Genomic DNA, 57,671 nt, shown 5'->3' with positions numbered 1-57,671 from the left:
TCATTTGTTCTCCAGAACGTTCATACGAGAATTTAGCCACTGTTTCATCTTCATCTATATAAGGAACTTTCCAAAATACAGCTATTTGATTGACTGTATCATTATCTTTGCCAATGTTTGCAGCTAAGTCATCACTATACATTTCAACCATGTTATAAGCGGTTTTACTTGTGTTCAACGCGTCAAATGACAAGTAAACAAGAGCTATTAATTTATTATTCTCATTTGAACCCATATCTTCGTTAATTTCAATTTTTTCAATCGATGTGGTTTTATAGTTCTCTTCGATAATTGTTTTGATTTCTATTTTTGCATCATCTTTTACCATATCTAACTCATCTTCTTCACTGTTATCTTCAACTTCTTCTAAGGTATAATCTTCATTTTTCTCTTCCTCTGCATCTGTATCTTTAGGCAAAGTTTCCTCCTCAGATATAACTTCAGAATTGTTTATTTTTAAATTTATTTCAGCAGTAGCTTTTAGTTCTGATTCACCGCTAATCTGTGAACCACTGAGGTTAGATCCATTATCTCCAAAAAGTTCTTGAACAACTTCAGTTTGTTCAAGAACCGGTAGTGTTTCGACATATATAATATATTTCCCATCATCAAATACTGTGTCACCTTCATTAAAGAATTTATACTCGAAAGATCCATCCTTTTGAACAGCTGTATTAACTATGGAGTTTTTATGGGAATTTTTTTGTTCAAGACGAATCCTTAGTTTCGTATCTTTAGGTAAGTTGCTTTTCCCGCTAAGGATAATAATTTTATTGTTTGTGATTTCATTATCCAAAGTGATCTTTACGTTTAATTTTTTTTTAGTTTCAATGCTTTCTTCTTTTTTACTGGAGTTACTTGTGGATGTGTTTTCTGCTTTGCCACAAGCAGATAAGAATAAGGCACATAAAATCATAAAGAGAAAAGTTTTAAGGTAATTCAATATTAACCCTCCGTATCAAATAATTTCCATAACAGTTTATCATATTAACAGGGGATAATGTTAAAGTGAGGGTTTTGTGGCATCATTCTGGCATTAAAAGTTTAAAAACGCTCAACTAATAATAAACAAAACATTGAATAGTAAACGTATCTAATGAATATTACAAACATACGAACCCCATCTAATAGACTCCCACCGTCTCCATCAAAACTTTTAGATTCCAGTCGCATCAAGGGTTTTAAAGCCCTTGATGCGGGTCTGGCAACATGAAATATTTAGATTAAATAAAAGAAGACGCTATTGATAGCGTTTTTTTTATGCTTTTTTAATTTTTTAACAGAAAAGCCAAATGCGAATTTTTTTACAATTTGAATGAATAGCTAAATATAACCATCTTTTAACCGATGAAATGTAGGGATGTTACACCATATATTAGTGGGTGAATTTATTAAACTTAAAGCCTGAAAATAACAGCAGGAATGCAGAAGGAGTTTATCTCAGTGAACAAAGTAAAGACTAAATCACTATTCGCCACGATGATTATGCTTGCCGTGCTGATGGTATTCGGTACAGCGTGCAGCAATCAAAAGGCAGAAAAAGAATACGCCGAGTGGTATGAGAATTACAGAAGTGATATTGAAGACACAATGTTTGCGTTTGCTAAAAAGATGGTGGCAATTGATGCAGGTAATGATGAATGGCTTGGATCTGTCGAGAAGTCACTTTTTGATGTACAAAAAGTCATTGATGAGGGTAATGAAAAGAAAAACGTTCCTGGTGCTTATAAAAAAGCACATGAGTATTTGCTAAAAGCAAACAAAGGATATCAATATGCCGTAGAAGAAACACCGAAAGCACTTGAAAATCTTGATCTTGAATCACTGGATAACATTTCGAAAAGACTCGACAAAGCATACGATCAAACAGCCAAAGCCGATGACGAAGTAGAAAAAGTCTCAAAGGATAAGGAGTAATTCACACATGAAGACAAACAAAAGGACAATGCTTTCAATATTTCTTCTAGTATTTACATTGATGCTGAGCACAGCATGCGGTAAAAATGAAGCAGCAAACGGTTCATCGTCAAATAAAACGCCGGTAAAACAAGAAAAAATTGAAAAGATGACCGATAAAGAATATGCTGCATGGTATAAGGGGTATTTAAAACGTTTTGAAGATAGAATTATGCCTTTCTTTTTTTCATTAGTTCCAATGGATGATGTTTATGATAAAGAATGGGCTAGTGAACTTGAGAAGAAAATTGATAGTCTGCGAGAATTACTTAACGAAGCCAAAGAAAATGAAAACAAAGTTCCAGATACGTATAAAAAGGTAAATAGTTACTTAGTGAAAACAGATGACAACTTAGAGCCGATTTTCAAAGATATTTTAAAGGTTGCCAAGCAAGATAAGGTAGACGGTGATGATTTAAATTTCATAGATTCTAGGATGAAGAAAGCATTAGAAGAGATGGTTCTTGCAAAAACAGAAGTTAGTAAAATTGAAGATGAGAAAGCTAAAAATGCAACAAAGGATAAATCAAAACCTTGATTTAGAAAAATAATGCTGGAACCTTTTAAAGGATCATAAACCGAACTTGGTTCACAGCAGAAAAAGAGATGCCAGATCTGGCATCTTTTTTCTTATGTACGGTTTCTCAAAGAAGACACCAACCGAACAAACAAAGGAAAAACGACAACCACTGCAATGATCATCAAAAATCCATCCGGCACAAGTTCCACAAACGTTGTCTGAATCACATAAACCGCAATCAGTAGTAAATAACTGATCAAAAATAACAATCCAGAACTTCTCTTTTCAAACGGTTTCTTCAACAGAATCAGTATAAACAGCCCCGTCATGATCATCCAAAAAGTCATATTCCTTTCGAGTCTCCTCTCCATTCATCCCCACATTGTACAGATATTTCTCCGAACGCAACATACTTCTCCCTCAAATTAAGCAAAAAGTAGTGAAAATATAAGGAATCACGAACCGATGACGCCTGAAATTTTACAAAAAACCTCCAACCAATTCAAAATCACATCTTCCCATTTGAGACGTCCTCATATATAGTAAGATTAGACTAGTTCTAAATAACTGAAATTGGGGCGTTTACATGGATTCGATTGTTTTACATTTTATTGTGATCATGAGTGTTTCTGGCATTCTGTCCGTGATATTATCAATCATTGCTCATGCAAACCGCCATCGATATATTGGCTGTCAATTGTTTATGTACATGTCTGGAGCAACTGCGATTTATATCTTTGGGCATACGTTTGAATTATTGGCTCGTACTCCTGGAGAAATCATGTTCTGGGTTTGTTTTCAATACATAGGTCTTCCGTTTATCGCACCGCTCAGTCTGCTGATTGTGCTGCAATTTACGGGGTTCCATCAATATTTAACAAAGCGCCGCGTGCTTCTCATCTTATTGATTCCAACTCTCACAACCATTATGGTGTTCACCAACTCTTTACATTCACTCTTTTATCGAAGCATCACGATGAATCCAGTAGATGGGTTTTTATTGGCTGATTTTACGATTGGCTATTGGTATATCATTCATGGCGTTTATACGTTTGGCTGTTCGATGCTTGCTATCTTTATGCTGCTTTGGTTTTTACGTGTCACAAAAAAAGAATATTTAAAGCAGATTCTGATACTGTTAGTGGGAATGTCATTACCAATTTTGACTTCTTTTATTTATTTATTAGGTGTTACACCCCTACATATTGATCCGGTTCCTGTGGTGATGTTTATCACCAATGCACTCTATTTATGGGCAATTATGTCATTCCAGCTCTTTAAGCTCTCTCCCATTGCAATGGAGCGTGTGTTTGAGCATATGTCTGAAGGGGTTCTGATTTTAGATCGATATCGGACACTCATTGATTACAATCCCGCTGCTGCATCGATCATACCAGCACTTGCGAATAAAAAGGGAATTGGCTATAAAATCGACGATATTTTCTCAGCAATCATCAAAGATTCAGCGTTCATTCAATGGCTGCGCTCTCCGCAGGATCATTCGCAATATGATTTAATGTGGAAAAAGGAAAAAGACCAGTCCTGCTATTATCATTTGACCGCTTCGTCTCTATTTAATAGAAGAGGAGAGATCGAAGGCAGGCAAATCGTGATCAGTGATGTAACAGAGCAGCGTTTGCTGCAGGAAGAGCTGGAGCGTCGTGCGTATATCGATGGTTTGACGAATATTTTCAATCGTTCTTCTTTCATCGAACGAACGCAGATGATCTTGGAAGAGGATGCACAGGATACGGCTGTTATGCTGTTTGATATTGATTTTTTTAAACAAATCAATGACACACACGGACATCATATCGGGGATGAAGCGCTGCGTCATGTTGTCTCTATTTGTCAGGAGCATTTACAAATGGATGATTTATTTGGACGATATGGGGGAGAAGAGTTTGCCATTTGTCTGCCTCATCAGTCATTTAAAGAGGCATGTCATATCGCGGAAAAAATAAGACATTCGTTTGAAGCAAGTTTCTTTACGAATGATGAGGAAAAAGTGCGAGTGACAGCGAGCTTTGGAATTGCTCACACAGCCAATGATCCTTGTGTATTAGAGACACTTCTATTTGAAGCGGATCAGGCCTTGTATATGTCAAAACGCCAAGGACGGAACCGGATTTATGCATCCACTGGTAAGGGCCATGTGCTGTATCAAGAGCAGGATCTTCCGAATTGACTGTTGTCCTGACATTCGATATGATAAACATAACATTTGAACGGTTTCCTAAAGGGGAGTAGCTTTTACGGTTTGGTCGTCATTACAGAAACATCCGTTGTTTCTCGGCTATTCCGGCATGAACAATGTTAGCCAGACCTTTGCCTATCACACATGAGGCAAAGGTCTGGCTATTTTTAAGGTCTTTTTGCATCTGTGTGATAGAGAAGCGGAACAAATGATGCTTTTAATCCTACAGATGAAAGGATGATCGATCTTGAAAAAATATGTGATGGCTTTCCTATTTTCCGGAACGCTTGTATTAAGCGGGTGCTCCGGCTTGCTTGATCAGGTCAACGATACAACGACGTATGTCACTGAGGCAAATGACTATGTGACGGACATTCAGCAATTTACAGAGGAATTTCCAAAGCTCGCTGAAGAAGCTGTGCAAAACGCCGCCAAAAAGGCAGAATTAACGCAGCAGCTTGAATCGTTGAAGGCAGACATACAAGATTTTAATGAAGTCACAGCGCCAAAAATGGCAGAAGACCTTCATGCACAAATCATTGAAAAAAATAAAGTGCTGTCAGAGGAGATTCAAACATATATACAGCAATTGAAAGCAGGCGATATCGATGTTGCCGCCATACTGGAGGATCAGCAGGGATTGATGAAACAGCTTCAGCAATCCGTCAATCTTTTGCAGGATATCGAACAATTAACAAATTAGGACAAACAGCTTTATATGCGGTGCTCAGCATATCTTTGCCTTTTTCGGTGGAGATATGCTTTAATTTAGGTAAAGACAAGTCATAATGAAAAAAAGGTGATCACATGACAGAACATGAAGAAAGACATATGGCTTCGCCTAGAGCCGAAAAGGAAAAGGACCAATTGATCAATCGCTTGAAACGAGTGGAAGGACAAGTTCGCGGGATTCAGCAAATGATTGAAAACGATCGTTACTGTATAGATGTTGTGAATCAAATCTCTGCAGTCAATGCGGCTTTGAAAAAAGTCAGTCTTCATTTGATGGAAAAGCATACACATCATTGTGTTGCAGATGCTATCAAGAGCGGCAATGGGGATGAAGCCATTGAAGAGTTAATGACAGTCTTTACGAAACTGACAAAATCGTAGCATTTATGTTTACATCTATACCCTACTAGGGTATAGTAAATTGTAGAAAATGATTGATGGAGGCGATGAGAAGTGGAACAAGCAACACTTCAAGTGCAGGGCATGTCTTGCGGACATTGCGTGAAAGCAGTCGAAGGAAATGTAGGAGAATTAGCAGGTGTGGAATCTGTGAAAGTCCATTTAGACAAAGGACAGGTGGAGGTTTCATTTCATCCGGATCAAGTCACGTTACACCGTATTTCTGATGTGATTGAAGAACAGGGATATGATGTCGTATAAATAAGTATACGTGCTGCAGTACAGCACGTATTTTTTTCAAAAAATAATACCCCCATGGAGTATATGGAGAGGTGAGATCAATGAAAAAGGAAATTGACTTTCAAATTACGGGGATGACCTGTGCTGCTTGTGCAGGCCGTATCGAAAAGGGATTGAACAGGCTGGAAGGTGTGGAGGATGCCAGTGTGAATTTGGCGCTTGACACTTCCCATATCGTCTATGAAACAGAGAAGATAACACCAGATGATTTAAAGCGAAAAGTTCAATCGCTTGGCTATGATGTGGTGATGGAGCAAGCAGAATTTGATATAGAGGGAATGACGTGTGCGGCTTGTGCAAACCGAATCGAGAAAAAAATTAACCGAATGGACGGTGTCGATCACGGGTCTGTAAATTTTGCGCTTGAGACACTTCAGGTCACATATCATCCGGGCCAAACGTCTACAAATGACATAAAAGATGCGGTGCAGTCTATTGGGTATTCTTTAATTGAACCAGCTGCAGATCAAGCAGAGGAAGGAAAGAAAGATCACCGCCAAGCAGCAATAGAGAAGCAAACGGCACGCTTTTTATTCTCGATGATTTTGTCACTGCCGCTTCTTTGGGCAATGGTCAGCCATTTTTCTTTTACGTCCTTTATTTGGCTGCCTGAAGCGTTTATGAATCCATGGGTACAGCTGGCGTTGGCAGCGCCTGTGCAGTTCATTGTCGGCTGGCCCTTTTATGTAGGGGCGTATAAGGCTTTAAGAAATAAAAGTGCCAATATGGATGTTCTTGTCGCTCTTGGGACATCTGCCGCGTTTTTCTATAGTTTATATGAAAGCATTCAGTCAGCGATTAGAGGCACACATGAGGCAGCCCTCTATTATGAAACAAGTGCTGTCCTCATTACGTTAATCGTGCTCGGAAAATTAATGGAAGCTAGAGCTAAAGGAAGATCATCAGAAGCGATTCAAAAGCTCATGGGCTTACAAGCGAAAGAAGCGGTTATCGAGCGAGATGGAAAACAGATGACTGTGCCTATTTCAGACGTGAAAGTGAATGACCTTGTGTTTGTCAAACCCGGGGAAAAAGTGCCGGTAGATGGGGAGATCATAGAGGGGACAACCGCAATAGATGAGTCCATGATTACAGGAGAAAGTCTGCCTGTTGATAAAACAGCAGGAGATATGGTCATCGGGGCAACGATCAATAAAAATGGATTCATCAAAATAAAAGCGACTAAAGTCGGGAAAGAGACCGCTCTTTCACAGATTATCCGAGTCGTAGAACAAGCGCAGGGCTCAAAAGCACCAATTCAAAGAATGGCAGATCAAATATCAGGAATGTTTGTTCCCATTGTTGTTGGAATTGCTGTGCTCACATTCCTCATATGGTTTTTCTTTGTTGACCCAGGAAATGTGACGTCAGCACTTGAAACCTTTATAGCCGTCATTGTCATTGCATGTCCGTGTGCGCTCGGCCTTGCGACACCAACCTCTATTATGGCTGGCAGCGGCCGTGCGGCTGAATCAGGCATTCTGTTTAAAGGCGGAGAGCATTTAGAAGTGACTCAATCACTCGACACGGTCGTGTTAGATAAAACAGGGACTGTAACAAAAGGAGAGCCTAGTCTGACAGATGTACTGGCATATGCCAACTGGACAGAAGATACGCTGCTTCAGCTAGCAGGATCGGCAGAACAGCAGTCGGAACACCCGCTTGCCCGGGCGATCACAGACGGTATGAAAGAACAAGGTCTTGAAGCAGTCGAAATTGAAGCCTTCCAAGCAGATCCAGGTCATGGAATTGAAGCAAAGGCAGCAGGACACAAGCTTTTGATTGGAACGCGAAAGCTATTACAGAAACATCATATCCAATATGAGCAAATAGAAGCATCTGTCACAACGCTGGAGGAGCAAGGAAAAACGGCTATGCTTGTTGCGATTGACGGCGAAGTCGCCGGCATTGTCGCGGTCGCAGATACAATCAAATCATCCTCTCCTCAAGCCATCGCTCGTCTGAAAGAGCAGGGGATTCACGTTGTGATGATGACAGGTGATAATAAACTTACAGCAGAGGCGATTGCGAAACAGGCGGGCATTGATCATGTCATTGCTGAAGTGCTTCCTGAAGAAAAAGCGGCTCACATTGCAGCACTTCAGGAACAGGGAAAGAAAGTCGCCATGGTCGGAGACGGTATCAATGATGCCCCAGCTCTTGCAACAGCGAATATTGGGATGGCTGTGGGGACAGGGACAGATGTTGCCATGGAAGCAGCAGATATTACGCTCATGACGGGAGATCTCCATGCCATTGCAGATGCGCTGGAATTTAGTAAAAAAACAATGAGAAACATTAAACAAAACCTATTTTGGGCGCTTGCCTATAACTGTATTGGGATACCGATCGCTGCATTTGGTTTCCTTGCACCATGGCTTGCAGGAGCAGCAATGGCCTTTAGCTCCGTGTCCGTTGTGCTGAATGCGCTCAGATTGCAGCGATTGAAGCCAGTCAGAGAGGGAGTGGCAGAATGAAGATGAATGTCAAATGGGTTTGGACCGTTAGTGCATTGCTTTATGTTGCTCTTGTGCTCATTGGATATACGATTTATGATGAATTTTTTTCAAATCAACTTACACCAAGTGAACAGATGCAAAATCATTAAGACTTCGCCAAAAGCAAAGTCTCAGCGTGTAGACAAACCCTCGCATTCGCCCGCAGGTCTTTGCGCCAGTGCTCACGAATGTCAAATTCGCTCCGCGCCAGTGCTCGTTCTTCCTAGACTGCAAAGGTTTTCTATCACGCTGAAAAGAAGACAAAGGGCTAAAATAAACATCATTTTAGCCCTTTGTCAACAATCTGAGACTTCGCCAAAAGGCGAAGTCTTTTTTTACAATATTGTGGAAAAACCCACCTTTTTAAAGATTTTTCATAAAAAATTCACTTCTTTTTGTTCTTTTTTGTCGTTTTTTGTAGGTTCGTCGTTAAGATGCGATTAAGCAACAAAGAAAGCGTTATCAATAAAAGGGGGTTCACGTATGAAAAAGTTAGGGTTAGCTTCTCAAATACTCATTGCACTTGTTCTGGGTGTTGTCGTGGGAGCGCTGTTTTATCAAAATGAAACCGTTATTAATGTGTTAACGCCGATTGGCGATATATTCATCCATTTAATTAAAATGATCGTTCTTCCAATTGTTATTGCTGCATTGATTGTAGCAGTTGCAGGTGTTGGAGATATGAAAACGATCGGAAGACTCGGCGGAAAAACCATTCTTTACTTCGAGATTGTGACAACGATTGCATTAGCAGTTGGACTGCTTGCAGCAAACTTGTTCCATCCTGGTACAGGAATTGATATGAGCAACATGGAGAAAGGCGATATCTCTAAATATGAAGAGACATCTAAGGCTTCTTCTGAAAAAGCGACTTTCTCAGAAACGTTGGTGCATCTTGTACCGACAAACGTTTTCCAATCCATTGCAGAAGGTGATCTATTACCAACCATCTTCTTTACAGTCTTATTCGGATTAGGAATTGCCGCAGTTGGAGACAAAGGAAAACCAGTATTAGGATTCTTTGAGGGTATACTCGAAGCCATGTTCTGGGTAACCAATAAAGTGATGAAGTTTGCACCATTTGGTGTATTCGCGCTCATCAGTGTGACGGTGATCAAATTCGGGGTCGGAGCGCTTCTCCCGCTAGGCAAACTGGTACTTGTCGTTTACGGTACAATGGCATTCTTCGTCATTGTTGTACTTGGCATTATTGCGAAAATGGCTGGAACAAGCGTCTTTACACTATTTAAAGTATTAAAAGAAGAAATCATTCTTGCATTCTCAACAGCAAGTTCAGAAGCTGTACTGCCTAGATTAATGGACAAAATGGAGAAGTTCGGCTGCCCGAAAGCGATCACGTCGTTCGTTATTCCAACAGGCTACACCTTTAACTTAGATGGAAGTGCCATCTATCAATCCATTGCTGCGATATTTGTTGCACAAATGTACGGCATGCCGCTTTCCATCTATGAGCAAATTACGTTACTATTAATCTTAATGCTGACATCTAAAGGAATGGCTGGTGTACCAGGTGCATCGATCGTTGTTGTCATCACAACTCTTGGTGCTATGGGACTGCCGCTTGAAGGACTAGCCTTCATCGTTGGGATCGACCGTCTTCTTGACATGGTTCGTACAACAGTCAACGTATTTGGTAACTCACTTGCAGCCATTGTCATGTCTAAGTGGGAAAAAGTATTTGATCAAGAGAAATCGAAGAAGTATATTGAGGAATTAAAACAACAAACAAAAGCAGCGTAAAAAAGGAGATCTTTTCAAATGACGAAGCTACAGGACAAGCAAGTTCGAATCGAACGAGACTTTCTAGGTGAAAAGGAAGTAGACACACAAGCATATTATGGAATTCAAACATTACGTGCAGTGGAGAACTTTCCAATTACAGGCTACCGTATTCATGAGGAACTCATCAAAGCATTAGGGATTGTCAAAAAGGCAGCCGCACTTGCAAATATGGATACACAGCGACTATATTCTGGTCTTGGAGAAAAAATTGTTCAAGCCGCAGATGAGGTCATCGAAGGAAAATGGAACAATCAATTTATTGTCGATCCAATTCAAGGCGGGGCTGGCACTTCAATGAATATGAATGCCAATGAAGTCATTGCAAACAGAGCGCTTGAACTACTAGGAAAGGAAAAAGGCGCTTATACTGAGCTAAGTCCAAACACGCATGTGAACATGTCGCAGTCAACAAACGACGTTTTCCCAACAGCGATTCATATTTCAACATTGAATATGATTGAAAAACTACTTTATACGATGGAAAACATGCATCAAGTCATGACCGAAAAAGCGCAGGAATTCGATCATGTCATCAAAATGGGACGCACGCATCTTCAGGACGCTGTTCCAATCAGACTTGGACAAGAGTTTAGTGCTTATGCAAAAGTTCTTGCTCGTGATATTAAACGTATCAAGCAGTCTAGACAGCATTTATATGAAGTCAATATGGGTGCAACAGCAGTCGGAACTGGATTGAATGCAGATCCTAAGTATATTCGCCAAGTGGTTGGCTACCTATCTGACATTAGCGGATTACCGTTAGTTGGTGCTGAAGACTTAGTCGATGCAACGCAAAATACGGATGCTTATACAGAAGTATCGGCTGCGCTTAAAGTATGTATGATGAACATGTCCAAAATGGCGAACGATATTCGTCTGATGGCTTCAGGTCCAAGAGCGGGCTTTGGTGAGCTGCACCTGCCGCCGAGACAGCCAGGTTCATCCATCATGCCAGGAAAAGTCAACCCAGTTATGCCTGAGGTCATGAACCAAGTGGCATTCCAAGTTATTGGGAACGATCACACAATCTGTCTTGCTTCAGAGGCTGGCCAGCTTGAACTAAACGTTATGGAACCAGTGTTAGTGTTCAACCTGCTTCAATCTCTCAGCATGATGAAAAATGTATTCGAGTCCTTCGTGGACAACTGCTTGCGTGACCTAAAAGCAGATGAATCTAGATTAAAAGAATATGTAGAAAAGAGTGCCGGTGTCATGACGGCGGTGAACCCGCACATTGGTTATGAAGCGGCTGCACGAATTGCAAGAGAAGCCATCCTTACAGGTGCATCTGTACGTGAGCTTTGTCTGCAAAATGATGTGTTAACAGAGGAAGAGCTTGATGTCATCTTAAATCCTTTTGAAATGACAAAACCAGGTATTGCTGGTGCATCACTTTTAGAAAAGGATCGTTTAGAAGATTAAGCGGCATCATGAGAAGCGCACACCGGCAAAGTTCCGGTGTGCGCTTTTTCATGGAGGTTTGTTTTTCTTTAGCTCACATAGTATACTATCGTCAATTATTAGGGATGTGACTGCGTTTGAATCTACTGAAAAAATGGCTGAATACAGAGCCTTATTTAATTGTGCTGCTCATTGTACTGACGCCGATTGGCGGAGAGTTTAAATTTTATCCGTTTGAGGACAGCTTTCGGGTCAGCTTTGGAACCGTTGTCTTTTTCTTTATCCTGCTTCAAATGAAAAGATTACCGGCATGGGCAAGCGGCATCATCGCTGGGATATCTGTTTTTGTGTTTCGCGTGCTGCTTGATACAGCTGTGACAGGGCATCTTCCGCTTGAAGAGGCAGTTTCATTAAGATTTCCTTCCCTGCTTTATTATGTTGTCTATGGCACACTCTTTTATTTATTGAAGGTCAGACGTTTCCGCGATCAGCCATGGCTGATTGGAGCAACAGGCATCGTCATGGAGCTGTGCGCAAGCGTTGTTGAAATCATCGCACTTCGAGGCACGATGGATGAAATGTTAACGGTGAGAACGCTGTTCCAATTATTTGTTTTGGCGATATTCAGAAGCTTTTTCGTGTTGGCTTGTTATACAATGATTCGCTTATATGAAGAGCAGGCGAGAGAGCGTCAGATGAAAAAGGAAAAGGAACATCTGCTGATGCTTCTGTCTAACCTTTACACAGAATCTACATATTTTCATAAAACACTCGCACATGCTGAGCATATTACGGCTACATCCTATCAATTGTATCAATCCCTTCACCACGCAAAGGATGCGGAATCATTGGATTTGAAAAAGCTCGGTAAAACCGCCTTGCAGATTGCAGGAGAGGTGCATGAAATCAAAAAGGATAACCAGCGGATTTTTTCTGCCTTATCAAAGCTGATTCATGAGGAAAACTTCCAGGCTTATGAGAGTCCTTCTCATATCGCTGGGCTTGTCATTCGCATTCATGAAAATTATGCAGAATCTCTTAAAAAAAACATCGTCTTTCATTATGATGAAGATGGAAAGCATCCCGCCTATCACGTGTATACCATTCTATCTTTGTTAAATAACATCGTATCCAACGCTGTTGAAGCCATTCCTGTAGATGGAGAGGTGTCACTTTCTATTTCACAGAAAGAAAACCACGTGATTTTTCAGATCAGCGACAACGGGCCTGGCATAAAAGAACGTAATCATCATGTGATTTTTAAACCGGGCTTCACTTTGAAATACGACCAGGCTGGGAATCCATCTAGCGGTATCGGGCTTGCCTATGTAAAGGATACAGCGGAGAAGCTTGGCGGAAGTGTTGAGATGAAGAGTATCCCAAATAAACAAACGATTTTCACATTAACGATACCAGTAGATCAAGTCAGTAGAAAAGAGGGGATTGGGAGATGAGATTTTTTATAGTTGATGATGATGAAGCCGTTCGTTCTTCACTGGCTCAGCTCATTGAAGATGAAGAGCTTGGCATTGTGGCCGGGGAAGCAGAGGATGGCGCAGAGTTAACAGCCAGCTACTTAAATGATTTGCACATTGATATCTTATGTATTGATCTATTGATGCCGGAAAGGGACGGGCTTGAAACGATTCGAGCGATCAAGGATGAGTTTCATGGGAAATACTTAATGCTGTCACAGGTTGAAACAAAGGAATTAATCGGACAGGCGTATACGCTTGGCGTCGAATATTATGTGACAAAGCCGATCAATCGTGTAGAGGTCTTAAGTGTCCTCCATCTGATGATTGAACGTCTTCATTTAGAGCATTCAATTGAAAATATTCAGCACTCACTCAAATCGGTCATGCAATTTCAGCAGCGCGGTCAGACGAAAACGAAGCAGCGGGGGAAAAGTCTTGCAGAGGCAGGTCAGTTTTTGCTGGCGGAGCTTGGTATTGTTGGTGAGAAGGGGTCTAAAGATTTATTAGATATGATTCTGTTTACAGACCAGTATTTAGCGCTGCATGCTGATCATCATGATTCCTTTCCTTCTTTAAAAATCATTTTCACTGGGATTACGGAGGATAAGTTAAGTGAGCCCTACACATCGGCAGACATCGCAAGAGAAGCAAAGGCAGCCGAACAGCGGGTAAGGCGTGCGATCAATCAATCATTGAAACACATCGCATCACTTGGGCTAACCGATTTTTCCCATCCAACGTTTGAAAATTACGCATCTAAATTTTTCGATTTCACCATCGTACGAAAGAAAATGAGCGAATTGACGAAAGAGATGAGCGGAAGAGAAGAACACACCCGTATCAATGTGAAGAAATTTGTGCAGGTGCTTTACTACGAAGCGAAACGTATTTTTATGGAAGATTAAAAAAAGACATGCTCTCCAATTAAGGAGACATGTCTTTTTTTGTGATGGATTGCAGGTGCATCTGCAGTACGGAGCGTATGAGCTGAGGCGGTATACGTTCGGGCTGCACGATTCCATTCAATGCAAGCCCATTGATGACCGCATAAAGCCGTTCGGTTTCTAATAAAGGATCGATATCATTTAGCAGCAGCCCATCCTCTTTCAATTTCATTAAACAATATTGGACCGTTTGGAAAAGCTCGTCATACATCTTTGCATTGAGCGGCTGTAGATCTGGTTCAGTCAGCGCCTTGACTGCAAAAGCCTGCCACACCTCCATTTCAAATTTTCTTTCTTCATCAAGTGGAAGAAGCTGCTCCAATAAAGTGAGGACATTTTCCTCCGTTGAACCGTTTAATGAAAGCCCTGTAATCCGCTCCTTGACTCTTTCTTGAATTAAATTCATAGAGAATAGAAATAACTCTTGCTGTGTGGAAAAATAATGACGCATAGAGCCGGCTGAAATTCCAGCTTCGACTGCTATTTTTCGTACAGAAGCGTTTTCCAATCCCTCTTGTTTAATCACTCTCATTGCAGCTTGAGCGACCTTTTGTTTTTGTTTATGGTGATCGACGATTTTTGGCATACATTGATTTTAGCATAGCTGTTGTTTTTTTAACACAGATGTGTTATTTTTTATTTAATACAATCGTATTAAAAAGGATGTGGAGAAATTGGTCGGGTTATTGATTGTGGCATGTGAAATTGGTTTTTGGCTGTTTATTCTAATGGGCTTAACGCTGCGTTATGTGTTTAAACAGAAAAAGTGGGGTGCTTTCTTTCTTGTCTGTACGCCGATTTTGGATATCATACTTCTTGCGGCTACTTATATAGATTTAAGGCAAGGGGCTGTGGCGAGTGTCATCCACGGGCTTGCGGCTGTTTATATTGGTGTGAGCCTTGCCTTCGGACATCAAATGGTGAAATGGGCAGATGCTAGGTTTGCCTATCGATTTGCAGGAGGTCCTAAGCCAAAGGGAAAACCAAAGTACGGGAAAGAGCGGTCTGTGTATGAAATGGTCGGCTGGGCGCGGCATTTCATTTCTTATGTTATTGGAGCGGGGCTGTTATATGGATTAACCTATCTCATCCAAGCACCAGAGCGGACGGAAGCACTGATGCAGCTTGTCAATACATGGGGGATGATCTTAACTATTGATTTCATCATTAGCATCAGCTACGTCATTTGGCCGAAAAAACATCCAGAAAATATAACAGGCTGACAAAAAAGACAGGCGGATTCACTCCACCTGTCTTTTCTTATGATGACAGCCCTTTGTAAATGGTGTCGATATTCCATTTCATCATCTTATAGTAGCTGTCTCCATCTTCACCTTCTTTTCCAATAGAGTCAGTGAAGACTTTTCCTTTGATCGGAACCCCGGTTTCCTCAGAGAGGCTTTCAAGGCTGCGTTTATCAACACTTGTTTCAAGAAAGAGCGCAGGAACTTGATGATCTTTGACAAAATGAATAATGCGCTTCATTTGTCCTGGTGTTCCTTCACTTTCTGTGTTGATCTCCCAAATATAGCCGGCTTTCAATCCATACGCCTCTGCAAAATACTTGAATGCCCCTTCACTTGTGACAAGGAGCTTTTTATCTTTTGGCAGCTGATCAAACTTGTCTTTTGCTTCATCGTGAAGCGCTTGAAGCTTTTTGATGTAGACTTCTGCATTTTTTTCGTAATCCTCTTTATGCTCAGGGTCTGCTTGAATGAGCGCATCTCGGGCATTTTGGGCATAAATGATCCCGTTCTCGACATTCAGCCATGCGTGCGGATCCTGCTGGCTTTCAAGGCCTTTTGATGACAAATGCTTCACTTTGACGCCTTTACTCAGCTCGGCTACAGGTGCATCATCCCCGTCCTTGCCGCTCGATTCAAGCAGCTTTTGAAACCAGCCGTTTCCTGTTTCAAGGTTCAAGCCATTATATAGAACAAGGTCTGCATCCGTCGTATACTGAACATCCTTTGGCAGCGGGTCAAATTCGTGTGGATCTGTACCAATGGGAACAATGCTGTGAATAGAGACATGCTGCCCGCCTACTTCCTTCACAATGTCATAAAGAATGGAGTAGGTCGTGACAACTTTTAATGTGCCGTCATCTTTACCGGAATTACTTTGCTGGGTTGAACAGCCTGCGATGATCATAAGGGCAATGAATACTGCGGTCAAACGGATAGCAAATACCTTCTTCATATATGTCCTCCTTTTACATAGACGCTTCCTTTTTTAAGTGCGTTCGTTTTCGTTTAGATTTTAATGATCTCCATAGAATGCCTTGCTTTGGTGAAAAGATAAAGGCACTGCCGAATAAAATAGTCGCGACCAGCACGATGGAAGCGCCTGATGACAAGTTATACGTAAAACTAAGCCCTAGACCTACGACAGCAGAAACAGCACCGAAAAAAGCAGATAAATAAATCATGATCCATAGCCGGTCCGTTAAGAGATAAGCGGTGGCTGCCGGCGTAATCAACATGGCAACAACAAGAATAATCCCAACGGTTTGCAGTGATGCAACGGTCACAAGGGTCAATAAGGTCATGAGAAAATAATGAATCATACGATTCGGCAAACCGTAAACCGAAGAAATCACCGGATCAAATGAACTAATGAGCAGTTCCTTGTAGAAAACAATGACGGCTAGCAAAATAAAAATACCGATTCCCAGTGTAATCCACATATCAGATGATCGAACAGCTAGAACGTTTCCAAATAGAATATGATATAGATCACTTGAACTTTTCAAAAATGTGATCAAAATAATTCCGATTGAGAAAAAGGCTGTGAAGACAATGCCGATGGCAGAATCATTTTTTATGCGGCTGTTTTGACTCACATAACCGATCCCAATCGCTGTTAACACCCCAGTTAAAACGGCCCCGAAGAAAAAGTTAATTCCCAGCATATAAGAGATGGCGACACCTGGCAGTACGGCGTGTGAAATGGCGTCTCCCATCAGGGCCATGCCGCGTAAAATGATAAAGCAGCCGATAACGCCGCAAATGATGCCTACCATGACAGATGTAAATAGCGCTTTTTGTAAAAAAGCATATTCAAAGAGTCCGGTTAAAAATTCCATTACACGTCTCCTCCTGCTGATTTTAAGAATGGCAGCTGTGTTTCATATGCTTCCAGCATGATTTCTGGGCGAAGGATGTCGTGTACAGGCCCTGCTTTGATGAGTTTTTTATTTAACAGAACAAGATGGCTGAAATAATCATCTGCCTTACTCAAATCATGATGGACAACCAAAATGGTTTTCCCTTCATCTCGTAATTCCTTCAAAATGCGAACCATCGTTTCTTCACTTGCCATATCAATCCCGACAAATGGTTCATCCAAACAGAAAAGCTGTGCGTTTTGAGCAAGTGCCCTTGCAAGGAAGACACGCTGCTGCTGTCCGCCGGATAACTCACCGATTTGTCTTTTGGCAAAGTCCTGCATCCCGACTTTTTCTAAACAGTGATACGCATATGCCCGGTCTTCTTTTTTTGGACGTTTGATTAGTCCGAGCTTCGGATATGTTCCAAGTAGTACGGTATCCAGTACATGAATCGGAAACGTCCAATCTAAATCATTTCTCTGCGGTACATAGGCGATTTGTTTTCTGACTTGTTTAAAGGGCTGCTCAAAAAAACGAATATCCCCTTGGTCTTTTTCAATGAGATCCAAACATGCCTTGAGTAACGTCGATTTACCAGCACCATTTGGACCGATGATTCCTGTCATTGTCCCTTCCTGTATGGAAAGAGAGACATTCTCTAATGCATCCTGTCCGTGATATGAGACATGAAGACGGTCGATTGTTAAAGCATTTGACATCTCTTGCGGCCCCTTTCAATCATCATTGCACTTCCTAAAGATATATGCATACATTAAATAATTTTGACTAAAGGATGAAATGATTCACTAACGCTAATTTGTTTCCTTAGGGAAACTTTTATTTTATTCTAAGCTTATGTCCTTCTTTTGTAAAGAGAAAAACTGCAAATGATCGTTTTTATGTTATGCGGGGAGCGGGGGACATGAGCTTGGTTTATTGAAAATCCGTGTGACAGAATTGGACACAAAAAACCAATGATTTCTTCAGAAATGATTGACAGAAGACAAGAACTCCTCATATAATAAAGGTAATCTAATATATGAATATATGCTCATATATAAAGTTTTTGATTTTTAATAGGTTTCATCGATCCAGGGAACGTTACTTATCATATAGAAAAAAGGTGAGAACATGAAAAAAATGAAGGATGAATACGTATTAAGCGGTCTTGATTGTGGAAACTGTGCACGTAAAATTGAAACAGGTGTCAGCAAAATGGATGGCGTTGAAGCTTGTTCCGTTAATTTTGCGACAGGGACATTGACTGTCACACATGCAGATAAGCAAGAAACGATGTCAAAGCGTATTGAAAAAACAGTTCAGTCCATCGAACCTCATGTGAGTGTATCACCAAAAGAAGAGGGACATCACCACGATCATGATCATGGGACAAAGAATTTAAAAGCGATTGTGCTGAAATTAATTGGCGGTGCAGTTATAGGAACAGCAGCTTATTTTATACCAGAGGATGGCTTACTGAAATTTATCATGTTTTTCGCAGCGTATTTACTAGTCGGCGGTGATGTGGTTTTTAAAGCGCTGAAAAATATCGTGCGCGGCCAAGTATTTGATGAGAACTTCTTAATGACCATTGCAACTGCTGGCGCTTTTGTGATTCAGCAATATCCAGAGGCACTGGCAGTGATGCTGTTTTACCAAATTGGAGAGCTGTTCCAAGGGGCAGCAGTGAATCGTTCAAGACGATCCATTAGTGAATTAATGAATATTCGCCCTGAATATGCAAATCTCAAAGTAGGAAATGAAACAAAAAAAGTGAAGCCGGAAGAAGTAAAAGTCGGTGACCGTATCGTCGTAAAACCGGGCGAAAAAATTCCACTTGATGGTCTTGTCATTGAAGGATTTTCACTTGTGGATACCTCTGCATTAACAGGTGAGTCTGTGCCGCGGGATGTAGAAGCAGGGAAAGAAGTTCTTGCAGGATTTGTGAATCAAAACGGTATTCTTGAAATTGAAGTGCAAAAAGGGCTAAGCGAATCGGCAGTGACGAAAATTTTAGATTTGGTTGAAAATGCGAGCAGCCGAAAAGCACAGACAGAAAACTTTATCACAAAGTTTGCAAAATACTATACACCGGCTGTCGTTGTATTGGCATTGCTGCTTGCCTTTGTGCCGCCGCTTCTCATTCCATCAGCTCAATTGTCTGACTGGGTTTACCGGGCACTCGTTTTCCTTGTGATTTCTTGTCCTTGTGCGCTTGTCGTGTCCATCCCATTAGGGTTCTTCGGAGGAATTGGGGCAGCTTCTAAACGAGGCATCCTTGTAAAAGGCAGTAACTATCTAGAAGCACTAAACTCTGTGAGCTATGCTGTATTTGATAAGACGGGCACACTCACAAAAGGGAACTTTACAGTGACCAATATCGTGACAACGAGCGATAAGTGGTCAGAAGAAGAGCTGCTTTCTTTTGCAGCTTTAGCAGAAGCCCACTCCTCACATCCGATTGCTGAATCAATTAAAGCGGCATATGGTTCGCCGCTTGATGAAAGCAAGATCGAAGCATATGAAGATATTGCGGGACATGGAATTAAAGCAACCATCAGTGGTTCCAAAGTGTTAGCGGGTAATCATCGCTTGATGGAACGAGAAGGCATTTCATATGAAAAAGAAAAACGAAGCGGAACGGTTGTGTACATGGCCATTAACGGTGAGTTCGCCGGATCGATCTTGATTGCAGATGAATTAAAGGATGATGCAATTGAAGCCGTCTCAGCTCTAAAAGCATCTGGCATTCAAACAGTCATGCTGACTGGTGATGCCAAGCAAGTTGGAACAGCGGTCGCCCAGCAAATTGGCATTGATGAAGTACATGCCGAATTATTACCGCAGGATAAAGTAACGAAATTAGAAGAAATTGATCAGAAAAAAGCGCCTCAAGAAAAATTATTATTTGTTGGGGACGGCATTAATGATACACCGGTATTAGCAAGAGCAGACATAGGAATTGCGATGGGCGGACTTGGTTCAGATGCAGCGGTAGAAGCGGCTGATATCGTCATTATGACAGACCAGCCGTCAAAAGTAGCAGAAGCCATCGCTGTCGCTAAACGAACAAGAAGAATTGTATGGCAGAACATTGCATTTGCTCTTGGAGTTAAAGGGGTTTTCCTATTACTCGGAGCATTTGGTATTGCGACCATGTGGGAAGCCGTCTTCTCGGATGTCGGTGTGACTGTACTCGCTGTTTTAAATGCCATGAGGGTAATGAAATAAAATTGTTAGGAAAAATTCATGAATACCATCTTTCATAATGAATCCCCTCTTGTTAAAATAGAAGAAGTTGGATAATGGCATTATTCTAAGCTATTATCCTTTTTCTTTTGAAGGAATGAAAAAGATAAGGTAGGTGCTTATGTGAGTAAAAAAAATAATCAATCATCATCCATTAAATTTGCTGTCATTTTAACCATTATCGCAGCTCTTCTCATCGGATTATTCGTCGTCATTGGAAATAACAACAGCAAAGAAGCACAAACGGTTGACAGTAAGCCTTCTATTAAAGGACAGCCTGTCATGGGAGATAAAAACGCAGCCGTACAAATTGTCGAGTTTGGGGATTATAAATGTCCATCATGTAAATCATTTGAAACAGACATTTTCCCAAAGCTGAAAGCGGACTACATAGATAAAGGCGATGTATCATTTTCGTTTATTAACTTGCCACTTCCTGTTCATGGAGATGGCGCAGTGCTGGCAGCACTAGCTTCTGAAGAAGTGTGGAAAGAAGATCCGAAAAACTTTTGGGCATTTCATGAAGCTGTCTATCAAGCACAGCCAGATAGTGAAGCAGAATGGGTCACGCCTGCTAAGCTGACAGAGCTAGCGAAAAAGACAACAAAAATAGACACGGACAAGCTTAAAGATCATCTATCAAAGAAAACATATCAGCCGCAGCTGAACACAGACGATCAGCTTGTGAACCAATATAAAGTGAATGCAACACCAACTCTTTTCATTAACAATAAACAAGTCGAAAACTTTTATGACTATGATGAAATCAAAGAATTAATTGATCAAGAGCTCAAAGGGAAAAAATCATGAAGAATAAGCTTGTTTACTTATACAGTGCTTGGATCGTTTCTATCGTTGCGACGATGAGCAGCCTGTATTTAAGTGAAGTAAAGAAGTTTATCCCATGTGATATGTGCTGGTTTCAGCGCATTTTCATGTACCCGCTCGTGCTTTTACTTGGAATTGCGACATTCAGAGGCGATGTGAAAGTGAAATATTACGTTCTGCCTCTGGCTGTGATTGGCGCTTGTTTTTCTATCTATCATTATATGGAACAAAAGATACCTGGCTTTGCATCGATCCGCCCTTGCCTGAGCGGTATTCCTTGTTCTGTTGATTATTTGAACTGGTTTGGTTTTATCACCATTCCACTACTAGCCCTTATTGCATTTATTCTCATCATCATTAGTATGCTGCTGTTAAATGCAAAAGAAGATTGAAAGAGATAGCCTGCTTATAAGCGGGCTATTTTTTATTTTTGCAAAAAGATAAAATTTAAAGAAAATTTGTATTGCTTTTCACCTGTGTCAGATATACATTAAGGGAGTAGTGTTAGATGATCAGATAAAGGTAAGGAGATAAGCGGAAAATGGCATGGGAAGTCTTAAGTATCATTGGCATTGTCGCATTCGCTATTAGTGGTGCGATTGTGGCAATGGAGGAAGAGTACGATATTCTTGGTGTGTACATTTTAGGGATTGTGACAGCATTTGGCGGTGGAGCGATTCGGAATCTATTAATTGGTCTTCCGGTGTCTGCTTTATGGTCACAGGGTAAAATGTTTACGATTGCCCTTGTATCCATTACGATTGTGTTTCTTTTTCCAAAGCTTTTGCTCAAGCACTGGAGCACATGGGGAAATTTCTCGGATGCGATCGGTTTAGCAGCGTTTGCGATTCAAGGCGCATTATTTGCTGTGCAAAGAGAACTCCCGCTCAGTGCAGTCATTGTGGCAGCCATATTGACTGGAAGCGGCGGCGGAATTGTGCGTGATTTATTAGCAGGGCGAAAGCCGCTTGTGCTAAAAGCAGAGATTTACGCCGTATGGGCAGCCCTTGGCGGCTTATTCGTTGGACTCGGCTTAGCGCAAGGAGAGCTTGCTTTATATTTGCTGTTTGTCATCCTCGTCGTATGCAGGGTTTGTTCCTACTTATTCAAATGGCGCCTTCCCGCCAGGTCTTATTTTTTAAATAAAGGGTAAAACGAAAAAGGGCGATTCCGCTCTTTTTTTGTGTTTAATAAGAGCTGAATATCAGCAGATGATGGAGTTTTCGTGTAAAATAAAAGCAGGGTCTTTTGTTCATCATTTGAACAATACATATGATGAAAATTTTGTCAGCAGGCTGAATATCTGGATTCAGTCTTTTTTTGCCTAGATGGATTGTTATGTGTTGGTTTCACTTTTTGCGGAATACTAAAGAAGCACTTCTGAGCGGACGGATGTAATGAACACATCTTTGCATGTAAGCAAAACTTGACGAAAAATATACATAGGAGGGACATGTACTAGTGGAGATTTTTTTGGCAGTGCTCGTACTACTGGCACTCATTGCAGCATCTAATATTATCAATCGTTTTGTCCCCTTTATTCCCGTTCCGTTAATTCAAGTGGGCTTAGGAATATTGGTGGCAGCTTTTCCTTCAGGTTTACATATTTCTTTAAATCCTGAACTCTTCTTCGTTCTATTTATTGCGCCGCTGTTATTTAATGACGGGAAGCGTACCCCAAGGGACGAGCTATGGAAATTAAGAGCACCGATTCTTCTTTTAGCGCTTGGTTTAGTGTTTGCGACCGTCATTGTAGCGGGATATACCATTCATTGGATGATTCCAAGCATACCGCTTCCAGCCGCATTTGCGCTTGCAGCAATTTTATCACCGACAGATGTGGTGGCAGTAAGTGCTTTATCCAGCCGTGTGAATATGCCAAAGGGCATCATGAGACTGCTGGAAGGCGAAGGGCTGATGAACGATGCATCAGGACTTGTCGCCTTTAAATTTGCCATTGCTGCAACGGTGACGGGAGCTTTTTCAATTGCTCAGGCATCCTTTAGTTTTGTACTGATTGCCGCAGGCGGGTTATTGACTGGATTTATTCTATCCTTTTTTATCATTCGTTTTCGCTATTTCCTCCGCCGTTTAGGAATGGACGATGTCACAATGCATATCATCCTGCAAATCCTTACACCATTTGTGATTTATTTAGCAGCGGAAGAAATCGGTGTATCCGGCATTTTAGCTGTTGTGGCTGGCGGTGTGACACATGCCATTGAGCAAGACCGAATGGAAGCGAATTTAGCCAAGCTGCAAATTGCTTCATCAAACACCTGGAATATTATTTTATTTATTTTAAACGGCCTTGTTTTCGTCATACTTGGACTGCAGATTCCGGATGTTTCCACAGTTATTTTCCAGGATGAAGCCTTTAACAACATGCAGGTGATTGGCTACATCTTAATTATTACACTATGTCTCATGGTGCTGCGGTTCTTATGGGTATGGCTGTTCTGGGCAGGAAAATGGAGTGCAACGAAAAAGCAAAATGTGAAAAAGCCGAAGCTTCGCGCCTCGATGCTTATGACATTCTCTGGTGTCCGCGGGGCTGTGACATTGGCCGGTGCCTTCTCTATTCCATTTACGCTTGCGGACGGATCACCATTTCCAGAGCGGCACTTGATTATTTTCCTCGCAGCTGGTGTGATTTTATGTACGCTCATTTTAGCCAGTGTGTTACTGCCTCTTTTATCAGAGAAAAAAGACAAGCAAGTCGACGTGGACTTGGATACAAAGATTCAGCATGCAAAACGAAAGCTGCTGAGAAGTGCCATTAAAACCTTAAAAGAAGGAATGAATGAGGACAACAGGGAAGTGTCTCTTTCACTCATCAATGATTATAGAATGAAGCTGAGAAATATCCAGCGTGAACCATACCAATTTGGGATGAGAAGACAAGAGCGAAAAATCAGACTGCACGGTATCAAAGCAGAACAGATGAAACTTCAACAATTAATTGAGGAAGAGAAAATTGACAAGGAAGAAGCCTATGAGCTGCAAGAAAGATTTCATGAGCTGGAAATGCTGTATTCAAACTCCTTCAAAATTCGCTTTTCAAAGGTGAAGTTTCTGCGCTTGCTTCAATGGCTGCAATTATGGCGGCCGAATCAGCACATTTCAAGCGGCATTTTAGAAAACGAGGAATCGTACAAACAAATCCGTAAGAAAACCGCTGAAGCTGCAGTAGATTCGATCAAACATCATATGACAGATGAAAACCAACAAACGTGCCACCAAGTCATTGGTTTTTACAATCAAGTGATTTTCCGCTGTGAACACGGTCCAAGCTTCTTCCAGCAAAAAGACCGTTCATTTGACCGGAAGAAAAAAGAGCTGAACTTCCAAGCTGTACAGACGATTCGAAATGAAATTCAAACCTTATATGAAGACGGTGAGATCAATCGTGATATTGCCCATCATTTAAGGGAGTATATCAATGACATGGAAGCTGTTCTGCTCACCAATACGTGATGTTGTCATCTTCTACCCCATGTTTTATGATGAAGAAAGAGAACAAGCAGGGGGGATCAATGATGGCGTATTATGGGGCAATTGAAGCTGGGGGTACAAAATTTTGTTGTGCAATCGGCAATGAGCATGGAGACATCTTAGAGGAAATGACGATTCCGACAGAGCACCCGGAGAAAACAATACAAAAACTCATTCCATTTTTTGAGCAGCATGACATTGCAGCATTAGGGGTTGGCTCCTTTGGACCCATTTGTGTTCAAAAGGATGATCCTTCATACGGTTATATCATGAACACGCCAAAAGTGGAGTGGAAGCATTATCCGTTCATTCCTGAGCTTGAGAAGCAATTAGGTGTCCCAGTATCTTTTACAACCGATGTCAATGCCGCAGCACTAGGTGAATTAACAAAGGGGGCAGCCAAAGGGCTAAGCAGCTGTTTGTATATCACGGTCGGTACAGGCATTGGTGCGGGAGCTGTTGTGAAAAATGAGCTTCTACACGGCCATTCACATCCTGAGATGGGACATATCCTTATCAGACAGGATGAATCGGATTCGTTTGCAGGTATCTGTCCGGCACATGGAAATTGTTTAGAAGGACTGGCAGCTGGACCAGCGATTGAGAAAAGGTGGGGGAAACCTGCCAAAGAGCTTACGAAGGAAGAAGCGGTTTGGTCACTTGAGGCGGATTATTTAGCGCAGGCGCTTATGCAGTACTCGCTCATTTTAAGCCCAGAGCGCATCATCATGGGCGGAGGCGTCATGAAGCAAAAGCAGTTATTCCCACTAATTCGTGAGAAGCTGGCTGCTTATGTCAATGATTATGTGGACCTGCCGCCGCTTGATACATACATTGTCTCCCCTGGACTTGAGGACAAGGCTGGCATGACAGGTGCGCTGCTCTTAGCCATCGAAGCGAAGAGAAACGCCTGATAATAGAGTTTTGAAGTACAACATGAGATAATGAAAGAGATGGAATCTATAAAAAAGGTGGTTGTTAAAATGGTCAAAAGCTTGAATGATACCGTAACATTGAATAACGGAGTTGAAATGCCTTGGTTTGGTTTAGGTGTATTCAAAGTGGAGGACGGCAATCAAGTGGTAGATGCCGTAAAAGCAGCCATACGAAACGGATATCGCAGCATTGATACGGCAGCTGTTTATAAAAATGAGACAGGCGTAGGAAAAGCGATTAAAGAATCTGGCGTGAAACGAGAAGACTTATTTATCACATCTAAAGTATGGAACACAGATCAAGGCTATGACAAAGCGCTTGAAGCGTTTGACGCAAGCTTAAACCGATTAGGTCTTGATTACTTAGACCTCTATTTGATTCATTGGCCTGGACCAAATGCAGATACATTTAAAGACACATGGCGCGCACTTGAGAAGCTTTATAAAGACGGGAAAGTCAGAGCCATTGGAGTCAGCAATTTCTACATTCAGCATTTAGAAGAGCTGTTAAAAGATGCTGAGGTTGTTCCAGCTGTGAACCAAGTTGAATTTCATCCGAAACTGACACTTGTTGAACTGCGTCAATATGCAAAGGAAAAAGGCATTCAAATTGAGGCATGGTCTCCGCTGATGCAAGGGAAGCTATTAGATCATGAAGTATTGAAGGACATTGCTGCACGCTACAACAAATCTGTTGCTCAAGTCATCTTGCGCTGGGATCTGCAAAGCGGTGTTGTGACAATTCCTAAATCAATCAATGAAGAACGCATTAAACAAAATGCAGACATCTTTGACTTCGAGCTTTCCAAAGAAGACATGGAAAAAATCGATGCATTAAACAATAACGAACGCGTCGGCTCAAATCCAGAGACAATGACGGTTGGGTTTGAATAAATAATAAAATCCTCTTTCTTATATGAGAAAGAGGATTTTTTACGTACTGCTTCGGCGCACAGCCAAGAGCATGATAAAAGATAAGATCACAATACAAATCGTCCAGGCCCAAGCGAGCTCCATTCGTCCAGAATCAATCGCCACATAGATAGCAGTTGGGAGAGTTTGCGTTTTTCCTGGGATGTTGCCGGCAAACATTAAGGTCGCCCCGAATTCCCCAAGGGCTCTGGCAAAGCTGAGGACGCTGCCTGACAAGAGGGAAGGCAGGGCAAGTGGTACTGTAATATAGGCAAAGACTTGGAATGAATGAGCACCATCTACTTTTGCAGCCCCTTCAATATCTGACTCAATCGTAGAAAATCCAGCTTTTGCTGATTGATACATAAGCGGGAATGCCACAACCGTTGATGCAATTACCGCCGCCCACCATGTGAAAATGACCGGCTGGTGGAAGATCCATTCAATCACGCCTCCGATCATGCTATGCCTTCCGAATATGACGAGCAATAAAAACCCTACAACCGTTGGCGGGAGGACAAGCGGCATCATCAAGAGTGTTTCTACGATCATTTTCCCCTTAAATGATGTTCGCGCCATCCAATAGCCAATCATTGTACCAAAAACAGTTGCCAGCAGCCCGCTCACAACGGCAACTTGCACGGACAGCCAGATGGGAGATAGAAATTCTTCAGTCAGCATGGGCATTATGTCACTTGAAAGCCGTACTTTTTAAAAATGGATTTGGCTGCTTTTGATTGTAGAAATTGAAAAAAGGACTTGGCTTCCTCTAAATGTTCTGTCCCTTTTACGATCCCTACCGGGTAAATGATCGGGGAATGCATGTCCTGATTGGCTTCAGCCGCAATCTTTACTTTTTTGGAAACGAGGGCATCTGTCTTATACACAACACCTGCTTCCACATTTCCTGTTTCTACGTAGCTTAAAACCTGCCGTACATCCTTGCCGTACACAGTATTCTTTTTCACTTGATCCCAGATGTTCAGTTTTGTAAAAATCTCTTTGCCGTATGTACCAGCAGGAACGGATTCAGGGGTGCCAAGAGCAACCTTTCCTTTTATGTGCTCGACATCTTGAAAGCTTTTAATAGAGGAAGAGTGATCTTTTGGCACAATGAGCACAAGCTCATTTTGGATGGCATCCTTGATAAAATGTTGATCGATGTCTCCAGATTTCACAAGCTCATCAAAGGGCGCTTCAGCTGCAGAGAAAAAGAGATCCGCCTTTGCCCCTTGCGCAATTTGCTGCTTCAATGCGCCGGATGACCCGAAATTATTTGTTAATGTCACATTCGGATGCTCATCGTTAAAGGCAGATTCAATTTCTTTAAGTGCATCCTGAAGACTTGCCGCAGCTGAAATGACAAGCTCTGTTTTTTTGGTTGTTGTATCCGATGACTTCATCTCTGTTTGACACCCGCTCAGGAGCAAACAGATGGCGATGAAGGCGAAGAACGTATACTTCATGTTCACACCTCTTATTATTCAATATCATCTGTATCCTTTATTATAAGCAAACTTATTTGACCATTCATAGGCTTTCAGTAAAAAGAGAAAAGAAAAAGCCGCCAGAAGGCGGCTTTTATTGCTGATAAAAACGGAGCAAATTCCCATTGATCACTTTGTCTGATAAGGAAAGCTCTTTATTGGCTTTTTCGATATAAGGCTGACACACCTCATCCTGTTCAACAGGTTCTTTTGTTTTTTGATCATAGCAGGTGTTCTTTGTATAGAGATAATCATCTGTAATAAAGTTCCCGTTTCTCAAAACAGCAAAAGGCGTCCGTTCGTTTGAAAATAAATCATTGCCAAATTGAATGGCATCCTTCGTTTCAATACCGAGTAAGTGCAGGAGTGTCGGCTTCACGTCGATTTGCCCAGCTGTTTCAGAGATTGTCTGCGGTGCTTGATCTGTGACTCCCGGAATGTAAATCAAAAAGGGAACACGCTGCAATTTCACAGCATCATACGGTGTAATCTCATCTTTTTTGAGCAGCTCTGCCATTGCCTGATGATGTGCCTCGGAGATGCCATAGTGATCTCCCATGAGAACAAACATTGTATTGTCATACAGTCCTTCTTCTTTCATACGGTCAAAAAAGTTCTTAATGGCTTCATCCTGATAGCGGACGGTCGTCACATAGCGGTTTAAAATGGCGCTGGACGAATCATATTCATCAATCAATTGATCCTTTGGATCAATTTCAAATGGAAAGTGATTGGTCAAGGTAATGAACGTGCTGTAATAAGGCGCCTTCAACTTTTTTAAATAATCAATGGATTGGTCAAAGAAGTCGATATCCTTTAAGCCCCAGCCAGTTGAATTCTGTTCATTGACCTGATACGAATCGACATCATAAAAGCGGTCAATCCCAAACGATTCATACATCACATCACGATTCCAAAACGTTTTATTATTCGCATGAAATTGGACGGATTGATAGTTCTCTTTTTTCAACTGCTTGTATAACGTGTCGTATTCGTTGTCACTAGCTGTGAAAAAGACAGCGCCGCTGCTAGATGGATAGAGGGAATTTGCGACAATAAACTCTGAATCCGACGTCTTTCCTTGCTCAGTCTGCTGATAAAATTCATCAAAATAAAAACTCTTTTTAGCGAGTTGATTTAAAAAGGGGGTGATGTATTGTCCATTCACCTTTTGATCAACGACAAATTGCTGGGTTGATTCGAGTGAAATGAACACAACGTTCTTGCCTTTAGCAAGTCCAAAATACTCTTCGTTTGGTGCACTGTAATCAGCCTTTGTGTAGTTTGCTACGGTTGAAAGTGTATCTTCATCTGCAAAGGCTTTTTGTCCAATACGCGCTGTTTGGGCAGCGCCGTCATACAGGTGGAACTGGAACAGCCCAAGGTTTCGTACAATCACTTCTCGATCATAGGAGCTTGTCAGAAAGCGAGGGTGATCCAGCATGGCTGAACTGACATGAAACAATAGAAAGCTGCAGCACACGGCATAATATGTTTTGATCGTCTTGAAGGAGGCCTTTGGCGCTAAAGGTTTGCGCTTTAACAGCCAAGCCAGCACCACGAAATCAATGAGCATCAGCAAGAACAGCGGGTGGAATAATTCTGTCATACTGCTGCCCATATCTCCCATGTTTTTCGCTTGGAATAATACAGGGATCGTAATGAAATCAATATAAAATCCATAAAAAATCGTATTCGATATGAGAATCGCCGTCAAAATCAAATTTGCGGTCAATAAAAAAACCTTTTGCTTAGTTTCATTTAAAAAAAGAGCAATCCCAAACAAGGGGAGCAAAAAGCTAAGTGGATTGATCAAAAGCAGCCATTCATGAAACAGATTGGCTGTTCGTATGTGAAATCCGAATTGATAAATGATGTATGTTTTCATCCACATGAAGAGGATGGAGTACACTAAAAACCAGTGATCTTTGAAAAACGCTTTCATTTATGTAGCTCCTCACCATTCTGTATTCAGCTGCAAGGCAAAAACACTTATCTTAAACCTACTAAAAAAATGAGGAATGATCAATTCATATCCTGTGTTTTTCGGAAATCTCTTTTTGATTCATTAGAATGGGATGGATATGCCGCAGATAACAGCGATGTAATAGCAGATAACGACGGTAAGAGCAGCCAGTACGACTTGTTCTCCTGCGCTGCCTGTTTTGACATAGAAGGGAAGACGCACTTTAATGGAAGCTGGAAATAAAAATTTAATCCCGTTCACTGTTCCTGCATCCAGGATGAGATGGCTTGCCATCCCGACTAGTAAACCGATACTTAGGCTGTCATTTGGAATGTATGTGGTCGCTAGAAAATAAATGATCAGCAAAAATAATAAACTGTGTGTAAACGTGCGATGACCGAACACACTGCTGATCAGTGCCGAGAGCAGCGGGAATTTTCTGCCGATTTTACTTTTTGTATGGCAAAGGTCAGGGATCAGGGCACCTGCTGATCCAGCAGCAGCCATTGTCACTGGGTCGAATCCATAATAGTAGGCAACGGCTGTGGAGGCGGCAATTCCGCCCATGATGTGTGTTTTTCCTGTCATGATGCGTACTCCTGTTCTATCTTAGTTCAAGTACTCACTATATCAAGGGTGAATTCATTCAGCAAGGCTTATTTTCTAAAGAAAAAGAGGCCAAAAGGGTTGGCTGAATGGAAAAACATTCTATAATAAGGGGGAAGTCATGTTGATACTAACGATAAGGATGCGATTCGGATGGGTAATGCAGACATTTTAAAAGAAATTGTTCTTGTACATTATGAAGTCAGCCGTAAATTAAACCGCAAGTTACTTGAGTTAGAGAAAGACATCACGCCCCCGCAGATATATGCTCTTTCTATTTTGATACAAGGAAAAGTATCACATGCTGAAGAGCTGAAGCAAAGACTCTCCTTAAACCCTGGTGCAGCCTCTATTGCGCTCAATAAATTATGTGAGCAGGGTTATATTCAGAGAGAACGGGACAAGGACGATTCATCACTTGTTCGTTTAGAAGTCACGGAAAAAGGGATGGCGATTTATGAAAAGCATACACGTCTTTTCGGAAAAGTGATTCAGCATATGATGTCAGACTTCACAAAGGAAGATTTAAAAACCTTTCTGTCGTACTTGCAAAAAATGAGACAGACCTTTCATGATGATTGAGCCTCTTCCCTTGAATAAGTCTGAGCGCTGTAGCACAAATTAAACAGGCAATCGCATTTTATGAAAAGGGAGGAAACAGCGATGTCATTTTTCCAAAAGGATAAAAAGGCGAAAAGTGAGAAAAACCATCAGCAGGTAGATCAGCTGTTAGAGGAAGCAAGTAAAGAGCTAGCAGGCGACCCGCTTCAGGAAGCTGTACAAAAGAAGAAAAACAACCAACAATAAGCAGGTAAAGGGCAGAGAAACAGTTCTCTGCCTCAGCGCGCGGACAAACCCTCGCATTCGGTGTCAGGTCTGCGCTCCGGTGCTCACGAATGTCAAATTCGCTCCGCTCCGGTGCTCGTCCTTCCTAGGGCTGCAAAGGTTTTCTATCACGCTGAAAGAAGGAAGACAAAGAACTAAAATAAAGATTATTTTAGCCCTTTGTCAACAATCAGGGGCAGAGAAACACTTCTCTGCCTTTTTTCTATGTTTTTCCCTTTGACAGATGTGAGAATGTTTGATAACCTTCGTGTAGTAAAAATGAATAGAAATCCTCACGCTATGTCTCAGTGAGGTAGAGGTTGCGCGGATGATGAGTCACTCATAGGAGAGATGGAATCGTAGATCATGAGAAAAAAGGCATCAGCGCCGAAGTGTAAAGAGAGCTCCAACTTTCTTTATGCTGGGTCTGCATTGAATAAATGCAGGACTGCCACGTCTTTAAAGCGTGGAGGGCTATCCGGAGATCAAGGTGTATGTTTTGAAAAGCATGGACTTTTGTTCAGGCTTTTTTTTATGTTCTGAGTAACAAAAATAAGGGTATGCTGTTAAAAAGGTAATCCATGATGAACATAAAGAATGCAAGTCATTGCTTCACAAATATATCAATGAAGATACTGCCGGGTCTGGTCCAAAGTGAATAAAACGGAGGTACGGAAATGGAACAGACAAAAAAATGGGGTTTTTGGTTATTGACGGCCTTTGTCGTCGGAAATATGGTAGGTTCAGGCATCTTTATGCTGCCAAGTACGCTTGCCCAGCACGCCAGTCCTTTAGGTGTGACGATGGCATGGCTTGTCACAGGCGGCGGTGTGCTGATGATTGCGCTTGTATTTGGGCATTTGTCCATTCATAAGCCGCAGCTGACGGCTGGACCACAAAGTTATGCAAGGGCGCTTTTTAAAGATCCGAAAAAAGGGAAAGCGGCCGGTTTTACAATGGTTTGGGGATATTGGGTGGCAAGCTGGATTAGTAATGTCGCGATTATTACAAGCCTTGCTGGTTATTTAACGACTTTTTTCCCTATTCTCACCGTGAAGACTGAGGTTTTTACCTTTGGAAAAGAAGCGGTCACACTTGGCCAGCTCATGACGTTTATCGTATGTACTCTTCTTCTATGGGGAACACATACCATTTTAATCACAAGCTTAAGTGCTGCGAGTAAATTGAATTTTATTACGACCTTTTCGAAGGTGCTTGGATTTGTCCTTTTTATTGTTGCGGGATTATTTGCTTTTCAAACGGCATTATTTGAACATTATTACTTCCCGGTTGAAACAGGCGGGGAAGGAGTGCTCGGACTTGGAGGCCAAATTCATCATGCGGCTATTTCCACACTATGGGCATTTATTGGGATTGAATCAGCTGTCATTTTATCAGGAAGAGCATCCTCACAGCGTGATGTGAAACGTGCGACGATTACAGGTCTTTTAATCGCACTTTCGATCTACATGATTATCACATTGATTACAATGGGCGTTCTGCCGCATGATCAATTGCAAGGCTCTGACAAACCATTCGTGGATGTGCTTCAGCTTATTATTGGGCCGGCTGGCGGAATTGTCATGGCACTGCTGGCGATTATTTGTTTGTTTGGTTCGATGCTTGGCTGGATTTTACTTGGTTCAGAAGTACCGTATCAAGCAGCAAAGGCTGGTGATTTTCCAGCAGTATTTGCAAAAACAAACAAAAAAGGAAGCCCTGCTTTCGCTTTGACTGTTACAAATATTATGTCACAGCTGTTTATCTTCTCTGTGATGTCACGTACGATTAATGAAGCTTTTACCTTTTTAACCACATCAGCGACACTTGCGTATCTTATTCCGTATATTGTGTCTTCCATCTACAGCTTTAAGGTCATCATGCAAGGTGACACATATGAGCTTCAAAAAGGAAATCGAACAAGAGACGGCATCATTGCACTTGTTGCGATGGGGTATTCGGCTTGGGTCATTATTTCAGGAACAGCCGACTTGAAAACTTTTGGTCTTGGAATCGGTCTATTCTTAGTGGGTATTTTGCTTTATCCATTCATGTCAAAAGGATTTGCCAAAGAAACGGTATAAGATAAGGAAGACGTTTCTCCAGAGATGGAGAAACGTTTTTTTATGACGCAGATGTCAATCGGTCCACAATGAACTCTAGCTGACCTTCTAGTGACACTGGGTCATTAAAGAAGTAACCGACGGGATCTATTTCAAATACACGTTTATTTTTGACGGCAGGAAGTGATGTCCAAATGCTGCTTTGATAGACTTGGTCACCATTACTTTTTGAACCGCTCCATGGACCTGTGAAAATATAGTCGCCTGCGAATTCTGGCAGCTTCTCAAGAGAAATGTTTGCATAGCCGACACCGCTGTCGATCGCTTCTTTTTTGACGGCTTTCGGTGCTTTTAATTTCAGCTCGTCATAAATGATTTCTCCCCCGCGGCCAAAGGTGTTTCCAAAGATATAAATACCTTTATCAAATGGCGATACGATCGAAACCGTTTTGCTGCCGACAGCTTTTGTTACCTTTGGTTTCACCTCAGCAATTTTAGTATCCCATTTCGTGATCCATTCTGTTGCTTTTTTTGGTGTACCTGTCATTTTACCGAATTCTTTTAGCTGGTCTTTGAAGGAATATTGGTTGTATTTAACCGCTACAGTTGGGGCGATTTTTTTGTATTGATCAAACTTCTCGTCTTCTCCCCATGCAATAATCATATCTGGCTTCAAAGCGGCTACCTTTTCGACTGATGGGTTCCTTCCGAGATTCTTCACTCCATCTGTTTTCCCTTTATAAAAAGGGTTTTTAAAGATGGGTGATGTCGTAGCAACCGGCGTCTTGCCGAGTGTGACGAGGTCCCCGTAATAGCTTTCTGCAAGAAGCACTATTCGCTTCGGATTTTTCGGAAGCTTCACTTCTCCTTTGGCATCCTGATATGTGATCATGTCATTCTTTTTCGCTGCAGATTGTTTATTTGAAGTGCTGCCGCAAGCGGCTGTAAAGATCATAAGGATGGATAAAGAAATCAAAAGAAATCCAGTTCGTTTTTTCACAAAAATTCTCTCCTATTCACTTTTCCTTGATAATGATTCTCATTTTCAATTTTATCGTACCATGATAGGAATAAAAATGCATCGGCTAATTTAGAACCAAAAGAAAAATGATGAAATTCTCACAGTTTTTTGCGGAAAATAAAGAAATTTATCAGAACAGTGATTTCAAAAAGAAAAGAAAGTGATATACTAGACTTCGAGATTGATAATCATTATCACTAATAGAGAATAGACATGAACGGAAAGGAAGAGACTGGTTTTGGGCTCACAATCGAATAAACAGCTGCCAGCCAGAGATGATACGATCGATATTGTCACGAAGCCTTTTGGAACAGCAGCTGTTATCATCATAGGAATGATCGCTTTAGCATTTGGTCTTTTTTTATCAGTATCATTAGGAGCGGCAAACATTCATCTACAGACTGTATGGGAAGCCGTTTTTCATTTTGATCCACATCAAACTTCACATCAAATCATTCGGGAATTGAGGCTGCCGCGTACAGTTGGAGCTGCTCTCGTCGGTGCCTTTTTAGCCGTATCAGGTGCCATTATGCAAGGAATGACGAGAAATGCGCTTGCGTCACCTGAGATTATGGGTGTGACAAATGGTTCCGCATTTGCGATTGCCATTGCACTAGCATTTTTCCCTGGCCAATCTTCTTTTACATTAATTCTTTGGTCATTTGTTGGAGCCGCACTCGGTGCCTCTATTGTATTTGGTGTTGGTACTATGTCAAAAGGGGGGCTGACTCCTGTAAAGCTCGCACTAGCTGGTACAGCGGTTGGAGCACTTTTGAGCTCCATCTCCTCAGCCATTGCCATCCGTTTTGACGTCGCTCAAGATATGAGCTTTTGGTATGCTGGCGGAGTGGCAGGTGTGAATTGGAGTAACATTCATATCATCATTCCAGTTGCCATTGCAGGACTAATCATTGCAATGATCCTTGCCCGTTCGATCACGGTTTTAAGCTTAGGTGAAGAACTGGCGAAAGGGCTTGGACAGTATACGAAAACGGTCAAGGTGCTTGGTATAGTGGTTGTTATTCTTTTAACGGGTGCTGCCGTGTCGGTAGCAGGCTCTATTGGTTTTATTGGGCTTGTGATCCCTCATGTCACTCGGTTCTTGGTCGGAGTGGACTATCGCTGGATTATCCCATGCTCCGCTATCTTAGGGGCCACATTGTTAATTTATGCAGACATTGCTGCAAGGCTGGTCAATGCTCCGTTTGAAACGCCAGTCGGTGCCATTACGGCGATTATAGGCGTTCCTTTCTTCTTATACTTAGCTAGACGTGAAAGGAGCGGGATTTAAATGGAAATGGTGCAGCAAGCAAAGAAAAAGAAATATCAACGAACGATGCTCATGATTTTTTTCGCGATCGTAGCTGTGTTTCTCATTAGTTTAAATACCGGAGAAATTCGGATCTCTCCGATGGATACATTGAAAACACTTTTTGGATTCGGAAGTGAAATGGATGAACTCGTATTATTCGAGTTCAGGCTTCCAAGAATGGTCATCGCTTTACTTGTCGGCGCTTCTATCGCTGTATCAGGAGCGATTTGGCAAGGTGTTTCTCAAAATGGTTTAGCTGACCCAGGTATTCTTGGTGTCAATGCCGGTGCAGGCTTTGCCGTTGTGCTATTTATCTTTGCATTTCAAGGCACGATGACAAATTTAGGTGATCTTACAATTTTTATACTGCCGCTTTTCGCGTTCGTAGGTGCAGGCTTTGCTGCATTTCTCATCTATGTGTTAGCGTGGAAAAAAGGCATCACACCTGTTCGATTGATTTTAACTGGTATTGGTGTGAATGCTGCGTTTTCAGCAGCAATTGTGGTCATCCAGTTGAAAATGAGCCCAAATGATTTTAACCAAGCTATCGTGTGGTTATCTGGAAGCATTTATGGCTCGAGCTGGACGTATGTCCTATCTGTTCTGCCATGGATGCTGATTTTCCTTATATTAGCGCTTGTCAGATCACGCTACTTAAACATTATGAATTTAGGTGATCAGCTGTCCTATGGATTGGGCATTTCTGTTCATAAAGAAAGAAGTCTTCTCATGCTGATTGCCGTTGCATTAGCAGGTGCGAGTGTTGCTGTTGCAGGAAGTATCTCTTTCCTAGGATTAGCCGCACCGCACTTAGCTAGAAAGCTTGTTGGGCCAAAGCATCAAGGAATGATACCGGCCTCCGCGCTGGTTGGCGCGCTGTTATTATTACTGGCAGATACAATTGGCCGCGTCATCCTTGCACCATCAGAAGTGCCAGTTGGCCTTGTCGTTTCTGCTTTAGGCGCACCTTACTTCATTTACTTATTGATGAAATCGAACTAATGAGGAAGGAGAGACAACATATGAAATCGCTCGAAACAGAAAAGCTTTGTATCGGTTATCAAGACCGTTTGATTGTAGAAGATTTGAATGTCAGCATCCCAAAAGGCAAGGTGACAACACTGATTGGACCGAATGGCTGCGGGAAATCAACCATTTTAAAAACGATGTCTCGTATTATGAAGTCCAATCGAGGAGCTGTTTACTTAAATGGCAAGGCTATCCATGAGACGCCGACAAAAGAAATTTCAAAACAAATGGCGATCTTACCGCAAACGCCCGAAGCACCAAGTGGATTGACAGTGTATGAGCTCGTGTCATATGGACGTTTCCCGCATCAAAATGGGTTTGGCCGTTTATCAAATGAAGATAAACGAATCATTAGGTGGGCACTTGAGGAAACGGGAATGATTGCTTTTCATGATCGGCCAGTTGAAGCACTTTCCGGCGGACAGCGTCAGCGTGTATGGATTGCGATGGCACTTGCCCAGGAAACAGAGCTGCTCCTATTAGATGAACCTACGACGTATTTGGATCTTGCACATCAGCTCGAGATTCTTCAGCTGTTAGAACGCTTAAATAGAGAGCAGGGCCGAACTGTGTTGATGGTCATCCATGATTTGAATCATGCGGCGCGTTTTTCACATTACATGATTGCCCTCAATCAAGGGAAAGTCATAAAAGATGGTACGCCTCATGAGGTCATGACCAAAGATGTACTCAGTCGGGTATTCCATATTGATGCAGAAATTGTGCTTGATCCAAGAACGAATAAGCCGATCTGTTTAACCTATGACTTAATGAATCATGAACGAAAGCTAGAAGCTGTGAATGGATAATAGATGTAAAGGAACCCGGTGCAGCTGCCGGGTTTTTTTGCATGTTTGAAACTTCCTCGTGCTGCCATTTTCTCCAGTTGATATTTTTTCGCTTTTATGCGGAAAAGAGGTACTTTTTTACTTTAGACAATGGTAATATACGGTTAGAGATCATAGCTAGAAAGGAAAGAGATGCGTGGAAACAGCAAAAATATTGATTGCAGATGACGAAGAAGCAATTGTGAAAATGGTTGAACGCGTATTAAAAAAAGAAGGATTTAAGCATATTTATAAAGCCTACCATGCAGATGAAGCATTAGATATTGTCAAAAACGAGGACATCCACCTCTTACTTCTAGATGTAATGATGCCCGGTAAGTCTGGTTTTGACGTTCTGCCTGAAATCAGAAAGTTAACGAAAGTGCCTATTTTCTATTTAACTGCAAGAACTTCAGATGTCGATAAACTGACGGGCTTTGCACAGGGGGCAGATGATTACATCACAAAGCCATTTAACCCGCTTGAGCTAGTGGCTAGAATTAAGGCTCACCTAAACCGAACTTATATCTCCTTACAGGAGGAGCAAGAAGACACTCAAAGCCAATATCATTATGCCCATTTCTCCTATCATCCTCATGCAGCCGAATTGAAAGTAAGAGGAGAGGTGACGGCATGTTCTGCTCAGCTTCTTTCTTTGCTGAAGTACTTTTGTGACCATCCGAATGTGGTTCTCTCAAAAGATCAAATCTATGAGAAAGTATGGGGCGTCCCATCATATGGTGATAACAACACTGTCATGGTTCATATTCGAAAGCTGAGAGAAAAGATTGAATTAGATCCGAGTCAGCCAGAATATATTGTGACGATCCGTGGTATGGGATATAAATTTATACCGCACCCTGCAAAGGTCCTTCAATAATTTATGAATTTACGAGCAAAACTTTTCTTTCACTTTGTCGGACAAATGTTTATTGTGATTGCCATTCTGACGATCGGCAATACGTTCTCTGAGAACTTATATTTAAATAAATACTATGAGAACATGACCGAAACTGGTTTAACAAAAGCTGATGGAGATACACTCATGAGCTGGCTTTATTTTAACGAGGATGGAAAAATGGAAGCCGACGATCAGCTCAAGCAAGCAGTGGAAAAAAGAGACGGCTGGCTGCAAGTGATTGATTCAAAGAAGAATACCGTTTATAGCTATCACCGCCCTAAATCAATTCCAACGTCTTATCAAAAGGATGAAATGATCAAGATCTTTGAAAAAAGAGAATTTAAAGATTACAAGATGTACTTCTGGCCAATTGAGATTGATCAAGAAAGTTTTACTGTGTTATATGGGTTCAAAACGAACAGCACAAAGGTAGCCAATTATCTGAAACAGCACGAGAAGAATTTGGCTGCATTATCTCAATATTCGGTTGAAACAAAAGAATTCTTGAAGAGAATGAATGGATCGGTTCATTTGTTCAATGAAGAAGGAAAATATTTAAAAGGCATTCGGGCCAACACTAGTTTGAAACATAATGTAACAGATGTTGAATTGCTCAAGTATCAATCGAAGCCTTGGGAGTTTAGAAGTGACCTCACTTATATGAAGGTGAATAAAAACCTGTATATCATCGTCTCGGTACCAAATAAAGTATACAGCCCAGACGAGCTTTACGATAAAGAGAGGGACGCTTTAAATCAATATACAACCATCTTAATTGCAGGTCTTGCACTCACTATTATTATTGTCATGACATTGTGGTATTCGTATCGTTATGGGCTGCCAATTTATCACATTATTCGCTGGCTGATTTTCTTATCAAAAAATAAATTGCAGGAACCAACAAATAGAAAGGGAATTCCAGTCAGTAAAAATAAAAAAGGCCGTATTAAGCGGGAATACCGATTATTTGAGGATATCCTAAAAACAATGGATCAGCTCACGCTTACATTAAAAGAGAATGAAGCAAACCGAAGAAAAATTCAAACCACAAGGGAAGAATGGATTGCAGGATTGTCTCATGATTTGAAAACGCCTCTAAGTACGATTTACGGCTATGGACTCATGCTTGAATCCGATCAATATCAATGGTCCAAAGAAGAAGTCATGGAAATGGGACAGGTGATTCGTGAGAAATCAGAATACATGTCGACACTGATTGAGGATTTAAACCTCACGTACCGATTGAAGAATGGTGCCCTGCCTATTAATCGGAAACCGGTTGAACTCAGTGAATTTTTAACTTCCATTATGGACGAGTTTTCAAGAAGCTCTTCATCTGAGGATTATCCATGCTCCTTTGAAGATCAAACAGATGGTGTCATATTTGAGATCGATAAAGCATGGTTCAGACGAGTGATTGAGAACCTGCTGGCGAATGCAGTGAAGCATAACGAAAAAGGCACTCATATTACAGCAGTTTTATCTGAAACAGAGGAAGAAGTTCGGATCGAAATGAAAGACAATGGCCGCGGAATGGCACAGGAAACGGTGGATCACCTATTTAACCGCTATTACAGAGGAACAAATACAAATGATCCAACGAACGGAACAGGTCTCGGGCTTGCGATAGCAAAAGAGCTCGTCTTGCTGCATGACGGTGATATTCAAGTTGAAAGTGAACTAGGCACTGGAACAACTATTGCGATTATCCTAAAAAAATCATCACCTGTAAAATAGCCAAAAAACGATTTTCTTTTCTAAAGGAGATCGTTTTTTCCTGTTTTAGGATTGAAATTAATTTTGTAAACGATTACAATAAAATTGTTAACGTGAACAAATTATTTTTATCTTTAAGAGAAATGGGGGAGTTTGATGAAAGCCTTTTTAGATGAACAGTTTTTACTCAACAGTCAGACGGCGGAAAAGCTATACCATGAGTTTGCAAAGGACCTTCCAATTATAGATTACCATTGTCATTTAAGCCCCAAAGAAATCTATGAAAATAAAACCTTCCATAATATCACCGAAGCATGGCTTTACGGAGATCATTACAAATGGCGTGCCATGAGAGCAAATGGCATACCCGAATCGCACGTCACAGGGGATGCCTCAGACTATGAGAAATTTCTGGCGTGGGCGAAGACCGTTCCCATGACCATTGGAAACCCGCTCTATCACTGGACTCATTTAGAGCTGAGACGATATTTTGGAGTTGAAGAACTTTTAAACGAAAAAACCGCACACATCATCTGGCAAAAAGTAAATGAAAAGCTGCAAGGAGAGGGTTTTGGTGCAAGAGACTTCATTGTGAAATCGAACGTTGAAACAGTCGTGACAACAGATGATCCAGTCGACTCGCTTTGCTATCATCAAAAACTGCGGGAAGAAGGATTCACTGTGCAAGTACTGCCCGGATTTCGGCCTGATAAGGCACTTGATATAACGAATCACCTATTTACAGCGTATGTTCACGAACTGGCAGAGGCTTCATCTACTCCAATCCAATCCTACCAAGACTTTTTGAAAGCACTCCGTACAAGAATTGATTTTTTCCATGAACAGGGCTGCCTGATCTCAGATCATGCCATTAACGAAATGACGTTTGAAGAAACGACGGAAGAAGAAGTGGAAGCCATCTTTTATAAAAAAATGTCGGGGCATTCATTGACGGAAAAAGAGAAGATCAAATTTAAAACACAAACATTCATAAAGCTAGGTCAGGCTTACTATGAGCGGGGCTGGGTGATGCAGCTTCATATCAATGCGCTTAGGAACAACAATACGAAAATGTTTGAGCGGCTTGGGCCAGATACAGGGTATGATGCGATGAATGATGAAGACATTGCCAAGCCGCTTTGCAGAATATTGGACCGTTTAGAACAAGAACAGGCACTGCCAAAAACCATTCTCTATTCCTTGAATCCTCGGGACAATGTTGTGATTTCCACATTGGCTGGAAGCTTTCAAGACGGGACGACACCTGGGAAGATCCAGCACGGCACAGCTTGGTGGTTTAATGATACGAAACAAGGGATGACAGAGCAGATGATGGCTCTATCCAGTATTGGACTGATCAGCCGTTTCATTGGGATGCTGACAGATTCACGAAGCTTTTTGTCGTATACAAGGCATGAATATTTTCGAAGACTGCTATGCGATATCATCGGAGATTGGGTAGAAAAAGGAGAAGCCCCTTATGATCTTGAACTGTTAGGGGGAATTGTGAAAGGAATCAGCTATGAAAATGCCAGGCAGTATTTCCAATTTGACCGGGCAAAGCAGCTCCAGCATCCAAACTGAATGACATGAAGAAAATGAAAGCGGTTTTATGATAAGATGGTAAAAAATCATAAAAGGCGGAATAGCATGACAGTCACAATTAAAGACATAGCAAAATTGGCAAACGTCTCTCATACCACGGTATCAAGGGCTTTGAATAACAGTCCTTTTATTAAAGAGAAGACAAAACAAAAGATTTTGTCGATTGCAAAACAGCTGAATTATTCACCGAATGTCCATGCGAGAGGCCTAGTATCACAAAAATCATTCACAATTGGTCTGTTTTTTACGAGTTTAACAGAAGGCACATCTTCAAGCTTCTTTGTGGATGCGTTAAAAGGTGTCAACAGCGTCATGACAGAGTATTATAATCTCTTTGTAAGAGGAATTGACGACTTTCACGATTACACAACCATTCATAAACAACGCTACGATGGCATTTTGCTCATGAGTCAAAGCGAACACGATGAAGCATTTATCCATCATGTGAAGAAACAGGGCATTCCCATCATTGTGCTGAATCGCCGTGTAGAAAGTCATGAGGTCATGAATATATTAGCAGATGATAGTCAAGGAGCTTACCAGGCTGCACACCATTTCATTCAGCAAGGTCATGAACAAATCGCCATCATTGAAGGGAAAGAAGGCTTTAAATCAACTCAAGAAAGAAAAGCTGGTTTCCTGCAAGCGTTAATTGATCACCAAATACCTATGAAGAAAGAATATATGATGAAAGGCGACTATCATATGAAAAGCGGCTATGAATCAATGGAATCGCTGCTGGCCCTTGATGATCCGCCAACAGCGCTCTTTTGCTCAAACGATGACATGGCGATTGGTGCAATGAATGCATTATTTGCAAAAGGCAAAACGTGTCCAGGTGATATTTCTATTATTGGTTTTGATGATATTGCCTTTTCATCCTATACCACACCTGCATTGACAACGGTGAAAAAACCGATTGAAAAAATGTGTGCACTTGGAGCAGAAGCTATCCTTTCAGTGATAAACGGTGAAGAGCAAGAAGAAGATCATATGGAAAAAGTGTATGTCCACACAGAGCTGATGATCAGAGATTCAGTCAAAAAGGTGCAGTAATCTGCACCTTCTTAGAAAAATGTTCACGTGTGCATAATGCTTGGAGAGGGGAATCCATTTGAAACGATTATCAAAAGCCATATACCCAGCACCTGAGTATCCGGAAACGATTTTGCAGATTGGTGAAGGAAATTTTATGCGAGGATTTATCAATTGGCACATCCAGAAGCTGAACGACTGCACAGATTTTAAAGGAAGAGCGGTTGTTGTTCCTCCTCGAAAAGGATCAGTAGCAGCATTAAATGAACAAGATGGCTTGTACACATTATGTATTCAGGGATATCATGACCAGCAAGAAATGAATGAACGTATGATCATCCAATCGATTAGCAGAGGAATTAGTACGTATACGGATTACGAGGAATTTTTACACGTAGCGGAAAACCCGGATCTCCGCTTTGTTTTCTCAAACACGACAGAGGCAGGACTTGTGCTCAGAAAGGAGGATCGTTTGGAGGATCGGCCGCAAGCCAGTTTTCCAGGAAAGCTGACAGCGTTCTTGTATCACCGGTTTAAAGCATTTGCTGGAGATGAGCAGAAAGGACTGATCATTCTGCCTTGTGAATTGGTTGAACAAAATGGTGATCGATTGAAGGAATATGTGATCAGTATGGCAGCTGAGTGGGAACTGCCGCCTGCGTTTTTTACATGGATTAAGGAAGCCAACACGTTTTGTAATACGCTTGTGGACCGGATTGTCCCTGGATTCTCTAAGAAAGCGGCTGACATCGTACGAAAGGAAGAAGGGTATATCGACGAATTGCTTGTCACGGCAGAATATTATCATCTTTTTGTCATTGAAGCGCCCGCTTTTGTGAAAAAGGAGCTCCCCTTTCAAGAAGCAGGATTAAATGTACTTTTTGTAGAGGATATTGCGCCTTATCGTATGAGCAAGGTACGAATTTTAAATGGTGCACATACGGCGATGGTGCCGATTGCCTATTCTTGCGGTTTAGAAACTGTAAAGGAAGCTGTGGATGATGAGCATGTTGGTCCGTTCATCCGGCGTATGCTGGAGGAGGAAGTATTGCCAGGGCTTGAACTCCCTGAAGATGAGCTTCTTCTTTATACACAATCCGTTTGGGATCGTTTTTGCAATCCATTTGTAAAGCATCAATTGCTGGATATTGCGCTGAATGGGGTATCCAAATTCCGAACCCGTAATCTTCCGTCATTGCTTGATTATGTCGAGCGAAAGAAACAGCTGCCAATGAAACTTGTGTTTTCACTTAGCAGTCTCATTTATTTCTACAGAGCACATGCAGGAAGGGTAAAGGATGATGAAACTGTGCTAACGCTCATGAAGGAAGCATGGGACGAGGAAAACCATTCTAATGAAGGAGTTGCAGCGAAAATTCTTTCATGCGAGTCATTATGGGGCAGAGATTTAACAGATATAAATGGATTGAGTCAAGCTGTAGCTGATCAGCTTACCCTCATACAGACGCATGGGATGAGAGCAGCTGTTCATCGAATGATGCTTCATCAATATGAAAGTCAGGGGGAGAAAGCATGAAAGACTTTATTGTCATCCACCCTTCAGATAATGTCGGTATTGCTTTAAAAGGACTTGAGCAAGGGGAGGAGCTGCAGCATCAAGGACATACGATTATCTTAAAAGAGACCGTCGCCAAAGGTCATAAGTTTGCATTGGCTGAAATCAAGCAAAGAGAGAATATTATCAAATATGGCTATCCCATTGGTCATGCAGTGACTGCCATTTCTGCTGGAGAATGGGTGCATACGCATAATATCAAAACCAATCTATCTGGCAAGCTGGAATACGAATACCAGCCTTCATTATCAGAAAACCCCTATGAAAAAACGAATCTTACATTTAAAGGGTATAAACGAAAAAATGGCGGAAGCGGAATTCGCAATGAGCTTTGGATTGTTCCTACCGTTGGATGCGTGAATGGCATCGCCGATCAAATGATCCAAATATTCACCGCTGAAATGGGTGGAAACATCCATCCTTTTGAAACAGCCCTTGTATTAAAGCACAATTATGGCTGCTCACAGCTTGGGGACGATCATGAAAATACCAAAACCATTTTACAAAATGCGGTGAAGCACCCTAATGCTGGAGGAGTACTCGTTCTTGGACTTGGCTGTGAAAACAATGACATTGAAGATTTTCAGTCCACATTAGGTGAATATGACCGTACGAGAGTGAAATTTTTAAGAAGCCAAGAAGTAGGAGATGAGATTGAGACGGGAGTCGCTTTACTCAAGGAAATTTATGATGCGGCGAAAGAAGATCATCGTGAAGACATTCCGTTATCTGAGCTGAAAATTGGCTTGAAGTGCGGAGGATCAGATGGATTCTCTGGTATTACCGCAAATCCGCTTTTAGGCAGACTGTCCGATTTTCTTGTCGCGCAAGGCGGAACAACTGTGCTGACAGAAGTGCCCGAAATGTTTGGTGCTGAAACGATTTTAATGGAGAGAGCAGCATCAGAAGCGACTTTCGACAATATTGTGCAAATGATCAATGACTTTAAACAATACTTCATGGATCATCGACAGCCGGTATATGAAAATCCTTCCCCGGGAAATAAAGCAGGTGGAATTTCGACATTAGAGGATAAATCTCTTGGCTGTACACAAAAAGCAGGTACTTCTGATATTAAAGATGTATTGAAATATGGAGAGCTGCTGAAACAAAAGGGATTGAACCTATTAAGTGCACCTGGTAATGATTTGGTTGCTTCATCTGCACTTGCTGCTTCTGGCTGTCAAATGGTGCTTTTTACAACAGGCAGGGGGACACCCTTTGGTACGTTTGTGCCAACAATGAAAATCTCGACCAACACAGCCTTATATGAAACAAAAAAGCACTGGATTGACTTTAATGCCGGAGAACTGCTTGAAGATGTACCGGAAGATGTTGTATTAGAAAAATTCATTTCAACTGTCATTGATGTGGCGAGCGGGAAGCTGTTAAATCATGAAAAAAACAATTTTAGAGAGCTGGCTATTTTCAAAACAGGTGTCACACTTTAAGGCGACTGGGGGATGAGTACGTGTCTAAAAAACGGGATTTGATGTATATCGCAGCAGGAACGGTACTAACTGGAGTTGGAATTGCTCGTTTAGCAAAGCAAGGGAAGAAAGATAAAAAAGTAAACGGAATTGATCAAGTGCTAAAGCAGATAAAAGCACCGCAGTTCCCAGATCGTGAATTGAATGTGGTGCATTATGGAGCAGATGCGGAAGGGCAAGAGCTTTCTACAAATGCTATTCAGTCTGCCATTGATGATGCCCACCGGTTGAAAGGGGGACGGGTGCTGATCCCAGCAGGGACATTTATGACAGGTGCTTTAGAATTGAAAAGCAATGTAGAACTTCATCTGCATGAGAAAGCCTATGTGACATTCAGCCAAGACCCAAAGGATTACTTGCCTCTTGTACTGACAAGATATGAAGGGGTTGAACTTTATAATTATTCACCTCTCATTTATGCACACCATGCAGAAAACATCGCTATAACTGGAGCCGGAACCCTTGATGGCAGAGGGGATGAGCATCATTGGTGGCCTTGGAAGTATGGGACAAATGGCCAGCCCTCTCAGGATCGGGATCGCCAGCTTTTGTTTGAAATGGCGGAAAAGAGAATACCGGTAGAAGAAAGGGTATTTGGAGAAGGTCATTATTTAAGGTCGAGCTTTATTCAGCCATACCAATGTCAGCATGTGCTAATCGAAGGAGTGACAGTGAAGGATTCACCGATGTGGCAAATTCATCCTGTGTTAAGTGATAACGTCATCGTCCGCGGCGTTAAAATCATTGGGCATGGACCAAACACAGATGGTGTCAATCCGGAATCTTGCCGGAATGTGCTCATTGAAGATTGTTATTTTGATAACGGAGATGATTGTATTGCCATCAAATCGGGCAGAAACGAGGATGGACGGAGAATAGGGATTCCATCTGAAAACATTGTCATTCGTAGAAATGAGATGCGGGATGGACACGGCGGTGTGACGATCGGGAGCGAGATCTCTGGCGGGGTAAAGTATGTTTATGCAGAAAATAATGTCATGGACAGTCCGAACCTTGACCGGGCACTGCGTATTAAAACCAACTCTGTCAGAGGCGGCACCATTGAACATATTTATTTTAAAAACAATACAGTCAAAAGTCTAAAGCATGAAGTGGTCTGTATCGACATGATGTATGAGGAAGGAGATGCTGGTCCGCATCGTCCTGTTGTACGTCATATTGAAGTGGAAGGACTCAAAAGCAGCGGCGGACGATATGGTGTGAAAATAGCCGCATATGCACATTCTCCTGTGACTCACTTTAAAATGAAAGATTGTGTCATAGATGATGTGGCGTATCCATTATCTTTAGAGCATGCCGTTTCTCCTGCTTTTGAGAAAGTCGCCATCAATGGAGAACAAATCAATTCATTGAAGAGTGAAAAACAGTCTTTTTAGAGGCTGTTTTTTTGTTTTATGAACAGAAAAGACGCTTTTAGAAATCACATATACAACCTATCTGCACTGTAGTATAATATTCCCGAAATTAGAAAAGAATTGACGAAAGAGATTTCGTTAAGCAGTACATAAACCAGGGGGTTACTCATGAAAAAGTTAACAGCTATTTGGCTATCGTTATTGCTTGTGATGGGTGTTTTAGCAGGATGTGCAGGCGCTGAGACAGATCACAAAGCAAAAGGGTCACAAAATAAAGAAACGGCCACTGCGGCATTTCCCGTATTGATAAAAGATGCAGCTGGCAAAACAGTCGAAATCAAAGAACAGCCTAAACGAATTGTTTCGTTAATTCCAAGTAATACGGAGATTGCTTATGCACTCGGTCTTGGAGATAAAATGGTTGGACGATCAGACTTTGACAATTATCCAAAGGAAGTCGAAAAGGTAGAGAAGATTGGCGGACTTGAATTCAATGTCGAGAAGGTCATTTCCTTAAAGCCAGATCTTGTCTTAGCACATGCATCTCAGATGGGATCAAAAAATGGATTTAAACAGCTTGAAAATGCAGGGATCCAAGTACTGACTGTAAATGATGCAACATCCTTTAAGGATGTGTACAAATCAATCAATATGATCGGTGAAGCAGCCGGCGTGAAAGAAGCATCAACAAAGCTTGTAGACGAAATGAAAACAAAGCTGAATGACATCAAGAAACAAGCAGAGGGGATTTCGAAAGACAAGCAAAAAACAGTCTTTGTCGAAGTATCAGGTGCACCTGAAATCTATACAACTGGTAAAAATACATTTATGGATGAAATGCTTTCTGTTATCCATGCCAAAAATGCTGCAGGTGATCAAACTGGCTGGGTGCAAATGACGGAAGAATCGATCATCAAGCGAAATCCTGATGTCATCGTTACAATTGATGGATCAGGCTTAGCTGATTTGAAAAAAAGAGACGGCTGGAATGCAATGAAAGCAGTGAAAGAAAAACAAGTCTTTCAATTGAATACGGATCTCGCATCAAGACCGGGACCGCGATTGGTTGAAGGAGTCGAGGCTCTTGCGAAAAACGTCTATCCTGACACGTTCAAATAAATTGATCATCGCATATACACTAAGTGTTTTACTTCTTGTGATGAGCATTGGAATGGGAATCTCCTTTGGAAGCTTAGGGATTCCCATTCCTTCTATTCTTCGTATATTTGTTCATGAACTATTCGGAGTGCAGTTTGGAACCATTGATTCCATCGATCGCAATATTATGATGAACATTCGGCTGCCAAGAGTCATATTAGCGGCATTAGTCGGAGCAGCACTTGCGTTATCTGGTGCAGCTTTTCAAGGTTTATTAAAAAATCCTCTCGCTGACCCTTATACGCTGGGGGTATCTCAAGGGGCATCAGTTGGAGCCGTAGCGACCCTGTTTTTCAGCTTGCAGCCCCCGCTTTTTGGCAGCTTCACACTGCCATTATTCAGTATGACAACAGCGCTTGTGACCCTCTGTCTCGTTCTCTTTTTTGCGCGTCTTGTTCATCGGGGGATGAGCATCTCTTCTTTGATTTTGACAGGAGTGATTTTCAGCTCTTTTTTGGGTGCGCTCATTTCATTGATGATTGCTTTAACAGGTGATGATCTAAAAGAGATCATTCATTGGCTGCTTGGCAGTGTGTCCATGAGGGGCTGGCGTTATATTGTGCTTTTTCTTCCTTTCTTTCTTATTGGGACCTTTGCGTTAATGTTGATGGGGCGGGATTTGAATGTGATGACGTATGGCGAGGAGAAGGCAAAGCTATTAGGTGTTCATGTGAAAAGGAGCAAATATATTGTGCTGCTGGCGGGCTCGATCCTGACCGGAAGTGCAGTAGCGGTATCAGGGACGATCGGTTTTGTAGGACTTGTGATTCCGCATTTTATCCGCCTCTTAACTATCACAGATCATCGGCATCTGCTGCCTTTATCTATGCTGAACGGTGCTTCCTTTCTTGTATTAGCAGATGTGTTATCCCGTACCATCATTGAGCCGACTGAATTACCGATTGGCATCATTACTGCGTTAATTGGTGCACCTGTATTTGGCATCATCCTCATTCGTAAATATAGAGGTGGGACGCACGTATGATTCAAGTGAAGGAAATCAGAGGTGGATATGGAGAGAAAGAGGTCATTCGAGGCATTAATCTTGAAGTAAAGCAAGGAGAATTTCTCGGTATACTCGGTCCAAACGGGAGCGGTAAGACGACCCTTCTTAAAATGATGGCAGGGATTTTAGCACCTAAGAGCGGAGAGGTGCGTCTCGGCGGTCACCTTATTCAATCCTATCAGCCAAAGGCGCTTGCGCAAAAGATGGCCGTTCTGCCGCAGAAAACGGACCAAGCTTTTTCATTTACGGTGGAAGAAACCGTCCAATTCGGTCGTTATCCATATCAAAAAGGGTGGCTGCAATCTGTCACGCGAGAAGATGTGCAGGTCGTCAGCAAAGTAATGGAACAAACGGGTGTTGCACAGTTTAAGAATCAATCCATCCATGAGTTAAGCGGAGGAGAACAGCAGCGTGTATATTTAGCACAGGCATTGGCGCAGCAGCCTGAATATTTATTGCTGGATGAACCAACGAGTTTCCTTGATTTAGCCTATCAAAAAGATTTGCTTGATTTAATTAAAGAAGAAACTGATTCCTCTAGGTTAACGGTCATTGGTGTATTCCATGATGTGAACATCGCTAGTTTATATTGTGATCGGCTGCTTCTGCTTCATGAAGGAAAGACAGACATGTTAGGACTGCCGCATCACGTCTTGACCACTGAACGAATCAACCGTGTGTATGAAACAAATGTGACACCGCTCCAGCATCCATTTAGGGCTAACCCCCAGCTGATGGTTGAGCCTGCAGCCCCTTCAAAAGCATCAATTGTAAACATAGCCGATGGCTGGAGGACTTATAGCTCAGAAGGAATGACGTTTTCCATTAATCAGCCTCTTCGCATCCTTTCCTCACATAAGAAAAACGGCGGGTTCTTTTGGAAAAGGTCTATTGGAACGGGAACGAAGACGCTTCATGAGCAGCTAGAGTCATCTGAAGATATGCTGTTTTTCGAGCAAGCTAACGGATTAGCACAATTTGCCGCAGAAGACGCCGAAGACGATATGATCCTTTGCGGCATGCTTCAGCAAGAAGAGTTGGCCATTTGGCTTATCCTGAAACGATCTTTATCAGACGGAGCAGCTGTTCAGCTCATGGGGCAGCTTATGCACATCATGAAGCAAGAAACAAGCATTCCAATCCATCATCTTTGTATTGCTACACCCAATACGCATGAAACGGAAGATGCTGACCTTTTACACGAAAGATTAGGACAAAAGGTGCATGGGCTTCTTCAAAAGTTGAATGCCATTCAAAAGTGAACCAAAATGGTTCGCTTTTTTTGTTGAAAACATCAACAGCTGCATAAGAAATGAACTTAATATAACGAAAAATCAAAAAAGTGTTGCTAATTAAATCACAATCCTTTTATAATAAAAAATATGAAAGCGCTTAAAATATGACATGTTTAAAAATGCAACACATAAGAAAGGGAGGATTATTTGGACATTCAAGGGATTATACCAGCTATTTTGACACCGCTTACTGAGGAAGAACATTTTCATCCCGAAGTGGCAACGCAATTAGTGAATCGTTTGATCGAGTCAGGTGTACACGGCATCTTTGCTTTAGGCACAAATGGAGAGTTTCATTTGTTTTCAGAGGAAGAAAAGCTTCAAATTGCTGAAACTGTCGTGAAGGCTGTTGGCAGACGAGTGCCGGTATTCATTGGAGCAGGTGAAAATAGTACGGAGGCAACCATCAGGCTGTCAAACAAACTGGCAGATCGAGGGGTAGATGTTCTGTCTATCATTACACCTTACTTTGTTGCACCAACCCAAGAAGAGCTGTATGAGCACTTTCGTCACATATCTGAGAATGTGAATATTCCGATTCTGCTTTATAACATTCCATCTAGAACAGGAGTATCTCTAGCACCAGAGACGGTTGCTCGGCTCAGTGCACTGCCGAATGTGCTAGGCATTAAAGATAGCAGTGGAAACATTGAAAATATCAAGGCATATCTGGATGTCACAAAAGATGAAGATTTTGTTGTCCTTGCAGGTACGGACTCACTCATTTTGGATACCTTGAAACTCGGCGGAGCAGGGGCGGTCGCAGCAACTGCAAATGTACTTCCTGAAACTGTCGTTGGACTCTATGAATCTTTTCGAAAAGGGAAGCTTGACGAAAGTGAGCACTTCCAGAAGCAGCTGCAGCCATTAAGAGCAACATTCGGTTTAGGGACATTACCAGCGCCTTTGAAAAAGGCAGCAGAGCTTTATGGAATTCCGGTTGGCCCGCCCAAAAGCCCTGTAAAAGAGCTGTCAGGTGAGGCATTGGAAGCTGTGGCACAAATGGTTGAAGACTATCGCAAACAAGGAAAAGCGGCAAAGGAGTAGTGAAGAGATGACGATCACGCATTATCACTTTCAGACGGCATCACACATTGTATCTGGCGCAGGTTCTTTAGACCTTCTTGGGGAGAAATTAGATAGTTTAGGGCTTAGCAGACTCACATCCATTTTTATATTAACGCAGCCATCTATCGTATCACTTGGTTATGCAGATCACATCAAAAGAGAACTTGCGAAAAAGGGGATAGCAAGTGAGATAAGTACAGAAATCAAACCTGAACCAACAGAAGAAAATATCGAGGATGTATTCCACACATTTTTAAGAGGAGCGCATGACGCCATTATTGGAATTGGTGGCGGGAGTGTCCTTGATGCTGCAAAAATTTTAGCTGTTCTTAAGACAAACGATCAGCCGATTTCTGCTCTCGTTGGCACAAATCTTGTGGAAAAAAGGGGAGTGCCAACGATTCTCATTCCGACAACATCTGGTACGGGATCTGAGGTGACACCAAATGCAATTGTGACTTTTCCAGAAAAGGAATTGAAAATTGGAATGGTTAGTCCGCATCTTTTGCCAGACCTTGTCATCTTAGATCCAGCACTTACTCTCAACTTGCCGAAATCTATTACCGCAGCTACAGGTATGGATGCTTTTACGCATGCGCTTGAATCTTATATTTCAAATAAAGCCAATCCATTCAGTGATATGTTTGCACTGGAATCGATGCGGCTGATTTCAGGAAGTATTCAGGAGGCATATCATCACGGGGAGAACATGAAGGCAAGAGAAAATATGCTTGTTGGTGCAATGTATGGAGGAATGGCGCTTACAAGTGCCGGAACTGCTGCTGTTCACGCTATGGCTTATCCATTAGGGGGGAAATACAAGATTTCTCATGGTGTTGCTAATTCCATGCTGCTTCCGCATGTCACTGCTTTTAATGCAGATCATATCATTGATCGGCTTGAACATGTGGCAAGAGCAATAGGACTAGCGGGAGCTCACACAAAGCAGGAGCTTGCAGAGCGTGTGATTCATCAAATTGAAGATTGGACAGCGGATTTACACATTCCACAGCAGCTCAAAGCTTTTGGCGTGTCCAAGGAGGATGTACCGGCACTTGCTCAAGCAGCTTCAGAGGTGAAGAGATTAATGGACAACAATCCAAAGCCAATGTCTGTTTCTGATATTGAACAGGTATACATGAAACTGCTTGACGCTTAATGCTTTATTGGGATGGGACATGAGAAGTTGCTTCACACGGCTTGCACACAAAGGGGGATTTTAAATGAATGTCTTAAGCAGTTCTGTCATCACATTTATTTTGATCGTCATTATTCTCTATATACTATTTACGACTTGGCTGACGATGCGTTTCCGTAGTAAATCCAATTCAGAATTTAACAATGCTGCTAAGTCACTTCCAGCCATTGTAGTCGGTATTTTGCTCATGAGTGAATTCATTGGAACGAAATCCACTGTTGGAACTGCAGAATCTGCCTTTACGCATGGGCTTTCTGCTTCATGGTCTATTGTGACTGTCGCTATCGCCTTTTTTATCTTTTCCTTTTTCTTAGTAGGCAAGTTTTATCGAACAGGACAGTACACCATTTCAGGTATTATCGATCAGAAGTTTGGAAAATCAACGAAGCTAGTTGTTTCTGTTATTATGATTGCCGCATTGCTGCTTGTGAATCTAGGAAACTATTTAAGTGGTTCAGCTGCCATTGCATCCATTTTGGGGCTTCCTTTAATGACCTGTGCGATCATTACAGCTGTTGTGAGTACATTTTATTTTACATTCGGAGGAATGAAAGGGGTCGCATGGGTCACGATCCTTCATTCGATCGTGAAGTATGCGGGAATTTTAATTACACTAGGGGTAGCTCTTTACTTAACAAAAGGCTTTGAACCAATGAAACAAACGATGCCTGATCATTTCTTTACATGGGACGGGACAATTGGATGGGGGACGATAGGAGCTTGGTTTATAGGAAACATGGGTGCCATCTTTGCTACGCAGTTTATCATTCAAGCAATCACTTCGTCGAAAAGTGAGCGTGAGGCAAAGAAATCAACACTTTATGCGGCTCTGCTTTGTTTGCCGCTCGCCATTGCAATCGGTGTGATCGGCGTAGCTGCACATTATTTGTATCCAGACATTGATCCTATTTATGCCTTCCCTGTCTTTTTACAGCATATGAATCCAATTTTGAGTGCCATTGTGGCAACATCGCTTGTGGCATCCATCTTTGTCGGTGTGTCGACGGTTGCGCTTGCGACAACAACCTTAATTATGGATGATTTTTATGTACCGAAAATGAAACCAACACCGGAGCAGAGAATGAAAGTCACGAGGTATGTGGCTGTACTCGTTGGAATTGTGCCTCTTGTAGGAGTAGCACTTGCGCCGGAGCTGCTGTCCCTTTCCTTTTTTACAAGGGCGCTTCGAACATCAATCGCTGTTGTAGCAGCGATGGGCTTTTACTTGCCGTACTTTAATTCAAATAGAGGGGCGACCATTGGCCTTACTGCTTCAGGTGTTACCACGACGGTTTGGTATTTACTCGATAATCCATTCGGAATCGATAATATGTATATTGCCATTATCATTCCTTTCCTTGTGCTGGTAATCGACCGACTTTTCAGTCCGCCTGCTAAAAAGGATCAACCATTGAAAGGAGAATTGTCATGAAAAATGAAGAGACTGTGATAAAAATAGATGGAATTTTGCGACAAAATGAACAAGATACAGAGAGAAAAGAAGCCTTTCTGCCAACAGACTGCGTGCAGAATCATGCGGCCAATCTACTTGAGCTGGATAATGGAGATGTATTATGTGTTTGGTTTGGCGGAACGCAGGAGGGAATACCTGATATCTCAATCTATATGTCGAGACTCAAACGAGGAAGTAACAAGTGGACAGAGGCAGTGAAGTTATCTAACGATCCTGCACGCTCTGAACAAAATCCAGTTCTGTTTCAAGAGGAAAATGGCAGGCTATGGCTGCTGTATACCGCACAGCTATCTGGGAATCAAGATACGGCCATCGTGAGATACCGGCTATCAGAGGATAGAGGTGAGACATGGGGTGAGATTGATACTTTGTTTGAACAGCCGGGTACGTTTATACGTCAGCCGATTGTTGTACTGGATAATCAAGATTGGCTGCTGCCGGTCTTCTATTGTAAGACCATTCCAGGCGTCAAATGGACGGGGAACCGGGATGTCAGTGCTGTGAAGATTTCATCCGACCAAGGAAAGACATGGGGTGAGGTCATTGTACCAAACAGCACGGGCTGTGTTCATATGAATATTGGAAAGTGTGCAGACGGCTCCCTCATAGCCCTCTTTAGAAGCCGGTTTGCTGATTCGATTTATATCAGCCGTTCCGTCGATCATGGGCGGACATGGTCTGAGCCAAAGGCGACAGAGCTGCCCAATAATAATTCATCCATTCAATTTACCGTGCTCCAAAATGGGCATCTTGCCCTCGTCTATAATCATATCAATGCGGATGAGCAAACAGAACGAAGAGCTTCTTTATATGATGAAATTGAGGATGAAGGCGATACGCGCACAGCGGTTGATACAGAAGCACGTCCAGCCTTTTGGGGAACACCGCGTGCACCGATGACTTTGGCGCTCTCTGAGGATAATGGTGATACATGGCCTATCAGACGTAACCTTGAAGTGGGTGATGGATATGCGATGACAAACAATTCAAAGGATAAACTAAATCGAGAGTTTTCTTATCCATCCATCACGGAAGGAAAAGACGGGAAGCTGCATATTGCGTTTACGTATTATCGGCAGGCGATCAAATATGTGTGTGTGACAGAAGAATGGGTCAATCGCACTTCTTAACTGCAAGAGGGCCCTGCTTCTGGTGAATTGTAACCCTCATTTGCTTCATTTATAATTGATGTTTGGAGGGTTGTCCCCATTTTCTATCGGCTGGACTCCCTCAAGCTATGTCTCGTGATGAAGAGATAAAAAATGGGGGTCCTTTTCATGAATATCAAAGTGTTAGGTGTTGCGCCGTATAAAGGGTTGGGCGATGTGTTAATCGACCTTGCCAAAGAAGAAGAAAATATGACATTCCAGCTTGTAGTCGGAGATCTCCGGTCTGGTGTTGCTCTTGCAGAACAAGCAGAAGCTCAAGGAATGGATATCATTATGAGCCGGGGCGGAACAGCTGCGCTCATTCAAAAACATGTGAACATCCCAGTAGTGGATATCCCTGTGTCAGGGTATGACTTGCTTCGTGCCTTAACACTGATAAAAGATTATCAAGGTAAAAAAGCGGTCGTGGGTTTTGAAAATATTACACAAGGTGTACGCACCATTGGGGAATTATACGCGATTAAAATTGATATTTACACAGTGCAGCAAGAGGAAGAGGTATGGGATCTCTTAAAACAATTACAAGAACAAGGGACTCAGGTCGTGCTTGGAGATGTCATTACTGATAAAGCGGCTAAAGAGCTGGGAATGCAGAGTATGCTCATTACATCAGGTCGTGAATCGGTCAAAGAAGCATTTCATCAAGCAAAACAAATGTATCGTTTATATAAAGAGGCGACAGCTGAACAGCGTCTCTTTCGTGAAATGATTGATCAAGAGCCGAAAGGGATGCTCATCATTGATCCGCACAACCAGCTACATTTTATGAATCAACAAATGAAACAATGGACAGAAAAAGGATTATTTGCACCGTCTACTTCTCATGCTGATGTGATTGCGTGGTGTCCAGCACTTGAACCGGCACTAAAGGCGATTCGAGAAGGGAAACAAAATGGCTATTCTCAAATATCCCATCAGCAGCAAGTGTGGCATGTCAAAGGAAGCATGCTATCGAAAGGCGAGTTGCTTGTCACGATTGAAAAGCCTTCGGCTGTGATGAATCAAGAAGGTCATCGTATTTGGACGCTTGCGTCGCCTATTCATTCAGAACATCCATTTGCTCTTTTTACAGATCAAAGCCCAAAAATGAAAGATGTGATCAATAGGGCAAAAGCGTTTAGTCAAACGGAGCGCTCGATTTGCCTGTATGGTGAACAAGGAACGGGTAAATCATGCCTTGCATTTGCTATCCATCAAATGAGCGAGAGGAAAAATGAGAGCTTTACGACAGTACATTGCAGACGTTTGACAGAACCGGAAGATATAAAATCAATCCCTCTGCATCAAAAAGGGACGATGTTTCTAAAGGATATTGAGAGCGTTCCAATGGATATACAGCAGCTCATTGCCGAGCAGCTGCATCATCATCAGAATATTCGCTGGATGGCTGCGTCTCAAGTGGATTTGTTCAAATTGATGCAATCTGGAGCGTTTAGTGAGGAATTATATACAGGCTTACAGGAGCTCACAATTCATGTCCCTGCGTTGTCTGAACGGCCGGAAGATATTGAGGACATGAGCAGGTTATTTATTGCGGAACTGAATTCTCTTTACGGGACGCAGGTGGTTGGGCTGTCAGCAGATGTGATTGAAGCCTTTCAACACCAGAAATTCAGAGAAAATGTCAGGCAGTTCAAGCGGATCATTGAGGAACTGGTACTGACAACAAAAAGTGGATATATCACGTTGAATAGGGCAAAGGCAGCAATTGA

General features: G+C 41.9%; 52 protein-coding genes and 1 riboswitch (2 of these 53 only partly in view). Of the genes, 41 read left to right on the top strand and 11 right to left on the bottom strand.

Annotation, left to right across the window (positions count from 1 at the left end; all coding sequences use genetic code 11):
• A protein-coding gene (locus tag MHH65_RS15835) for a hypothetical protein (RefSeq protein ID WP_098677552.1) crosses the window boundary here: on the bottom strand, nucleotides 1-943 show its 5' portion. Its footprint begins 32 nt before the window's first position; 943 of the gene's 975 nt are visible here — the first part of the coding sequence; it begins with the start codon at nucleotides 941-943; the stop codon falls past the left edge of the window.
• Nucleotides 944-1,443: 500 nt separating this feature from the next.
• Between MHH65_RS15835 and MHH65_RS15830 the strand changes: the two genes are divergently transcribed.
• Both MHH65_RS15830 and MHH65_RS15825 read left to right on the top strand, forming a co-directional pair.
• Nucleotides 1,444-1,917 (top strand): hypothetical protein, encoded by a 474-nt coding sequence (locus MHH65_RS15830; RefSeq protein ID WP_224426629.1) that lies wholly within the window; start codon nucleotides 1,444-1,446, stop codon nucleotides 1,915-1,917.
• Between the two features lie 7 nt (nucleotides 1,918-1,924).
• The gene (locus MHH65_RS15825) at nucleotides 1,925-2,494 is read left to right on the top strand and encodes a hypothetical protein (RefSeq protein WP_098677553.1); all 570 of its coding nucleotides are present in this window, start codon (nucleotides 1,925-1,927) and stop codon (nucleotides 2,492-2,494) included.
• Nucleotides 2,495-2,586: 92 nt separating this feature from the next.
• Here MHH65_RS15825 and MHH65_RS15820 read toward each other — a convergent pair whose 3' ends face one another.
• Nucleotides 2,587-2,823: a hypothetical protein gene (locus MHH65_RS15820; protein ID WP_098677554.1), complete on the bottom strand. Its 237-nt coding sequence runs from the start codon at nucleotides 2,821-2,823 to the stop codon at nucleotides 2,587-2,589.
• A 239-nt stretch (nucleotides 2,824-3,062) separates the two neighbouring features.
• Between MHH65_RS15820 and MHH65_RS15815 the strand changes: the two genes are divergently transcribed.
• The 10 genes from MHH65_RS15815 (at nucleotide 3,063) to MHH65_RS15770 (ending at nucleotide 14,189) form a co-directional block, all read left to right on the top strand.
• Nucleotides 3,063-4,664 carry a histidine kinase N-terminal 7TM domain-containing protein gene (locus MHH65_RS15815; protein WP_034623881.1) on the top strand — a complete coding sequence of 534 codons (1,602 nt, stop codon included), beginning with the start codon at nucleotides 3,063-3,065 and terminating at the stop codon, nucleotides 4,662-4,664.
• Nucleotides 4,665-4,920: 256 nt separating this feature from the next.
• Nucleotides 4,921-5,376 carry a DUF6376 family protein gene (locus MHH65_RS15810; RefSeq protein WP_098677555.1) on the top strand — a complete coding sequence of 152 codons (456 nt, stop codon included), beginning with the start codon at nucleotides 4,921-4,923 and terminating at the stop codon, nucleotides 5,374-5,376.
• A gap of 104 nt (nucleotides 5,377-5,480) precedes the next feature.
• Nucleotides 5,481-5,786 carry a metal-sensing transcriptional repressor gene (locus MHH65_RS15805; RefSeq protein WP_012011272.1) on the top strand — a complete coding sequence of 102 codons (306 nt, stop codon included), beginning with the start codon at nucleotides 5,481-5,483 and terminating at the stop codon, nucleotides 5,784-5,786.
• A gap of 72 nt (nucleotides 5,787-5,858) precedes the next feature.
• A complete protein-coding gene (gene copZ, locus MHH65_RS15800) occupies nucleotides 5,859-6,065 on the top strand; it encodes a copper chaperone CopZ (RefSeq protein ID WP_024423475.1) in 207 nt (68 codons plus the stop codon).
• A gap of 80 nt (nucleotides 6,066-6,145) precedes the next feature.
• Complete coding sequence (locus MHH65_RS15795; protein WP_098677556.1) at nucleotides 6,146-8,581, top strand: heavy metal translocating P-type ATPase; 2,436 nt, start codon at nucleotides 6,146-6,148, stop codon at nucleotides 8,579-8,581.
• Nucleotides 8,578-8,712: a hypothetical protein gene (locus MHH65_RS15790; protein ID WP_255290992.1), complete on the top strand. Its 135-nt coding sequence runs from the start codon at nucleotides 8,578-8,580 to the stop codon at nucleotides 8,710-8,712. The genes MHH65_RS15795 and MHH65_RS15790 overlap by 4 nt, the downstream gene beginning before the upstream one ends.
• A gap of 373 nt (nucleotides 8,713-9,085) precedes the next feature.
• Nucleotides 9,086-10,363 carry a cation:dicarboxylase symporter family transporter gene (locus MHH65_RS15785; RefSeq protein WP_024426051.1) on the top strand — a complete coding sequence of 426 codons (1,278 nt, stop codon included), beginning with the start codon at nucleotides 9,086-9,088 and terminating at the stop codon, nucleotides 10,361-10,363.
• A gap of 18 nt (nucleotides 10,364-10,381) precedes the next feature.
• Nucleotides 10,382-11,827 (top strand): aspartate ammonia-lyase, encoded by a 1,446-nt coding sequence (gene aspA, locus MHH65_RS15780; RefSeq protein WP_024426050.1) that lies wholly within the window; start codon nucleotides 10,382-10,384, stop codon nucleotides 11,825-11,827.
• 116 nt (nucleotides 11,828-11,943) lie between these two features.
• Entirely contained in the window at nucleotides 11,944-13,260 is a 1,317-nt protein-coding gene (locus MHH65_RS15775; RefSeq protein WP_098677557.1) for a sensor histidine kinase, read from the top strand.
• Nucleotides 13,257-14,189, top strand: a complete 933-nt coding sequence (locus MHH65_RS15770) for a response regulator (RefSeq protein WP_034280916.1) — start codon at nucleotides 13,257-13,259, stop codon at nucleotides 14,187-14,189. Before MHH65_RS15775 ends, MHH65_RS15770 begins: the two co-directional genes overlap by 4 nt.
• A 19-nt stretch (nucleotides 14,190-14,208) precedes the next feature.
• Here MHH65_RS15770 and MHH65_RS15765 read toward each other — a convergent pair whose 3' ends face one another.
• Nucleotides 14,209-14,814, bottom strand: coding sequence for a TetR/AcrR family transcriptional regulator (locus MHH65_RS15765; protein ID WP_098677558.1), 606 nt, complete (start codon nucleotides 14,812-14,814; stop codon nucleotides 14,209-14,211).
• An 88-nt stretch (nucleotides 14,815-14,902) separates the two neighbouring features.
• Here MHH65_RS15765 and MHH65_RS15760 point away from each other — a divergent pair, with 88 nt between their 5' ends.
• Nucleotides 14,903-15,451, top strand: coding sequence for a hypothetical protein (locus MHH65_RS15760; RefSeq protein ID WP_098677559.1), 549 nt, complete (start codon nucleotides 14,903-14,905; stop codon nucleotides 15,449-15,451).
• A 37-nt stretch (nucleotides 15,452-15,488) separates the two neighbouring features.
• Here MHH65_RS15760 and MHH65_RS15755 read toward each other — a convergent pair whose 3' ends face one another.
• The 3 genes from MHH65_RS15755 to MHH65_RS15745 are packed head-to-tail and all read right to left on the bottom strand — an operon-like array spanning nucleotide 15,489 to nucleotide 18,056.
• Nucleotides 15,489-16,427 (bottom strand): metal ABC transporter substrate-binding protein, encoded by a 939-nt coding sequence (locus tag MHH65_RS15755; protein WP_041115667.1) that lies wholly within the window; start codon nucleotides 16,425-16,427, stop codon nucleotides 15,489-15,491.
• A gap of 13 nt (nucleotides 16,428-16,440) precedes the next feature.
• The gene (locus MHH65_RS15750) at nucleotides 16,441-17,313 is read right to left on the bottom strand and encodes a metal ABC transporter permease (protein WP_024423468.1); all 873 of its coding nucleotides are present in this window, start codon (nucleotides 17,311-17,313) and stop codon (nucleotides 16,441-16,443) included.
• Nucleotides 17,313-18,056, bottom strand: coding sequence for a metal ABC transporter ATP-binding protein (locus tag MHH65_RS15745; RefSeq protein WP_024423467.1), 744 nt, complete (start codon nucleotides 18,054-18,056; stop codon nucleotides 17,313-17,315). Before MHH65_RS15745 ends, MHH65_RS15750 begins: the two co-directional genes overlap by 1 nt.
• 412 nt (nucleotides 18,057-18,468) lie before the next feature.
• On the opposite strand from MHH65_RS15745, the gene MHH65_RS15740 reads away from it, so the two are divergent.
• The 7 genes from MHH65_RS15740 (at nucleotide 18,469) to MHH65_RS15710 (ending at nucleotide 26,738) form a co-directional block, all read left to right on the top strand.
• Nucleotides 18,469-20,568, top strand: coding sequence for a heavy metal translocating P-type ATPase (locus MHH65_RS15740; RefSeq protein ID WP_087976148.1), 2,100 nt, complete (start codon nucleotides 18,469-18,471; stop codon nucleotides 20,566-20,568).
• 141 nt (nucleotides 20,569-20,709) lie between these two features.
• Entirely contained in the window at nucleotides 20,710-21,396 is a 687-nt protein-coding gene (locus MHH65_RS15735) for a DsbA family protein (protein WP_034280910.1), read from the top strand.
• Nucleotides 21,393-21,806 (top strand): disulfide oxidoreductase, encoded by a 414-nt coding sequence (locus MHH65_RS15730; RefSeq protein WP_024423464.1) that lies wholly within the window; start codon nucleotides 21,393-21,395, stop codon nucleotides 21,804-21,806. Before MHH65_RS15735 ends, MHH65_RS15730 begins: the two co-directional genes overlap by 4 nt.
• Before the next feature lie 149 nt (nucleotides 21,807-21,955).
• Nucleotides 21,956-22,567, top strand: coding sequence for a trimeric intracellular cation channel family protein (locus tag MHH65_RS15725; RefSeq protein WP_024423463.1), 612 nt, complete (start codon nucleotides 21,956-21,958; stop codon nucleotides 22,565-22,567).
• A 308-nt stretch (nucleotides 22,568-22,875) separates the two neighbouring features.
• Nucleotides 22,876-24,891, top strand: a complete 2,016-nt coding sequence (locus tag MHH65_RS15720; protein WP_065215165.1) for a Na+/H+ antiporter — start codon at nucleotides 22,876-22,878, stop codon at nucleotides 24,889-24,891.
• Nucleotides 24,892-24,953: 62 nt separating this feature from the next.
• A complete protein-coding gene (locus MHH65_RS15715; RefSeq protein WP_034280908.1) occupies nucleotides 24,954-25,823 on the top strand; it encodes an ROK family protein in 870 nt (289 codons plus the stop codon).
• A gap of 69 nt (nucleotides 25,824-25,892) precedes the next feature.
• Entirely contained in the window at nucleotides 25,893-26,738 is an 846-nt protein-coding gene (locus MHH65_RS15710; protein ID WP_041115677.1) for an aldo/keto reductase, read from the top strand.
• A 39-nt stretch (nucleotides 26,739-26,777) separates the two neighbouring features.
• On the opposite strand, the gene modB is transcribed toward MHH65_RS15710, so the two are convergent.
• The 4 genes from modB to MHH65_RS15690 form a co-directional block, all read right to left on the bottom strand.
• Nucleotides 26,778-27,443 (bottom strand): molybdate ABC transporter permease subunit, encoded by a 666-nt coding sequence (gene modB, locus MHH65_RS15705; RefSeq protein ID WP_065215167.1) that lies wholly within the window; start codon nucleotides 27,441-27,443, stop codon nucleotides 26,778-26,780.
• The gene (gene modA / locus MHH65_RS15700) at nucleotides 27,443-28,222 is read right to left on the bottom strand and encodes a molybdate ABC transporter substrate-binding protein (protein WP_046313201.1); all 780 of its coding nucleotides are present in this window, start codon (nucleotides 28,220-28,222) and stop codon (nucleotides 27,443-27,445) included. Before modA ends, modB begins: the two co-directional genes overlap by 1 nt.
• Before the next feature lie 115 nt (nucleotides 28,223-28,337).
• Nucleotides 28,338-30,188, bottom strand: a complete 1,851-nt coding sequence (locus MHH65_RS15695; RefSeq protein ID WP_098677561.1) for an LTA synthase family protein — start codon at nucleotides 30,186-30,188, stop codon at nucleotides 28,338-28,340.
• A 123-nt stretch (nucleotides 30,189-30,311) separates the two neighbouring features.
• Nucleotides 30,312-30,797 (bottom strand): metal-dependent hydrolase, encoded by a 486-nt coding sequence (locus MHH65_RS15690; protein WP_098677562.1) that lies wholly within the window; start codon nucleotides 30,795-30,797, stop codon nucleotides 30,312-30,314.
• 171 nt (nucleotides 30,798-30,968) lie between these two features.
• Here MHH65_RS15690 and MHH65_RS15685 point away from each other — a divergent pair, with 171 nt between their 5' ends.
• From MHH65_RS15685 to MHH65_RS15675, 3 genes are all read left to right on the top strand, one after another.
• On the top strand, nucleotides 30,969-31,397 hold the full coding sequence (locus MHH65_RS15685) for a MarR family transcriptional regulator (protein WP_034280901.1): 429 nt from the start codon (nucleotides 30,969-30,971) through the stop codon (nucleotides 31,395-31,397).
• 81 nt (nucleotides 31,398-31,478) lie between these two features.
• The gene (sspJ, locus tag MHH65_RS15680) at nucleotides 31,479-31,622 is read left to right on the top strand and encodes a small acid-soluble spore protein SspJ (RefSeq protein WP_024423454.1); all 144 of its coding nucleotides are present in this window, start codon (nucleotides 31,479-31,481) and stop codon (nucleotides 31,620-31,622) included.
• Between the two features lie 324 nt (nucleotides 31,623-31,946).
• A riboswitch (Lysine riboswitch) is annotated at nucleotides 31,947-32,125 on the top strand.
• Between the two features lie 192 nt (nucleotides 32,126-32,317).
• Entirely contained in the window at nucleotides 32,318-33,724 is a 1,407-nt protein-coding gene (locus tag MHH65_RS15675) for an amino acid permease (RefSeq protein WP_034280899.1), read from the top strand.
• A 40-nt stretch (nucleotides 33,725-33,764) separates the two neighbouring features.
• Here the strand turns inward: MHH65_RS15675 and MHH65_RS15670 are convergent, their stop codons facing one another.
• Complete coding sequence (locus MHH65_RS15670) at nucleotides 33,765-34,703, bottom strand: iron-hydroxamate ABC transporter substrate-binding protein (RefSeq protein ID WP_065215169.1); 939 nt, start codon at nucleotides 34,701-34,703, stop codon at nucleotides 33,765-33,767.
• Nucleotides 34,704-34,962: 259 nt separating this feature from the next.
• Here MHH65_RS15670 and MHH65_RS15665 point away from each other — a divergent pair, with 259 nt between their 5' ends.
• The 18 genes from MHH65_RS15665 to MHH65_RS15580 all read left to right on the top strand — a co-directional run.
• Nucleotides 34,963-36,015 carry an iron ABC transporter permease gene (locus MHH65_RS15665; RefSeq protein ID WP_065215170.1) on the top strand — a complete coding sequence of 351 codons (1,053 nt, stop codon included), beginning with the start codon at nucleotides 34,963-34,965 and terminating at the stop codon, nucleotides 36,013-36,015.
• On the top strand, nucleotides 36,016-37,038 hold the full coding sequence (locus MHH65_RS15660; protein ID WP_065215171.1) for an iron ABC transporter permease: 1,023 nt from the start codon (nucleotides 36,016-36,018) through the stop codon (nucleotides 37,036-37,038).
• Nucleotides 37,039-37,058: 20 nt separating this feature from the next.
• On the top strand, nucleotides 37,059-37,874 hold the full coding sequence (locus MHH65_RS15655) for an ABC transporter ATP-binding protein (protein ID WP_061110081.1): 816 nt from the start codon (nucleotides 37,059-37,061) through the stop codon (nucleotides 37,872-37,874).
• A 175-nt stretch (nucleotides 37,875-38,049) separates the two neighbouring features.
• Nucleotides 38,050-38,772, top strand: a complete 723-nt coding sequence (locus MHH65_RS15650) for a response regulator transcription factor (RefSeq protein ID WP_024423448.1) — start codon at nucleotides 38,050-38,052, stop codon at nucleotides 38,770-38,772.
• A 3-nt stretch (nucleotides 38,773-38,775) separates the two neighbouring features.
• Complete coding sequence (locus tag MHH65_RS15645; protein ID WP_034280895.1) at nucleotides 38,776-40,530, top strand: HAMP domain-containing sensor histidine kinase; 1,755 nt, start codon at nucleotides 38,776-38,778, stop codon at nucleotides 40,528-40,530.
• A 135-nt stretch (nucleotides 40,531-40,665) separates the two neighbouring features.
• A complete protein-coding gene (gene uxaC, locus MHH65_RS15640) occupies nucleotides 40,666-42,093 on the top strand; it encodes a glucuronate isomerase (protein ID WP_098677563.1) in 1,428 nt (475 codons plus the stop codon).
• A 66-nt stretch (nucleotides 42,094-42,159) separates the two neighbouring features.
• Complete coding sequence (locus tag MHH65_RS15635) at nucleotides 42,160-43,170, top strand: LacI family DNA-binding transcriptional regulator (RefSeq protein ID WP_034280892.1); 1,011 nt, start codon at nucleotides 42,160-42,162, stop codon at nucleotides 43,168-43,170.
• A 58-nt stretch (nucleotides 43,171-43,228) separates the two neighbouring features.
• On the top strand, nucleotides 43,229-44,686 hold the full coding sequence (locus MHH65_RS15630; RefSeq protein WP_061110079.1) for a tagaturonate reductase: 1,458 nt from the start codon (nucleotides 43,229-43,231) through the stop codon (nucleotides 44,684-44,686).
• Nucleotides 44,683-46,176: an altronate dehydratase family protein gene (locus tag MHH65_RS15625; RefSeq protein ID WP_061110078.1), complete on the top strand. Its 1,494-nt coding sequence runs from the start codon at nucleotides 44,683-44,685 to the stop codon at nucleotides 46,174-46,176. The genes MHH65_RS15630 and MHH65_RS15625 overlap by 4 nt, the downstream gene beginning before the upstream one ends.
• 20 nt (nucleotides 46,177-46,196) lie before the next feature.
• Nucleotides 46,197-47,612, top strand: a complete 1,416-nt coding sequence (locus MHH65_RS15620) for a glycoside hydrolase family 28 protein (protein WP_061110077.1) — start codon at nucleotides 46,197-46,199, stop codon at nucleotides 47,610-47,612.
• A gap of 147 nt (nucleotides 47,613-47,759) precedes the next feature.
• Nucleotides 47,760-48,710 (top strand): ABC transporter substrate-binding protein, encoded by a 951-nt coding sequence (locus tag MHH65_RS15615; protein ID WP_061110076.1) that lies wholly within the window; start codon nucleotides 47,760-47,762, stop codon nucleotides 48,708-48,710.
• Nucleotides 48,676-49,734 carry an iron ABC transporter permease gene (locus tag MHH65_RS15610; RefSeq protein ID WP_061110075.1) on the top strand — a complete coding sequence of 353 codons (1,059 nt, stop codon included), beginning with the start codon at nucleotides 48,676-48,678 and terminating at the stop codon, nucleotides 49,732-49,734. The genes MHH65_RS15615 and MHH65_RS15610 overlap by 35 nt, the downstream gene beginning before the upstream one ends.
• Nucleotides 49,731-51,017, top strand: a complete 1,287-nt coding sequence (locus MHH65_RS15605; protein ID WP_061110074.1) for a heme ABC transporter ATP-binding protein — start codon at nucleotides 49,731-49,733, stop codon at nucleotides 51,015-51,017. Before MHH65_RS15610 ends, MHH65_RS15605 begins: the two co-directional genes overlap by 4 nt.
• Before the next feature lie 180 nt (nucleotides 51,018-51,197).
• The gene (gene dapA / locus MHH65_RS15600) at nucleotides 51,198-52,097 is read left to right on the top strand and encodes a 4-hydroxy-tetrahydrodipicolinate synthase (protein WP_254001441.1); all 900 of its coding nucleotides are present in this window, start codon (nucleotides 51,198-51,200) and stop codon (nucleotides 52,095-52,097) included.
• A gap of 7 nt (nucleotides 52,098-52,104) precedes the next feature.
• Nucleotides 52,105-53,277 carry an iron-containing alcohol dehydrogenase gene (locus MHH65_RS15595; protein ID WP_034280884.1) on the top strand — a complete coding sequence of 391 codons (1,173 nt, stop codon included), beginning with the start codon at nucleotides 52,105-52,107 and terminating at the stop codon, nucleotides 53,275-53,277.
• Nucleotides 53,278-53,341: 64 nt separating this feature from the next.
• Nucleotides 53,342-54,748, top strand: coding sequence for a sodium:solute symporter family protein (locus MHH65_RS15590; RefSeq protein ID WP_070326014.1), 1,407 nt, complete (start codon nucleotides 53,342-53,344; stop codon nucleotides 54,746-54,748).
• Entirely contained in the window at nucleotides 54,745-55,920 is a 1,176-nt protein-coding gene (locus tag MHH65_RS15585) for a sialidase family protein (RefSeq protein WP_254001440.1), read from the top strand. Before MHH65_RS15590 ends, MHH65_RS15585 begins: the two co-directional genes overlap by 4 nt.
• Before the next feature lie 147 nt (nucleotides 55,921-56,067).
• Nucleotides 56,068-57,671: the 5' portion of a sigma-54-dependent transcriptional regulator gene (locus tag MHH65_RS15580; protein WP_254001439.1), read on the top strand. The gene runs 178 nt beyond the window's last position; only the first 1,604 of its 1,782 coding nucleotides appear in the window; its start codon is at nucleotides 56,068-56,070; the stop codon falls past the right edge of the window.

It is taken from the genome of Bacillus sp. FSL L8-0654, from assembly GCF_038629965.1.
In the GTDB taxonomy this organism is placed as follows: Bacteria; Bacillota; Bacilli; order Bacillales; family Bacillaceae; genus Bacillus; species Bacillus safensis.
The sequence above is the reverse complement of the archived record's forward strand: the minus strand, read 5'-3'. Positions and strand labels throughout refer to the sequence as shown.

Excerpts from the sequence above, each read along its gene's own strand:
- MHH65_RS15755 (WP_041115667.1), bottom strand. The coding sequence starts at position 16,427 with ATGAAGAAGGTATTTGCTATCCGTTTGACCGCAGTATTCATTGCCCTT.
- MHH65_RS15595 (WP_034280884.1), top strand. The coding sequence starts at position 52,105 with ATGACGATCACGCATTATCACTTTCAGACGGCATCACACATTGTATCT.
- MHH65_RS15795 (WP_098677556.1), top strand. The coding sequence starts at position 6,146 with ATGAAAAAGGAAATTGACTTTCAAATTACGGGGATGACCTGTGCTGCT.
- MHH65_RS15675 (WP_034280899.1), top strand. The coding sequence starts at position 32,318 with ATGGAACAGACAAAAAAATGGGGTTTTTGGTTATTGACGGCCTTTGTC.
- MHH65_RS15615 (WP_061110076.1), top strand. The coding sequence starts at position 47,760 with ATGAAAAAGTTAACAGCTATTTGGCTATCGTTATTGCTTGTGATGGGT.
- MHH65_RS15815 (WP_034623881.1), top strand. The coding sequence starts at position 3,063 with ATGGATTCGATTGTTTTACATTTTATTGTGATCATGAGTGTTTCTGGC.
- MHH65_RS15730 (WP_024423464.1), top strand. The coding sequence starts at position 21,393 with ATGAAGAATAAGCTTGTTTACTTATACAGTGCTTGGATCGTTTCTATC.
- MHH65_RS15685 (WP_034280901.1), top strand. The coding sequence starts at position 30,969 with ATGGGTAATGCAGACATTTTAAAAGAAATTGTTCTTGTACATTATGAA.
- MHH65_RS15745 (WP_024423467.1), bottom strand. The coding sequence starts at position 18,056 with ATGTCAAATGCTTTAACAATCGACCGTCTTCATGTCTCATATCACGGA.
- MHH65_RS15645 (WP_034280895.1), top strand. The coding sequence starts at position 38,776 with ATGAATTTACGAGCAAAACTTTTCTTTCACTTTGTCGGACAAATGTTT.
- MHH65_RS15590 (WP_070326014.1), top strand. The coding sequence starts at position 53,342 with ATGAATGTCTTAAGCAGTTCTGTCATCACATTTATTTTGATCGTCATT.
- MHH65_RS15635 (WP_034280892.1), top strand. The coding sequence starts at position 42,160 with ATGACAGTCACAATTAAAGACATAGCAAAATTGGCAAACGTCTCTCAT.
- MHH65_RS15790 (WP_255290992.1), top strand. The coding sequence starts at position 8,578 with ATGAAGATGAATGTCAAATGGGTTTGGACCGTTAGTGCATTGCTTTAT.
- modA (WP_046313201.1), bottom strand. The coding sequence starts at position 28,222 with ATGAAGTATACGTTCTTCGCCTTCATCGCCATCTGTTTGCTCCTGAGC.
- MHH65_RS15740 (WP_087976148.1), top strand. The coding sequence starts at position 18,469 with ATGAAAAAAATGAAGGATGAATACGTATTAAGCGGTCTTGATTGTGGA.
- MHH65_RS15820 (WP_098677554.1), bottom strand. The coding sequence starts at position 2,823 with ATGACTTTTTGGATGATCATGACGGGGCTGTTTATACTGATTCTGTTG.
- MHH65_RS15690 (WP_098677562.1), bottom strand. The coding sequence starts at position 30,797 with ATGACAGGAAAAACACACATCATGGGCGGAATTGCCGCCTCCACAGCC.
- MHH65_RS15695 (WP_098677561.1), bottom strand. The coding sequence starts at position 30,188 with ATGAAAGCGTTTTTCAAAGATCACTGGTTTTTAGTGTACTCCATCCTC.
- MHH65_RS15765 (WP_098677558.1), bottom strand. The coding sequence starts at position 14,814 with ATGCCAAAAATCGTCGATCACCATAAACAAAAACAAAAGGTCGCTCAA.
- MHH65_RS15825 (WP_098677553.1), top strand. The coding sequence starts at position 1,925 with ATGAAGACAAACAAAAGGACAATGCTTTCAATATTTCTTCTAGTATTT.
- sspJ (WP_024423454.1), top strand. The coding sequence starts at position 31,479 with ATGTCATTTTTCCAAAAGGATAAAAAGGCGAAAAGTGAGAAAAACCAT.
- uxaC (WP_098677563.1), top strand. The coding sequence starts at position 40,666 with ATGAAAGCCTTTTTAGATGAACAGTTTTTACTCAACAGTCAGACGGCG.
- MHH65_RS15585 (WP_254001440.1), top strand. The coding sequence starts at position 54,745 with ATGAAAAATGAAGAGACTGTGATAAAAATAGATGGAATTTTGCGACAA.
- MHH65_RS15715 (WP_034280908.1), top strand. The coding sequence starts at position 24,954 with ATGGCGTATTATGGGGCAATTGAAGCTGGGGGTACAAAATTTTGTTGT.
- MHH65_RS15605 (WP_061110074.1), top strand. The coding sequence starts at position 49,731 with ATGATTCAAGTGAAGGAAATCAGAGGTGGATATGGAGAGAAAGAGGTC.
- MHH65_RS15660 (WP_065215171.1), top strand. The coding sequence starts at position 36,016 with ATGGAAATGGTGCAGCAAGCAAAGAAAAAGAAATATCAACGAACGATG.
- MHH65_RS15655 (WP_061110081.1), top strand. The coding sequence starts at position 37,059 with ATGAAATCGCTCGAAACAGAAAAGCTTTGTATCGGTTATCAAGACCGT.
- MHH65_RS15770 (WP_034280916.1), top strand. The coding sequence starts at position 13,257 with ATGAGATTTTTTATAGTTGATGATGATGAAGCCGTTCGTTCTTCACTG.
- MHH65_RS15785 (WP_024426051.1), top strand. The coding sequence starts at position 9,086 with ATGAAAAAGTTAGGGTTAGCTTCTCAAATACTCATTGCACTTGTTCTG.
- aspA (WP_024426050.1), top strand. The coding sequence starts at position 10,382 with ATGACGAAGCTACAGGACAAGCAAGTTCGAATCGAACGAGACTTTCTA.
- MHH65_RS15750 (WP_024423468.1), bottom strand. The coding sequence starts at position 17,313 with ATGGAATTTTTAACCGGACTCTTTGAATATGCTTTTTTACAAAAAGCG.
- MHH65_RS15710 (WP_041115677.1), top strand. The coding sequence starts at position 25,893 with ATGGTCAAAAGCTTGAATGATACCGTAACATTGAATAACGGAGTTGAA.
- modB (WP_065215167.1), bottom strand. The coding sequence starts at position 27,443 with ATGCCCATGCTGACTGAAGAATTTCTATCTCCCATCTGGCTGTCCGTG.
- MHH65_RS15625 (WP_061110078.1), top strand. The coding sequence starts at position 44,683 with ATGAAAGACTTTATTGTCATCCACCCTTCAGATAATGTCGGTATTGCT.
- MHH65_RS15725 (WP_024423463.1), top strand. The coding sequence starts at position 21,956 with ATGGCATGGGAAGTCTTAAGTATCATTGGCATTGTCGCATTCGCTATT.
- MHH65_RS15805 (WP_012011272.1), top strand. The coding sequence starts at position 5,481 with ATGACAGAACATGAAGAAAGACATATGGCTTCGCCTAGAGCCGAAAAG.